Below are 54,785 nucleotides of genomic sequence, written 5' to 3' on the forward strand. Positions count from 1 at the left end.
GCGCGAAAGCAGATCGCGGTCGCAGTCGCGTCCGGCGATGCCCGAGCCCGAGCCGAGTTTTTCGGCCACAGCGAGGCACTCCGGCAGATCCGGGTCGAGGTCGAAGCCATCCACCTGGCGCGAGAACGCGTCTGAACGTCACTACCAGCGAAAGGACCGAACCATGAAGGCACTGACGAAAACCGAGCGCGAGGGGTTACTCGCGAAGATCGACGGGCTGAGCCAGCGCATCGTCGATCTGGAGCGCGACGAGCGGACGCATCGCGAGAAGGTTGAGCTGCTCGACGAAGACGTGGCGAACGGTAAGGCCGGTGCCAAGGCGGAAGCGATCCGCCTGGACGAGAAGGCCAGAGCGGTGCGCCTGGAGATCGAAGCCTGTCAGCGCGCCAAAGCCGCTGCGCAGCAGCGCTGCAAGGACGATCAGCCGTTCCGCGATGCCGAGATCGCAGCCGAGCAGAAAAAATCGCGCGAAGAAGCTTGTCGGTATGTCTATGCGCACGCTCGGGAATGCGACGAAGCTGCGCAAGCGCCAGCAAGCTCACCGACTTCCTAGACTCGCTGAAGCCTGCTGTCGCGGTCGGCGTCGATCCCCACATCCAGCACCAGATGATGCTGCAGTACGTCTTCGAGCCCATGCTGGTGGCCGCCGGCCTCGGCAAGGTACGGCCGGATTGGCTGATGATCCCGCCGCACTCCTTGGAGGCAGCGGCCCGCGCGCAGGTCAAGCCCTGATGATCCCGCCCCGGCCCAGTGCCGGGGCTTCCTCCATCGAGAGACCGATGACGAACCTCGCGCAGATCGAAGCCCGGATGGACCAGTACGAGTCGGCGGTCATCGACTTGTACGAGGGCATTCGCGATGCCGCTGCCGTGGTCGATCTGATCATCGCCGATGACGACATGCCGCGCAGGAAAAGCCGGCGCTTGCAGATTGTCCGGCGGACCACCCAACGCAGCAAGGAGTCGATCGCCTTGTTTGAGCGCGCCCTTGCCAACCTCGAAGCCGAGCGCCGCCGCTATCTGGCTGGCGAGGTTGACGGCTGACGCCGATGGATGCGCGGGTTCCACGCACGACGAATTGGGATGCGGTCGATCTGTCCCCGCCGAAGGTGTTCGACGACATCGAGCTCATCGAGTGGGGCAGCACTGAGAGCTTTCGTCGTCAACGCGCCGAATGGTTGCGCGATGTTCGCCGCCAGGGCGGGATGAAGCTCGGCCCCATGCGCGAGATCATCACCGCCGTCGCCGATTACATGTCGCCCAAAAACGACGCCGCCTGGCCGAGCCGCGAACGGCTCGCCGCGGATCTGGGTTGGTCGCTGTCCAGCGTGAAGCGCGCGCTCACCCTCGCCATTGCCTGGGGCTGGCTGACACGCTCGCGCCGGCCGAACTCCTCCAACGAATACCGGATGTCCTACAGCCACGAGGTGCGCTCGCTTGTCGTCCGTTGGCATGCGGACCGGATCGCCGATTTTGAGGCGCGCGCGGCCACAAAAAAAGAGGCCGGCGCCTCATCTGCACGGCTCAGGTCTGAGCCATCCGAAAGTCCAGATGTGAGCCATCCAACGGCTCAGGTGCGAGCCGTCCATGGGGTCAGACCTGAGCCGCTAACCTGTCCAGTATCCAGTTTCATTGATCCAGAGGATCGATCCGAAACAGAGAGGCTTGGCGAGGCGGAGCAGGATATGGCTTCAGGCTTCGAGCAAAAAAAAGCGAGCCGCGATGAAGTGATTTCGATCCTTGGTCGCGGTGATGTTGAAGCCGGTGAGCAAGTCGCCGCCACCCTCGGGCCGGCGCGCCTCGGCTATCTCGTCTCGCTCGTCGATCAGGAGGGCATGGTCGGCGCACACCGGGCGATCCTCGAAGCGCGCAACTCGGTCGCGCCTCACCACTGATCAGCTTCGATAATCGGCCCTCGCGCGTGTGCGAGGCGTCGGGCGCTGGGAATGGGCAGAATGAGGTGCTCAGCACGCGCGAACGAGCGTCAGGATATTCGCAACGCTGTCTCGTCGACAGGCTCCGCGCGAGTTGTGACCTCGCCTCGATCGCGATTCCGAGCTCGAAATCGGCGCGTCTACGCGACCGCATGATGTTCGATCACGTGTCGATGATTTGATTTCAATGGCTTGCATAGGATGGGAAGCAAATGGCGCGACTATGGGAAGCGCCCTGCTCTCGATCGACTATCAACCTGGCCGCTGCAGCCCGGCCGTGGCTCAGATCCAGCGCCGAGGCACCCCCTCGATTTTATGGTCGCGCGCTCGCCGGGCCGGGGGCGGGAAAATTGGCGCGCTTCGAGTGACGTCCTACCGTGCCCACGCGATTGACCCACGAAAAGTATCGGGGCGATATTTTTTGGGGGCTGGGGCATTCCGAGGGGTGTCCCATGGCTAGGAAGGCAGTTCAGGTTGCGTCGAAGGCGTTGGGGCTGCGGCGGGTGAAGCGCCCCAACGGGCGGATAGATTGCTATTGGGTGGCACCGCCTGAATTGGTCCAGCAGGGGTATCCGTTCAGGACGCGAAGAGTACACGGCGATCCGAGCGTGCCCGCCGATCTGGATCGGATTGAGCGCGCGTGCCGGCATTTGCAACAGGAGATGCTCGACTGGGCGCGCGGCGAGCGAAGCGTCGGCGGCCGCGCACCCAGCGGCACTCTGGCCCACCTGTGCGAAATCTATGAGCTCGATCCTGAATCGCCATTTCAAGAGAAGCGAGACGCGACCAAGACCTCGTATCTGCGGTACCTCGCACTGCTGAAGCGAACCGCGGGATCGGCGCGGCTGTCGCGGATCAGCGGCAAAACCATCCGCGGCTGGCACACGGGTTGGCTGGCGCACGGCGTTCGGAACGCGCAAGGAGGCATCCAGCTCCTGCGTATCGTCCTACGATATGGCCTCGAATGTTCAACTCGCCAGGACGATCATTGCCGGCGGCTGGTCGAAGTGTTGCATGCGATGCGGTTCAAGTCTCCGCGGGCCAGAACCAAGCGCGTCGAGCACGAGCACGTTGAGGCGTTCCGGCCGGCGGCATTAGATGCGAACCGATTTTCGATCGCGCTCGCGGTCTCTCTTCAATTCGATTTGGGGCTGCGCCAGAAGGACGTGATCGGCGAATGGGTTTGGGCGCCGCCAAGCGATCGGGTCGGCGGCCGGATATGGCAGTGGGGCCTCACCTGGGACCAGATCGACGAGAACTGGATTCTGCGGAAGCCAACCAGCAAGTCGAATGGTGGCGCCATCGCCGAGCACGATTTGAAGGCGTATCCTGAAACGCTTGCGCTGCTGCGGACCATACCAGTCGGAGAGCGTGTGGGGCCGATTGTCATCGATGAGCGGTCGCGCCAGCCCTATCGGCGGCGGCAGTTCAAAGTGCTCTTCAGGCGCATCGCCAACACTACCGCCTGGCCGAAGGACGTCTGGAACATGGATTGCCGCGCCGGGGCCGTGTCCGAGGCCCTCGAAGCCGGAGCCGAGCCAGCCGACGTTATGAAGGCTGCGACCCATACGCAGATGTCGACGACCATGGGTTACAACCGCGGCGGCGTCGTGCAGTCGAGCAGGGTGGCCGAGTTGCGGGTCGCGCGACGCAACGCGCGCAAGCCGAAGCCAGCGCCAGCAAGCGACGACGAGCCCGCCTTTGACTCCGAGGACGCGAACAGTGGATTGTCATGCGCTTCGGAACGGGAGGAAACCCATGGCTCAAAGCAATGAGATCCCCGCAGTTCGAGTAGCCGGATTCCAAGTCTTCCGAGGGCCCGACGCCATCGCAGTTCGCTTCGAATTGATGACAGCGCCGGGCACTAAGGAGTCGGTCACCATCGCACTGACACCGACTGGGGCGCAGGAGTTGGCCAAGCAACTCGCGAAGGAACCTACTGCGGGAACCTCGGGAACAACACCCGACAGCTCGCGCCAATAGCCACGGCTCCAGTCGAAGTCGTCGATCCCCTTGCGGCCGGTGCTCTGGCGCGCCTTGTTGCGAAGGGCCGCTTCTCAAAGGAAGGCCGGCTTTATCGTCTGGCAGCCATCCGGGCGCAGGGGGTGTGAGATGCCTGATCCCGATTACGAGGCCAAATATGGCAAGGGCCCTCACCTGACGGCTGACGCTGTCGTGGTGCGTGGGAACGAGATCGCTCTTGTTCGCCGCAAGAAGGATGGCCACTGGGCATTGCCGGGCGGCTTCCTTGATCAGGGCGAGACCTTCATGGAATGCGCTCTCCGCGAGTTCAAGGAGGAGGCCGGAGTTGACCTCATTGCCAGCCCGAGCCTGATCCTGGCGACCTTCAGGCCCATCGCCTTCGATGCGATCGGACGCGATCCGCGCAGCCGCATCATCTCTGGGGCGGTCCTGATCATGCTATCGGAGAATCTCGCGCGTCCGAATCTCATCCCTGGCGACGACGCCACCGCTGCAAATTGGTTCGACCGCCACCAGGTTCCGCGGCTCTATGCCGACCACAACGAGATCATCACTGCCCTCGATGCCACCTTCCTCTCAATCTGAGACAGTTGCGCTAGGCGGAGGCGTTTAATGGCGATCAGGGCGCCGGAATAGAACGTGGCGATTACATAGAATTTTGAGATCAGAGCAGGCCGAAAGCCCACATCCCTAACGCGATAAACGGCCCAGCCCAAAACCTCACGTCCATACTGGCTTAATCCGCGGCGCCAGCGTGGCCAGTTCGCTCGCCGCTCGCGCTCAGCGGCATTGTCCCGGCCGATTTGCTCCCAATGGCCCATCAGAGCAACGACGCCTGTGCCGGCTTGTCGAGTTCGGGATCGCCGCCATCCTTCTTCACGCCGCGGGCGACGATATCGAGAGATCCATCTGGCAACGGCCGCTGTAGCGCCCTCGCCTGCTCCCAAGGCGCCGTCATCCAGGCCTCGCACTCTTCTGGCGTCGTGAGGATCACGGGCATCGCCTGCGGATGGATGGTACCGACCTCGGCGTTCGGATCGGTCGTCAGGAAGGCGTAGAGGTCGATCGTTTCCTCGCCATTCTTGATCTGCGGACGCTCGTCCATTGAGGCGTCCAGAGGCCGGCGAAGAACGCGGGCGGCCGCGCCATTCAGCACAAAAATGCGAACATGTATGTAATTGAACTACCAATATAATTTCTGCACGGGTGGAGATTCGTTCACTTTGTCGCTAACATGACCGCGCCAGTTGGACCGATCATGACTTGCCCTTTGGCGTGCTGACCACCGCCGAGATCATGACGGTCTCGTCGACAAAGCGCTGCTCAGCCTACTTGATGCGCGCAGAAAAATTATCGGCCAACCGACCTTGAAGAGCCATTCGCTGACGCGTCTATTGTCTCGGCGCAGCGCTGGCAGGCCAGCGGGAGAGTGCAACAGGTCTTTTCAGCGGAACGTAATAAAACTATTCGCGCGATTCCGATTTATCGATGCTGTCTCGTTGGGTCGAAGCGGCCTTCGCCTTGGTGCACGCCCGCGAGGCCTCTTCAACCGAACGAGTCGGGCGCATCAAGTATTGAGACCGTGTTTCGGCAAAATTGCTGAGTGGATCAGCACTGGAGAATGAGCCAGCAACGGAAAAGTCCCGAGATTGGTCCGCGCCAAAAACAGAAGTAATGGTCGGAGGAAAGCTGTAAGGACCTTTGGGCTCGACCAAAAGCCAGGCGCGCGCCAGCTCGGAGCAAGGAGCCCCTCTCAATACCTCGGTCGCAACGTGATTGCTGCCCGGCATCATCGGGAAATTTCCAATCAACCACGGCTGCCCGGTTGCACTTGCGCCCATTACATGCAGCACTCCAGGGGAATGTCCGGTCAGATCAATCACTGGCGTTCCCGCTTCGAATCCGGCCTGGTTTGCAGTTTTCCGTATCGCCTCGATGAATTCCCCCATGCTCGGCGCGACCCGCAGCACACCCCCGCGATCTCCGAGATCAACAAGATGGTCTGCCTGACGCAAAGGGCCGGGCTGGTAGTACGGATTCTCGGTCCCGAACAGGATTTGACCCGCGGTGACAAGCTGGGCGCCAAACACAAAAGGTATCAACACGGCCATCGCATTTTTGGAGATGGGCCGTATCCGAATGAGGGTAATTCCGGACAATGCCCAAAAAAATCCGACGAGGCCGGCCATAAACCAATAATTATTCGCCGTTCCAAATACAAAGGCCAGCGGTAGCGCCGCTAGGAGAGTTGCGGTTGCGCGCCGATAGGACTGTTCCGGACAGTGGCGGCCATGTCTGCCGTAAAACAATGCGAACAGTCCGGCCGAGAGGCCAATTGCGGCCAAGAACATCTGCTGCCATAGGCCATAATAGTAAGGGACGCCGAAGAATCCGAATATAAGCGAGATCATGAAAGCAGCGCATGTCGCGCAGGCCGCATTTGAAACTGCGCGCAGCAGCCTGCTTTTCGATGTGATCAGAGAAGCCGAGGCGACGATGGCCAAGCAGCCAATTGCCATTACTCTAAGAGCTGCCCAATCGAGAGGTAGCGGGTCGATCCTGAATATCGCAGACAGCGTATGGCCCATTCCATAGGAGCCCGCTCTTTCAAGCCCGACCGAAAACCTTTCCACGAAACCGGAAAAGGAGCCGTCGAGCACCAAGGCGGTTATGGCCAAAAGCCCACAAAAGATGCAGGCGACGACGACTACAAGAATAATACTCAGTCGCTTTGTAACGAGAAGATAGAGAAGCGCCAGCAATCCCGCGATTGCTGCGGTCGTTGGCTTGGCCATGAAGGCCAGCCAACCTCCGAGTGCGATCAATGACCAGCCCGCCGCGGCGGTGAGGCCAAGGGTTCTTCGCGATAGAAGCAGCCCGATGGCTGTCATCATCAAGGCTTGAAAAGCAAGCCAGTTATAGCTGGGTGTCGGCAGCCACAGGCGAAGCATGGCGAGAGAGGTCGTGCCCAGCGCCGCCGCAATAACCAAGCGCGGCAGTCGCCCGCCCACCTGGCTTTGCTGCATGTTATCCAATGCAAGCCACGAGAGAGCCCAGGCTAGGGCAAATGTGATCGTTATGTTGAGCTGTCGGAGCGTAGCTATGCTATGGTTAGATATGTCGTATAGATAACTATAAACAAATCCAAATTGAGAAAGAAGATAAGGATACTTCAGTGAATTTGCGATTGACGCAAAATAATATCCCTCATCAACTAAATCTATGCCTTTAGTTGAGTAAAATAAAGGTATTGCAAGAATTATTGCGGAACACAAAGCGGAAATGACGATGGTGCATTCAAAAGTAGAAATTCTCAACTTTGAGTTGACCATCAACGCAGTCCAATCGAGATTTATCGCGCCAAATGACAGGCGCTGTTGACTTTAGCTGTCCAGCACGTTGGGCCTTCGAGGCCCTCCTGTCGTAGCGTTCGCCGACGTGATGCAATGCGAGTATGGCAAGGACAGAAGATCGTGACGCACGGTCGTCGTAGAGTTCCCAAAGCCGCCTTTGACAAGCCCTGCATATTGGGGGGCGGTTCGCACGCATTTTCCGGAGTCAAGTTTCGCCAGCCAGCGAGCGACAAACGCCTGCCCAGGTTCGAACACGGGATCAACGGCCACAAATCGACCGTCTGCTGCAAGGTAGCGGCGCGCCATCATAACGAGCTCGCGCACTCGGGCGTCGTCAAGGTGGTGCAGCACTCCAAGGCAGACGACAAGGTCGAACGTACCGTGTTGCTCTACCGGTAGCGAGCCGAAGTCTCCGGCGTAAAAGGTTCCGCGATCGCCAAACACAGCTTTTGCCTGAGCGATATGGTCGGCATTGAGGTCGATCCCGACATACTCGACCGGCCCGAGATAGGGCAGGATGGCGCCGGAGCCGCAGCCGAAATCAAGCACGCGAGCGCCCGGTGCGGGGCGAATATGGGTCGCCACAAGTTCCTGTCGCGCCCGTTCGCCGCCCAGCATCCGCTGAAAAGCCGCGTATATCGCGGGAATCTGCGTCAACTGATAGATGCCAGATGTCTTCTGAACCATCATGGGCTCCATTGGCCGAACGGCCGCTTGTCGGCTGGCAAGATCAAGAACTCAGCGAACCCAGCCATACGGCGCCGATCGCGATCCAGGCGATAGCCGCCAGTTTTTCAAGTGGAAGGCTTTCGCCAAGCAGAAAATACGCGCCCACGGCGGTCATGGGGGCGATCAGGCTCGCAATCGGCAGCATGAAGCTGATGGGCAGCTTGACCATGGCCGAGTACCAACATACAGCGCCGATAACGACCATCAGTCCGGCGACCCAGATGAGCGGGTCGACAAGAAGCCGAGAAATGCCGGCAAGTAACGAACGTTCCGATGCAGAGGCTTCGCCGATCTGCATCATTCGCGTCTTGAACAAAAGCTGGGAACCCGCGACAGAGACTAGGCTGACGGCGAATAGAAGCAGGGCTGTCAACTTTGTCACCGATCAGCCTCCTTGGTGAAGCCCGACAGTTTCGGGCTCCGCAGCGTTCGGGTCGTGCTTCAACCGCATGATCATCGGAGAAGCGAATTCTGCCGGCAGTTTCTCAAGCAATCCAAGAAGGCCTAGCGCCCTTGCCGTCGACTGCACCTTGCCAGCCAGCCCGCCTTGCCGCTCCCTGAACAAGGGGTCTTGGTCAAAGCGACGCATGGCTGCCGCGAGGAGGCCCCGATCGAACGAGACCGAAAGCCGGTTGCTGCGGGCAAAGCGTTTGACCCGGAACGCGGTGATGAAGTTCAGTTCTTCCCAGATCCCCGGGAGCCTCTTCACCGTCTCGCGATAGAGGTAGGCCGTCGCGCGCGGAAAGAAGGGAACCAACGGAATGCCGAAATGAGGTTCGTACGGCACCGTATAGTTGGGGCACAGGTGAACCATAGTTCCTCCAGGTGCCAGCACGCCAGCCATGCCTCGCACGGCGCCTTCGAGGTCTGGAATATGTTCGAGTACGTTCGTCGAGTAGATCAGGTCGAATTGTCCATGTGTGGCGGGATCGAGCTGTTCCGCGCCGATACTCAGCCATTGTGTGCCGAGGCGGTCCGGCAGACTGCGGAGGATCGCCGAGCCGATCTCGGGCATGAAGCCGAAGCCCGAGGCGCCGGGTTCGAGGCCCGTGATGTCCGCACCTGATTGGCGCAGAAAACTTGCGAGGAGCCCAATTCCGCAGCCGACCTCCAGGACACGCATGCCGGGTCGCAGCAACGGGGCTACGAGTTCGAGTCCGACGCCGGCCTCATTGGCATAGGTCGCGAGCAATTGTGCCGCTTCTACCGGGCCGAGGCCGCAACGCTGCGCCACGGCTGCGATTTCGGGAGAGGCGAGTGCGGCCTCCGAGAATGCCTTGAACTCTCTAGCCACTGGTGAAACGCTCGGCATAATGTGACATTCACGCCGATAGCGACGGGCAAACGGCTAGGCCACAGCGCGCAGAATGCTTACTGATGGAGCCAAATTCTCCCGTTGCGATGGTTTCCAATCCGCGCATCGTCCCGGCTTTTTCATCGCGGCGCCCAATCGCCAACGCGGTTGCTAATGCACCAACCCACGCGCCGCATGCAAGTGAGCTCTATGCCATCCACGAGACGGGAGGGATCGGCGGCTCGCGTCAGGATCGTTTGCCGCAGCCCTCGGCCTGTGCGATTTGCGGGTAAGGCCGTTTGCGACCGAGCACGAAGGGAACGAGCATTATGAAGGACATCGTCATCTTCGGGGTCGGAAACATCGCGGAACTGGCTGCCTTCTATCTCACGCGGGATGCTGGTCGCCGTGTGGCGGGCTTCACCGTCGACGCGGCCTACCTCTCCGAGCCCTCCTGGAACGGCTATCCGGTGGTCGCGTGGGAGGAGGTGGAGCAACGCTTCCCGCCGGGTAGTACCGACGTCTTCGTCGCCGTCAGCTATACGAAGCTGAACAAGTTCCGGCGCGACAAGGTCGCGGAGGCTCGCGCGAAAGGTTATGGCATCGCGAGCTATGTGAGTTCCCGCGCGACCATCTTCGAAGACTTCGTGGCACAGCCCAACCAGTTCATCCTGGAAGACAACACCATCCAGCCCTTCGCCCGGATCGGCGAGAACGTCACGCTGTGGTCGGGGAATCACATCGGGCATCACAGTGCGATTGCCGAGGATACGTTCATTGCATCCCATGTCGTCGTGTCCGGGGGCGTGACCATTGGCCCGCGCTGCTTCATCGGCGTGAACGTCACGATCCGGGATCATGTCACCATCGGAGCGGATTGCGTCATCGGCGCCGGCAGCCTGGTCCTGTCCGACATTCCCGACAATTCGGTTCTGTCGCCAGCCTCGACCGAGATTTCCAAGGTGCCGAGCCATCGCTTGCGGCGGATCTGATCAGATGACCTGGCGTAAACTCGGGCTGATTTTCACACCGACCAGAGGGCACCCGGCACTGGCGACCCATGCTGCGCTGCCGGTCGCAGCGCCGCTCTCGGGTGACTTCGTCAGGGTCTTCTATTCGGGTCGCGATGCGGATAACCGCTCTTCCGTCGGATCGGTCGTCATCCGCCTCGCGGAACGGCCACATGTCGAGGACGCTCCGCCGGCCCCCATCCTAGAGCCTGGACCGCGCGGCGCCTTTGACGATAGTGGCCTCGGTGTCGGCAGCATCGTGCGCGCAGGGGCGGAAGACCGGCTCTACTATATGGGTTGGAATGTCGGCGGCGCGGTTCCCTGGCGCAATGCCATAGGCGTGGCGGTCGGTTCCGTAAAAGAAGGACGCTTCGAGCGGCTTTCCGCAGGGCCGATCATGGACCGCGATATGGTCGACCACTACAGCCTATCCTATCCTTGGGTCCTGCAGGCTGGGCCCCGATCCTGGCTGATGTGGTACGGAACCCATTTGGCCTGGGGGGCGGACAAGGCGGACATGTCGCACGCGATCAGGCGTGCAACGAGCGCCGACGGGATCTCATGGGTGCGTGATCCTGTGGTCGTGCTCGGTCCTGAGGAGGAGGACATCGCGGTCGTTCGCCCCTCTGTCCTCGCCAGGGGGGATGGTTTCGAGATGTGGTTCGCACGGCGTGGACATGGCCCCTATGGCCTTGGTCACGCCGTTTCCGCGGATGGCATTTCCTGGCGTCGTACCGCCGTGCAAATGCCGGCCCCAGACACGGAGGGATGGGAAGGCGGAGCGGCGACCTATCCCGCCGCCTTCACCCATGCTGGGCGCCTCTGGCTCCTCTACAACGGCAGCGGCTATGGCGCAGCCGGCTTCGGGCTCGCGGTTTGGGAGGAGTGACGGACAAGGACCGTGAACTCCCAGAGGCCATAGTCCTGGAGGATGGCGACTTGCCGGCCATAGCGATCGAGGCAAGTCCGCAGCATCGCCACCGGATCCACATAGTGCAGATCTTCGCGGCGTCGCTCCGGGTCCGAGGACATTGACAGCATGTTGAATCCGAAGCCGCGACAACCGAGATGGGCCAGGTTGTCGATGGTCTCATCGACATGGCTCGCCCAGGACGCCGCATCCGCACCTCGCCGGACGTTGAAAATCCCACTCGCAATGGCGAAGTCGCAGGAGGCAGGGGGATCGTCACCGACATGCCAGCATCGGTCCGGACCCTCGCCGAAGGTTCGCCGCGCGGCCTCGATCATGGCGGCAGACAAGTCGCAGCCGACATAGCGGCCGGTATGCCCTGCCGCGCGCAGCACCGACAGAAAATCGCCGTATCCGCAACCCAGATCGAGCACAGATGCTGCCGGATCGCCTGCCAGAAGGCGCAGGAATTGTTGATGCCTCAGGCGGTGGGAGGCGTCGTCCTTCCAGTCCACGCCCTTCGCGGTCGGTCCATGGCGCTCGATTGCCGTCGTATAGTAGTCGCGCACCGCATCGCGAATGAGATGCCGTTCATCGCTCATGCCGCAACTCCACGGTATCGGCCCAGGACGATAGCGCGGGTCTGGTCGAGGCCCAGGTTGAGAAGAGTGTCGACAATCGAAACGCCTGAAGCAAAATCGCCCCAGACTTGCGGATACGGCTCCCCGAACCGGCTATAGTCCATCCACTCGACCTGCATGCCGAGCGCATTGAACTCGTCCTCGTCCAGATAGCTCTTGGCCGAAGGGCCAGACAGGTAGATCTGAGCGTCAGCGGCAGCCGAGAGCTTCACCAATCGCTCCGTTGGGCGCATTGCGGCCATGGCCTCCCGCGGCAACAGGTCGATGTCGCGGAGGAGGCGCGTTTCGATCCCGAGTTCCTTGCACAGCGCCGTGATCATGCCCTGGTTGACCTGTGACAAAGTCGGCAGATCCGCAATCGTCTCGAATAGGCGCCGGACCAATGGAAATGCATCGTCGAAATGGGTCGCACGACGGTATGCTATCTCGATGCTCTTCAGATGAGCCTGCCACCAGCCAGGATCGGCAATGCGCATGCTGTCAATCGGGGCGTGGAAGTTGCCTTTCTGCTGGACGGGCACGGACAGCCAGTGAACGCCCTGAGGTGTCTTGATCACATTGCGCGTGCGCCAGTCACGCCGAGTGAACTGGACGCTATCGAAAAATACGAACGTTTCGCAAAGTGCGATGGCGGCGAAGAAACCTCGCCACGGTATGTAACTCGATTGAATGATCGCGACGCGCTTCATTCAGGCGGACCGTCCGAAATAAGCAAAGATGGCTTCAACCACCCTGGACACCTCGTCATCGTCGAGCGTGTAGTAGAGCGGTAGGCGCAAAAGCCGGTTGCTGATCCGGTTAGTCACGGCAAGGTCTCCCGACGCGCGCCCAAACTTGCGACCGGCCGGAGCCGAATGAAGCGGTACGTAGTGAAAGACGGCGTTGATATCGCGCGCGTTCAGATACCGAATGAGGTCGGCACGCACGGCTTCCGACTCGAGCAGGAGCCAGAAGATATGGCCGTTGACCTCGGTTCCCGTGGCGCGGGGCAGGATGACGGTACCGTCCGCCGCCAGAGGCGCCAGGCTTTCGCGATAGAGGTCGTAGATGACGCGCCGGCGCGCGCAGATGATGTCGGCTTGTTCGAGCTGGGCCATGAGGAAGGCGCTGACGATCTCGCCCGGGCAATAGGACGAGCCGATGTCCTGCCAGGTGTATTTGTCGACCTGGCCGCGGAAGAAGCGGCTGCGGTCCGTGCCTTTTTCGCGAATAATCTCGGCACGGTCGAGCAGGCGCTCATTGTTGAGGATGAGGGCTCCGCCCTCTCCCGAGATGACATTCTTGGTCTCGTGGAAGGAGAGGCAACCGAGGTCACCTATCGTTCCGAGAGACTTGCCCTTGAACGTTGAGAGATGAGCTTGTGCTGCATCCTCCACCACCAGCAGGTCGTGTTGGCCGGCGATCTCCATGATAGCGTCCATGTCGCAGGCGAGGCCCGCATAATGAACTGGGACGACAACCTTGGTCCGCTCGGTGATGGCCGGTTCGATGTGAGCCGGATCGATATTGAGGGTGTCCGGGTCGATATCAACGAAGACGACGGTGGCGCCGCGCAGAACAAAGGCCGTCGCCGTGGCGGAGAAGGTGAACGACGGCATGATCACCTCGTCCCCCGGCCCGACCTCGGACAACATCGCGGCCATCTCGAGCGCTGCGGTGCAGGAGTGGGTCATCAGTGCGCGGCGGGCGGACAGGGCCTGCTCCAGCCACGTCTCGCAGCGCTGCATGAATGGCCCTCCGCCAGCGATGGTCCCGTTCTGGATGGCCTGAGCGATATACTCGAGTTCTTTCCCGACGATTGCAGGCCGACCGAAGGGGATCTTCTCGCTTTGCAGGTTGTTCACAGTTTCGCTTTCAGAGTGCGCGGAATCTCGTTCACCAGCCTCCGGAGAGGCCAGCGAGCCTATGCTCGCGGGTTGTTTTGGCAGCGGGAGCTGGCTATGTCTACTCGCGTCAAGGGGCTTGTCCCGCTGTTCTCAGGACATTGTTTTGGCCGACGAAATCGATTGCCGCCGCGGGGATGATTGCCCAGCCTGCAGCAGCCAAGACTCCGTTGCTCTTCCGATACCGTCAGGCGATAGCTCCGTTCTGAGCGACGGGCGAATCATGCCACGCAGTTTGGACAAAGTGGGGTGCTGCGCTTGCGGGCTCGTTCGGCATCGCGTGCCGCTCTCGCCAGCCGAAGTGGCGGCGATCTACGCAGAGAATTACGAGCTGCCCGCCCAGTCGAGCCTCGCCGACAACGCCCGCGGAGAGGCCTACGCGCGCGTGGTGGCGGGAGCCATCGGTGGAATACCCGGCCTCGGCCGCCTGCTCGAAATCGGCTGCGGCTCCGGTGCGACGGCCCGCTTCCTGGCCCGTATGTTGCCGGTTCACGAGATCCGGGGCGTCGATCCGGCGCTCCCGGACGAGTTCTTGGGAACCTCTGGCAAGGTCACACTGGCGAGAGGCTTGCTCGAGGATCAAGCGGGGCCGGCCTGGCGCCATTTCGATGCGGTGGTGTCGATCAATACGATCGAACATACACCTGACCCGGCCGGCTTTCTTGCTGCAATTGCCGCGCGACTCCGCCCTAGCGGAAAGGCAGTCGTGATCTGCCCGGTCGCGGTACCCGCGAACTGCGAGCTGCTGTTCTTCGATCACCTGTGGACATTCTCCCCTGCTGCGTTTCATGCATTCGCAGCTGCAGCAGGGCTCCGGGTCACAGAGACGCTCGCCCTCGACGGAGCCCTCGCATGTTTCCAGGGCTTCGTGATGGAAAAGGGAGGCGGGGCAAGCGAGCCGGGAGCGGCTGCGAACCCCGATGATGCAGCCCGGTACCTCGCCGCGTGGCAAGAACTCGACGGCCTTTGGTGTGATCGGCTCGACACCCTCGGCGGCCGCGTTCAGATCTTTGGTGCAGGGCAAATGGCCGCGGTCATCCGAGCCTATGCTCCGCGTACCTGGGCCCGCACCGAGCGGCTTGTGGTCGACAATCCCGCTGACGCCTGGGATCTTGGCCGGGTCGAGCGCTATGTCCCGGAAGATCATGTCCACGGTTACCGCACAATCGTGGCCGTCAACCCGCTGGCAAAGGAAGCCGTCGCTGCACGGATTCGGCGAGACGGCGGTGAGCCCCTTGTCATGCCGGACGCCATTCAGTTCTAGGAGCGTCTCCTATGGCCAGCATTACCGAGCGCAGCTACGGCATTCATCGGCGCGTTGCAGCGGAAAACGAGATCGACGATGCCTGTGAGACGCTTTCGACCCTAGGTTATGCTGTTCTTGAAGGTGGTTACACACCAACCGAGATAGATGAGCTGTCGGCAGCCTTCGATGACGCCCGTCGGCACTCGGAAGATGCAGCGGGCGGTCAAGGCGCCCTGAGACAGCTCGACGAGCACAACACCATCCGGGTTGCGTTTCATCACGACGCGCGGTTGCTTGTCCTGGCTACAAATCAGCGCGTCTTGGCCGTGGTGCGGCGAGCGATCAGCGATTATGTCGTGCTCTCCCAGCAAAATGGGATCATCAATCCGGCCAATGCCGCGGAATACAATCAGGGCGCCTGGCATAGGGACTTACCCTACCAGCACGTCGTGTTTTCCCGGCCAATGGCCATCAACGCACTGTTCTGCATCGATGATTTCACGTTGGAAAACGGTGCGACGATCGTCCTGCCAGCAACGCACAAACAGGAAGAGTTTCCGTCCTCCCGCTTCGTGCGAAGTGCCGCGATTCAAGTTACCGCACCGCGTGGCAGCTACATTCTCCTCGATTGCATGACCTATCACACAGGTGCGACCAATCGAACGCCGAAGGATCGACGCGCTGTCAATCATGTCTACACAAGTCCGATCATCCGGCAGCAGATTGACCTGCCGGCCCTGCTCGGCGAATCTTTCACAGAAGATCGGGACGTGCGAGAACTGCTGGGCTACGGAGTCAGGACACCGCGATCTTTGGACGAGTATTTCGCCTCGCGCCGCCGCTGACGGTCGGACCGCACTCTCGCAGTTGCGAGGCGACAAGGGCGGGCCGCTCGCCTTTGCGCGGACCGTTTTTTTGCGCTGGTTCAACAGTGCGGCTTGACGGCCGGGCCGCGGTGAATTCGGCGCACGACCGCATAGGGGCGGCGCTTGGTCTCCGAAAAGATATTCGCAATATAGATTCCAAGGATTCCCAGAATGAGGGTCGTCAGCCCACCAAAAAAACAGATCGAAACGATTAACGATGTCCAGCCATCGGCAGCGATCCCGGTCCAAAGGTAGCGCGCAACAATGTAGAAGACGGCAGCGCCAGACAAACCAGCCGTCGCCAATCCAAGATAAAGGATCATGTAAAGGAGTTTTGTCGAGGTGGTGGTAACATACTTTACCAGCATCTCAACCCGCTTCCTTACCGAATAGGTTGTCGGCGACAAGGCCAGCTTGCGAACGGTGAGTGGTTCCTGACGAAAGCCCGTCAACAACCAAAGATGTGCGATGAAGAACTCCCGATCACGATGCCGGATCAACTCGCGCACATATTGGCGCGTCATCAGGCGTGCAGTGACGAGGTTGCGCGGCAGCTTTTGGTCACTCAGCTTGTCTACCAGCCAGAAAAAGACGTCTCCAGTCACTCGCTCGAACCAGCCGCCACGGCGAGCCTCCTGGACCCCGTAAACGACGTCGCAATCGCCCTTTTGGAAGCGGTTCCAAAAGGTTGTGAGGAGTTCAGGCTCCTCCTCCAAATCACTGTCGATCAAGAAGACATAGTCGCCCGACGCAACCGTCAATCCGGTCATCATCGCCTTATGGTGACCAAAATTGCGCGACAGGTCGACCACGACAACGCGAGAATCTCTGTCATTCAGGTCGAGTGCGCGAGCCAGACTGTCATCGGGCGAGCCGTCATTGACCAGCACCAACTCAATGTCCTGGCAGAGGTCGGAAGCAGCGGCCATGCAGCGTTCATAGAATGGCTCAATCGTATCCGCCGACCGGTAGAGGGTGGAAACGATCGACAGTTTTATCCGGGGCCTGTCCATATCAACTGGGGTCATCTTTGTTTCTCGCGCGATGCGTACACGTCATGACATTGTCAGTTGAGGTGCTGTCAACTCTCCGTGCGCCTCAGATTTGAAAGGAGTCCGATACAGCGTCCGCTGAGACCGACCAGCCTCAGATTTTCCGGTCCGTTCAAAACTGAAAAGCTCCGGTTCTAGGCTCAGGACTCGTTGATCAGAGCCAGAAGATGACGGTAGCGGCGATACAGATTGCCGAGAAGAAGGTGTGGGCGCATCGGTCGTAGCGTGTGGCGATGCGCCGCCAGTCTTTGAGCTTGGCGAAGAGGTTCTCGACCTTGTGGCGCTGGCGATAGAGCGTCTTGTCGTAGGGATAAGGGGTTTTCCGGCTTCTGCTCGATGGAATGCAGGGTTCGATGCCTTTGGCGACCAGCGCCTGGCGGAACGCGGCGCTGTCGTAGCCGCGATCGGCGATGAGGGTTTTGGCTGGCGGCAGGGCCACGAGCACGAGGCTTGCGCCCTTGTGGTCGCTCATCTGGCCTTCCGAGAGCAGCATGATGATCGGGCGGCCGGTATCGTCGCAGACGGTGTGGAGCTTGGAGTTCAGCCCGCCCTTGGTGCGCCCGATACGACGGGGAAGAGCCCCTTTTTGAGCAGGCTCGCCGCCGTGCGGTGCGCCTTCAGATGCGTCGCGTCGATCATGATCCGCTCCGGCTTCGGCCCTTCGCCGGCAAGACCGGCGAAGATGCGGTCGAAGACGCCGAGCCGGCTCCAGCGGATGAAGCGGTTATAGAGCGTCTTGTGCGGGCCATAGTCCTTGGGCGCGTCCTTCCACTGCAGGCCGTTGCGGATGACGTAGACGATGCCGCTCACCACGCGACGATCGTCGACCCGCGGCACGCCATGCGAGAGCGGAAAATGCGGCGATATCCTCGCCATCTGGCGCTCGCTCAGCAAAAACAAATCACCCATCACGGCATCCTCCCAGACACCGTGAATCACAGATCAAACCAATTTAATAGGTCCTGAGCCTAGTCGGTCCAATTCACAGGACGCCTGTCGCTGAAGTTGTTTCACATCGAGCGCCTTGCCGAACAGACGCCGCTGGAAGATTTCCTCGGCGCTTGAGAGCGGCACGGAGCGGAATTCAGACGCGAACGAGCAGGTTCCCGCGCAGGCGTTTTGTCGGGATGACGCACCAACGACAAATGCCACTGCATGCACGAAGATCTAACGAACCCGATGCTCGCAGCCAGCGAGATAGCGACAGATGCTGATCTCTAACTCGGCACGCTCCCGTCCTCTCGGAGAATCCTCAGCCGCGATCTCGACGCATCGCAAGCGCTCAAGAGCATCGCGAAATTGTTCGGGCGTTTCGATTCGTTCCAATGCTGGGAATGTGCGGCTTTTGGTTCGACTCTGCATCGTCATCCTCCAGCGAGGATACGGCATTTGGCGGTCCGTCGAGCTTCCGAACCGCACGGTGACAACCGCTGCTCGGCGAGGAAGTTCCGATTTGCGAACGCTCTCCAAGCGAGAAGCGAACTGGCCGAAACGCGCCGCGTTCGCATGGCGGCTGCGCGGCGTCACCTGAAACGAGAAAAGGCCCGATCCCTTTTCGGCGACCGGACCAAGTTTACTTTCTGTCCGGCCGTCTAAAGCAGAGCTACGACCATCATCGGCATTTTTCGCACACCTTAGGCTCATGGTCAGCGATCAGTGATCTCTGAACGCAATTCTGAAAAGCTTGATCGCCGAAAAAACGAAGCCTGTGGCAACAGTGCCGGTAAATAGGTCAACGGCAAACGAGGCCACCAAGCCCAGCGCCACAGCGAACAGAATGTCCGTCACAGCTCGACCCCTCCAGGCTCCATTGCGTCAACGCGGCGGAGCGGTAACGATACGAAAGCAAAAACCACGCCTTCACCTCGATAGCATCAGGGTCGCCGGCTCCCTACCGCCTTCCAAGAATGGCCCGCGCACCGCTTCGGCGGCCCAGGCGCTGGAGCGCACCGCGAGCATGATGCCACCGATACGCAGATCGCGTTCGGCGTAGCCCGCGAATACCGGATCAAGGATGCGCGGCAGCGGGGCGTCTTCGCGCACGACCTCCCACAGAATCTCGACCTGCGCAGCCGGCAGTGATCGGAAGATGCGCAACCAGTCTGACGCACGCAGGCGATTGCCGCGCGCATCAGCGTCTCCTTCCCGCCAGTCGGTGTCGGCAGCGAGAAAGGCAAGCGGATTGTGCCGGAAATCGAGATGGTCCTCGAGATGGATGGCATGCAGGGCAAGGCCACCCGGGCGCAATGCGGCCTGCGTGTTGGCGACGATGGCCCTGCTGTCGGCGAGCGGCAGATGCTCAAGCACGGAGGCGGAGTGGATGAGGTCGAAGGTGCCGGCAAATTCCGTCTCCCGGCAAAAATCAGCCGGGGCAAGGTAGTCGATCCCCAGCTCTGAAAGACCCTCCAGTGTCCAATCGCCGAGTTGATCGAGGCGGGCGATTCGTTCCGTAACGGTCGCTGCCGACGCTACCGGCGCCAGAGCCGCCAGCAGCGCGTCGCGGCCGGCCAACGTGAAGGCGCGGCGCGCGAAATGCAGACGCAAGAGGGGATAATAGTCGACAGCCACGACCCGTGTCGCCCCGGCCAGCCAGAAGACCAGCGCCTCCGAGAGCAGGTGCCCGCTGCCGAATTCAAGGCAGGAAAGCCCCTCAACGGAGCCGCAGGTGTCTCGGATCAGGGCGGCGAGCCCGGGAGCGATGCGGTCGACACGCTTGTCGCCTCGGGCCCGGTGCCAAGCCCAGAGAGCGTGTGTCCAGTGCTGGGCATGGCCCTGGCCGCCGATGGCGCGCCGCAACGCCTTGCGCAGCGGCGCCGGCAGTTGACCCACCAGTTGAGCCAGAGTTTGCACAGGCACGGCCGCCCCCCGATCGCGCCGCTCATCCTTATCCACGTCAGTCCGCGCGACCTCGACACGCACCAACAGCGCCCCCGGCGACGGCCGCTTTTCGTCTCCCTATCTGGTATCGACTCACGGAGGCAAGTCTTGCCATTTCACGCTGACCACTTCGACTCGGTACGCCGCCTGCAATCCCCCCGCCTCGGCCACTCCCTTGAAACAAAAATGGCCCGTCCCTTTCGGAGACCGGGCCTAGTTCGACAGAGAGAAGCCGGTTAGGCCGGCCAGTCCATCTTGCGGCGGTCAGCCGCTCGATCTCGTCAGGGACTTCGCCCCGAGCCCCGGATAAAGCTCACCAGCAGGTCCCAGCGATCTCCCAGCCAGACGAACGCTCCCACAGCGATTGGAGCAATCCAGATCAAGAAGCGACCTAGCCGACCACCAACACGCGCGAGCATGACGCCATTGCGAATGATTGCGGTATCGGTCTTGAGCCCGGCCACACTCGTTCTGAGGCGGGTGATATCGGAGCGCATCTCGGTCATGGCCTCGCCACGCTGCGCCCCTTGGTCGAGCAGAAGGTCGATTTTCTCGGTCAGCACGTCGATCGTTCCTTTTAGTCCGTCGACGCGCTCCTCAAGGGCGGTGATGCGCTCCAAGGCGCTACGCTGGCCGGCCATGTCTGCGTCAGGCCGCCCGCTTGCGGTTCCAGTAGGCCCACCACACCACGCCGGCGAGCGAGAGCACAGCGCCCGTCGCCGTCGCGGCCATCTCCTCAGTGAGAATGCCCTTCGAGACCAGCGCGCCGGCGCCGACCTGAAGGAGGATGCGCAGGATCTGCTGCGCGGAATCCCAATTCATTTCGATCTCCGTGTTTCGAGGAAGGCTCAGCCGCGCTTGGCGGCCTCGATCGCCTGCAGGGCCTTGATCGTCTCACCGATGGCGATGGCGAGATCGGCGGCGGTGCGGGGTGGTTTGGCGCAGAACTGAGAGAGCACGACCTGTCCCTGCCGCGCCGCGGCGCGCACCTTCTCCGGCGCGAACAGGTCGACGGCGAGCGCGGCCGTCTGCAGATCGGCACAGCGGGCAGACAGGCGGTCGCTGATCTCCGCAATCCGGCTGTCGAGGGTTTGGCAGCCGGCGAGCGCCAGCGCGCCCAAGGCGCCGAGCGCCAGGACGGTACGTTTCATGATGATGCTCCGAGGTGAGGAAGCGGCAGGCCCGGCCGCTGCGGGATCAGAGAAGCTTTGCAGTAGCAGCGCGGAACAGATCGCCGGAGGCCTTGGCGCCGACGACCGAAGGATCGAAGGCCAGGCGCGAGATATCCCACTTGCCGCGCTGAGCGATGCCGAGCGTGGATTGCACCTCGGCGTGCGAGAGCACCGTCTGCGGCGTGACCGAGATGGAATAGCGCCGGCAGAGATCCGCTAGCACGGCGGGCAGAGCCTCCCACTGCACGCGCGTCATCGGCGCGCTGCCGGCGTTGAACGGGCTCTCGGTCGCGCCGGCCATGCAGCAGAGCGAGACACCAATCGAACCCGTGTTGCAGTTCAACGTTTGTGCGGCGTAGCCCTTTTTCGCACCGCCGGCGTCGTTCAGCGCGATCGAGCTACTACCACGGACCAGATGCCCGTCTCCCTCGATCAGAATATGATAGTGGGTGCGGTCGAGCCCAGAAGCTCGATGGACGCCGGCGGTCCAGTGGACGATCACCCGATTCATTCTGGCAGCTGGCATCCAGTCGGCCGGTAGCACCCCCGCTAACGGCTGACCCGCACCACTCTTCGCAGCTTCCGTCTCCTGCAAGGCCGCGATCGTCAGCGGTCCGACGATGCCGTCTGTGGCCAGCCCTCGCCCGCGCTGGAACGCTTGCACAGCAGTCTTCGTCCTCGGCCCCATGACGCCATCGACGACAAGCGAATAGCCGAGCGCGACCAGCGCGGCTTGCACCTCGCGAGTGTTCATATCGATGCTCCGGAACTAGTGGCCCGCTGAATGCGGGCTGGCTCGTCTAAAGAGAGCGCCAGCAACCACTTCCACGTTGGACGAAGGCTACAGGCGTCGATATAGCCGGCTGATGGTCAGCAAGCTCGAAATCCCATCCGGCACCCAAGCTCTCATCTTCGATTGTGATGGGACACTGGTGAACACGCTCCCGCTCTACGCGAACGCTTGGGCACATGGCTTCCAGCCGTCGGGACAAACTATGCAACGGGACTGGTATCTTGAGCGGGCCGGCCATTCTGAGCACGCACTGATGGATCTATTCGATGCCGATCATGGCGTCACCGTCGACCGCTTGCAGGTCATCGACCTCATGCGGCAAAGGTTCATCATGGACGTCGCTGCCGTACAGGAGATTACCGCAGTGGCCGGTATCGCTCGCGCTCACCAGGGGTCGATACCAATGGCCGTCGCATCGGGCGGATCGCGTCAAATTGTTTCCGCATGCTTGCAGGCGACTGGGTTGGCTCCTCTGTTCAGCACCGTAGTAACGATCGAGGACGTCGCAAAGCCAAAGCCTGCCCCTGATTTGTTTCTCGAAGCCGCCCGAAGGCTCAAGATTGAACCAACGCTCTGTGTAGTCTTCGAGGATTCCCCCCAAGGCCTCGAGGCGGCAGAACGAGCAGGCATGCACGCCTTCGATGTACGCTCCCTCTAACCGAGTGAGGCCCCCGCCCGCTGGATAGCGGTCGTGTCCATGTCGATGCTCCGGATGTGAAAAAGCCCGCGCGAGCGGGCGGGGAAATCAGGTGTGGCTGGTCACAGAATGATCGCAGAGGCGCTGCATCGGGATCACCGAATGGCCATTGCAAGCGCCTCTCATCGGCCGATCGAAGGATCGGAGAAAGCGCATGATTTACGCCTCTGTCGTTGCCGGCGCGGCAATCTGCCTTCTGCTTGTGAGCACCAATGGCCTGCCGACGAAGCAGGAGAGTTGTGCCAAAGCGCCGAAGGGGTCTGTCATCGTCCTGCTGGACTGCCCGCCACGACCCGCGACGAGCGATTGAGCCACCACCTCGTCTTCCTCAAACGCGGGAGGAAACCGCCGTCTGCACCGAGCGTTGTGGGAGTGTAGAGGCTGGCCCTGCCTCAACCTTTCGGCTGGGGCGTTTGCAGGAGGGGCTCGCGATGATGCCCACCGCGCTCCACATGGCCATCTTCGCCGTAGGGACGGCAGCTTGGCTCGGCCTGATCCTTTGGGGACTGTGGAAGGTTCTATTCTGACGTGATGGCCACATCAATGGCGCCAGTTGATGTGCTCCGGATGTGAAAAGCCGCCCGAAGGCGGCTGGCTGATTGTAGGAAAAGAGGCCGCTTGAATGAACGTCAGGCGGGCTCAGCCGCGCGCACGTCGACCGGAGCATGGCCCCTGAAATAGAACCGCTCGGCTATTTGATACGATATCCAGGCAAAAAGCCCAGAGCCGATGAAAGCGACAGCGGCCAGATAAGCCGCGTTCACGACCGGCCCCAGACGATAGATGTACAGCACCCACCATTCCTTGAAGACGAGGCTGATAGCGACCGAATGGAGCAAATAGAACGAGTAGGAGATGCGACCCAATTGAGAGAAGGGCTTCCAGGCCAAGGCCCGAGCCATCTCGCTTTGCCCATCAATCGCCTTGCAAAGAATCACCGATCCGCACCCAGCGAAGGCCCAAACGAACTGCGATGTCGTCAACAAGCCGACTGTGAATAGGCTCGTGATGAGCAGATAGAGGGCGATCACCGAATAGTCAGGGAAAGCCTCGGCGACAGCTTTAACGGCCGTCTGGCTAAGGGTTGCGACCGCCGCCCCAGCAAACAGGAACAGGAAGAATTCGGCATAGAACCCGACGATCATAGGCAGGTAGGCCGCCGCCAAACCTGCAAAGATGATTGGCGGAAGGACGGGTATGCCGGCCCTCCGCGCCGCCATGATGACCGGCGGGAAAACGAGATAGAACGCCATCTCGTAGAAGAGAGACCAGGTGACGTTGTTAAAAACGATACCGGGGACGGCCAGCGACGGCACCCCGTTGAGGAAGAAAAGATTCATACCCACCATTCCCCAGGTCGGCGGTGGGATAAGAAGAAACGGCCCTAAGGCGGCACAAACTGCCAGCGCTAGCAAGAATGCCGGGTAGACCCGTACCAATCGCTTGCCGACAAACGCGATGTACCGGAAGGGCGACTTGAGCGCGATGCGGCAAATGAGAAAGCCGCTGAGCATGAAGAAGATATAAACACCGTGGTGAGAATGAAAAAGCCAGTAAAGTAAACGATCTAGCGGCTCATTCCATTCGCCAAAGCGGACAACATTCGGGTTTCCTCCCCGGAAGGTCGCCATATACGTTCCGCAAAAGTGGACCAAGAAGGTAAGAATTACCGCAACGCCTCTCAGGCCGTCGAGGCTACGATTACGACTTAACATTTGTTTGCATCTTGCCCCCTGCCCTTTCTGGGCGGCGGCAAAATAGTGGTCCTCAATCCCGAAGTAAATTGGCGAAAGCCGCGTCGATCTCGGTCGTGGCCGTGCCTCGCCAGTGTCGATGGCCATATTCATCTCGCCTCGTTTCAGGAAGGCCTGATTGATGTGCGCCTGAACGGTGTCGCCAACGCCGATCGTCGCTCCGATCCGAGGCAAATCGATATCGTCCAGGCGCCTCAGAGCGTCCTTGAAGGTCACCATTTCAATGCTCCGATGGGATGAGGCGGTAGTCGCTGTGGGAGCGCTATGCCAACCGTTGAAACGTCTTCTGCAGAGCGATAGAGAGGCCGCTTAGGCAGCTATCGTCCCCCACCTTGAGAACCGGCAGTAGGCAGGCGCATGCGTACTCTTATCAAATCGATCCCGCCTATCGCGCGGCTTATCGAGCATCGCGAATTGCTCGTCAGTCAGCTTTCTGAGACCAAAAATCATGTTGAGGCTCTGACACAGCAGTTCAAAGGCGAACTGTCTGCATCGCAGCATCAGGTGCAAGTCGCACATAGGGAGATCAAAGATTTACAGAAACAGGTTGCGGAAGCAGTTTTAGCTCGGGCTGAATTGATCGAGGTTGCGGCGCATACTGGCGATCAACTGAGAGCCCAGTTGCCACTTCTGCAAGCGCAGATGACGGCAATTGGCAGCGGGCAGACCGAGGGGTTTCGTTCGCTGCGGGATCGTCTGGCGCGAAACGCCGATGGCGGCAGCAGCTCTGTCGGGCGCGACATGTACCTTGACCTGCTGGAGGCTGCGCTGACCGGCACGCTTTTTGCCGATGAGTCTGAGGCGCCTTGGGCGAAGGATGTCTATGACCCGAGCCGGCGTTCGATCGGCCGCGACTGGCCGCGCACCGCGCAAACCATGATCGGTACCGCGCGCATGCGGAACCTGCGCAACCTGACTGAACGCGCAATCGCGGATCAGATCCCCGGCGACTTCATCGAGACCGGCGTTTGGCGTGGGGGCGCCTGCATCTACGCCAAGGGCATCTTCAAGGCTCATGGTGACGAGACCCGCCGGGTTTTCGTTGCTGACAGTTTCCGAGGCCTGCCGCCGCCGGATGAAGCCGCGTATCCAGCCGATAAGGGCGATCAGCACTACACCGTCGCGGAGCTCGCGATCTCGCGCGATGATGTGGCGGAAAACTTCCGCCGCTACAGCCTGCTGGACGATCGGGTCGTCTTCCTGGAGGGTTGGTTCAAGGACACGCTTCCGACTGCCCCCGTCGATAAGCTGGCCGTGCTGCGGCTCGATGGCGACATGTACGAAAGCACGATGGACGCTCTCAACGCGCTATATCACAAGGTCTCGCCGGGCGGTTTCGTGATCGTCGATGACTATGTGCTCCCGGCTTGCGCCAAGGCCATCCACGACTTCCGCGATCAGCACGGGATCACGGCTGTCATGGAGCCTGTCGACGATGCCGCAGTCTGGTGGCAAGTTCCTGCCTGATTGGGGGGCACGGGTGTTGAGGCGAGCATTGGGCGGGCTTTGGGCCGGCAGTGTTTTGACCATGCCGTCGCCAGCCTTGCCGCTGGGGACATACCAGCGGCGGAGGCGGCCATCGCCAAGACCTTCCGCCGCCTGCGAGAGAAGCCCGATTTCGAAATTCAGTTCAATTCAGGCGAAATTCGCGCGCGCGGTGGCCATGTTGCACAGGCAGAGTGGCACTTGGGCGAAGGCTCTGAAGCTCTTCCCGTGGGCTGATATTCTGGGCCGCTCAGCCGCCGAACAGCGCGTCGATCTCGGCTGTCGTCGTGATCTCGCCAGCCTCGATTTGCTCCGCGATATCCGCCTCAAGGCCGAAGGAAGCCTGGACATGCTGGGCGACTGATACAGCGACTGCGGACATTTGCGCCGCCGTTAGCGCGACGAAGCCAGTCGGCGTCTTGAACCGGATCGTTGTGTCCGGCTGCGCCTGCACCAAGGCGAATGCACCGGATATCATCGCTTGGCTTTCGCGGTCCGTTGCGATCGGTGAGCCCGCAACTTCGATGCCGCCGGTTTCCTTGGTGAAGCGAGTCGACGCCGCGTAGGAGATCAGCTCGGCGGCGCAGGCGGCGCGGGCGCCGTGAACTTGCCATTGGAATAGGACCACCCGGCCTCAGCCGCGGCATTCGCCGGGACGATGGAGGCAGAGATGTCCGGATGAAACACAGCCGACGGCTCGAGGCCGTCAAGCTCGATGATCTCGGCCACGCGGCTGTCAGCGATGCGGGCATAGCGCGCCATGATGGACCTCAGAATTCGAGAATGACCTGGCCGCCAGCACCCTGACCACCCGATCCGGAAAGCGCGCCGCCAGATGCGCCGCCGCCAGGGAACATGCCCCGTAGCGCCATTGGAAGCCGTGCCGGTAGCGATAGTGTAGGTGAAATTTGACGTGTATGCGGGGCCGCCCTGCGCCAGCACAAACTGGCCGGAACCAATGGGGTAAGCGATACCGCCAGCCATACCGGATCGCGCGATGATGCCGCCTGAGCCGCCGGTTCCGGCCGCCCCGCCGTTCGCTTGAATAGCCCCGTTTGCGGCAACACCAGCGTAAGTGCCGGGGACGGTCTGTCGGGCACTGACCTGCGTCAGTCCCGCCAACTGGATAGCGGCCCCATCGTAGATGCCGCGCAGGATGCCGCCCGCGCCAAGGTCACCGGCGACTAGTGCCGCGCCGCCCGGTCTCAGGATCGGCTTGGTCCCGGACAAGCCGTTGATGGCGAGGGTTGCGGCGCCCGTATTGGTCGCGGTGAGCAGGATGTTGAGCGGCGCGCCCACGAGGCTGGCCCACGACGCTGGTTGGGGCGTCAGCGTGACGGTCAGGGCATTTGCGGTGCCGGCAGCCACGCCGTAGGCGCATATTCCGCTTTGGATCGATCGCGCGAGATCGCGAACCAGATTGCGATGTTGCCGTCGTCAAGCGCGTCAAGGCCGCCGTAATCGTTCAGGAACTGCCCGAAAGCAGCAGCAACGGCCGCAGTCTGGCGTAGCCCCTTATTGATCTGGGCAGAGTTCACGACACCAGCTGTATAGCCGGACAGGCGAGCGGCGAGCGCGAGCCAATCGGCTTGCGCAAGCACATTCGCTCCGCCCGCCGCGGCAAACGGCAGGAAGTCATTGGTTAGCATCAACGTTTCCGAGGATCAGGCGGTGAAGTACGAGGGCGGCGCACCCCAGGCGCCAGTGTCAAAGCTCGCGATCAGGCTGCTTTGGACGTCGAAGCCGAAGAGTGGGCCGTCGACTGTGGTGATCAGGTAATCCGCCCTCACCCCTTCAGGCTTAAGCGGGAGATATCCCTGCAACAGCAGCGCAATGAACAGGGCGGATGGGATTACGCCGGTCACGCCGAACGTGATCGTCATGTCCTGGTTGTCGATGACGAGGATCGTCGTCTCGCCGTCTGGAAAAAGGATCTCGAGCGCCGCTTTCGCGCTCGGGAGCGTCCCGTCCCAGTTGTTCGCAGCGATCTTGGCCCGCAGCAGCGTCCGATAGGTATCGTCGTCGAGGCGCGTGATGCCGGCCGGCGTGTCGTACTGCGGTTGATACCAGACGCCGCGATCAAAGCCTCGCATCGCAATGTCGAACGAGAACCACGCATTCGCGATCGGGACGCTCACGAAACGCGTCCGCCCTACCCACTCGCCAACTTTATCGAGCTGAACACCGATTGCCTGATCAAGATCGAAATCAAGCGGCAGGTGCTGCATGAACGCCTACTGAGCTACGATCGGCTCGACAAGAGCCTTGATCATCGCGGCGAACTTTGGCTTGCCTCGATGGTAGCTCGTGATGAGCCCGAGATACGAATCGACGTCAGCCATTAGGGCGCAACCGTGATGGTGATGTCGGTCAGCGAAGCGCTCGCCGCCTCGTTGAATGCCATCACGAGGTCGGAAGTGCCGGGAGTGCCCGCATTCTTGGCGATCGTTATCGAGTTGATTTTGTAGGTCCGCCGATCTGGCAGGCCGTTGAGGTTGGCCGGGACGTAAATCTCAGCGAACTCGACGTCCTCGCCGATCTCCAGCGCGTTGACCCAGTCGACGATTGCTTGCTTGATCGCCGTCTCGATCGCGGTCGTGTAGCCGGTGAGAGCCGTAATGTTCAGGGCAACTTTGATCGTCGCGGTTGTCGGCCGGTAGAAGTGGATCGATCGAGCAACGCCGTATTCGTCGGTGATCGTGACGCTCGTCGTGCCGTACGTCCCGGTTCCAGGCGTTTCTTCGCCGCAATGGCTTGAGCGATAGCCGTGGCATCGCCGCCCTGCACTACCAGCGAGATGGAATGCGCGGGGATGCCGTTGGCATCTGTCGTCCCGGTGTCGTTCTCGTATCCCTTCAGGCGATCGACGCCGGTGATGGATGCCACGGCGCCGATGGTGCCTTCGAAGACGGTAAGTGAAGGCAGCGCCGTCGAGACGGTTTGGCGCTTGCGAAGCTGGGCGTCGAGCTCGACGGGCTGGCCAATAACTGCGGCAGCCGAGTTGGTGACACTCTGCCAGCCTCGCGTCGGCGTCCCGATGCCGGTAACCATCCCCGGCAGCGCGGTCACGCCAGCGACGTCGTTCAGCACCTCCAGCGCGACCATCGTCGGCGTGTCGATCGGAATCGAGCCGGCCCACGTCCGAACCCTTGTTTGGAACGCCAGGGTTTCGGCGCGCATCTCTGCAGCGACGTGCGGGTGCAAGCTCCGAACTGAGCGACGGACCATCGCGGCCTCCATTCCTAACATGCGAACAAAATAGGAACATATGCGGCGGCCTTGTCAAGGCTTCCGCGTGTGCGGTGCACGTTTGGGGATGGCGGGGGACGGTGGTGACAACGGAAGGTCGCCATGGTCTCGATTCCAACCTCGTCACGCTCGGTCACATATTCGCCGGTCAATTCGGCAGGACCATTCCCGCTCGATTTTCCGGTGTTCGATGGCACCGGCGCTGATCTGCGCGTCACGCTCGATGGCGTTGAGGTGGCGGGCTGGACCTTCTCGGGAACGATTGAGGAGGGCTTTTATGGCTCGCCTACGACGTGGATCGATGGCTCCATCACTCTCGCGGAGCCGGTTACCGGCGCGCTGGTCATTGACGGGAAGCGGCTGCCGCGCCGTGTCGCGCAGTTTCAGGAAGGCCGCGGCGTCCCGGCGCGCGATCTCAACGCCGCTCTGAATACCTTGACGGCTGTGGGTCAGGAGCTGCGCCGTGACGTCGATCGCGTGGATGTGTCTGCGGCTCAGAAGGCGGTCACGGACGCCCTGGCTATCCTGGAGGACGCCACGCAGCTCGGCACACCGGCCAACGGAACGGTGACCGACGCCAAGGTGGCGACGCCTCCTACGGACGCCGATGGCATCCAATCAGACAAGATCACTGTGCTAGGTCGGCCGGGCGGAGGCGTACCGTTGCGCTTGACGGAACTGTTCCGGCGCATGGTCTATGCTCGCGAGTTCGGCGCGATTGCAGACGGTTCCGAGCAGCGCGCGAACCTGCAAGCGGCAATCACGTACTGCGACACCAACGGTTTCATTTTGCAGCTCGATCCGGGGCAGTATCGGGTCGCGGCCAATCCTGACAATCCGTCCTACGGGCTGCGTACGACGCATCCGACCGCGATCATTGGCGCGGCGGGTACGCGAACAGCAATTGACGGTGTCCTCGGCTTTCCGACCAGCGCGGCGGGCCTTCGCATCGATCCGGCCGGCAATATCGATAGCTCGGTGTTCCGCGATATCTATTTCGGCGATCTCTCGAACGGGACGAGCAGGTTCAAGCAGGGCATCTATGTCCTGACCACGACGGCCGGCGCGAACCTCGCCGAACCGCGCTTCGAACATATCAAGTTTGGCCGTTCGGCCATTGCCGACGCCCGCTCCTTCTTCCACTTCAACGACCCGGCGCAGAATGTGAATGGCGGACTGACCGTCGCCAGTTTCCTCGACTGCGCCTTCCAGAACCTCGTCGACCTGCAAGGTTCTGGCGATCAGATCCAGTTCTTCGGCAGCCGCTTCCAGACCGCCACGCTCGGTCTGTCGGTCAATCTAGTGAACGGTGCCGGCGGTCAAGCTGGCGGTTTCCAGGTTCTCGGCTGCACCTTCCTGTGCGGCGCTGGCGCTGCCAAGGTCGATAGTTCGGCTTCGACCTATATGTTCTTCAATCAAATCGAGGGAACGGACAATCCCGGCAGCAACAACGCGCTGATCGACATCAATGGCGGCGCGGCGACCTGCCTCGGTACAAACATCTGCTTCAACACGCTGACGACGTTTGCAGCGACTGGGAACGTCGCCAATATCCGACTCGCGAATTGCAACGGCAGCAATATCGACAACAACGACTTCCGGATCAGCGCAGCGATGGCAGGCTTGGCTGACATCCGCATCATCGCCGGTTCCAGCAACATTCGCGTCGGCAAGGGGAATAAGGCGTCTGGCGGCGGTCCCGGTCTGCTCGTCAACGGCGGGAGCGCGACCGTCGACGAGACGCGGCACGCCACCTGGATCGCCGGCACAGGCTTCGTAGACAGCGGCGCTTTCGACAGCAACAGCACGCCAACCATCAGCCCAACCTACAGCCAAGCCGAGATCGTCGCCTTGCGCACGGACCTCGTACAGGTGCGGCGGCGTGTGCTCGGGCTGGAGAACGAAATTCGCCGTGCTGGCTACATTTCGTGACCGGGTCGCTGTCGATGGAGGCCAAGATGCTCCTTGCTCAAGATGCACGACCGCAACTGACGGAAACGAAAGCCGCTGAGCGTCTCGGCCTGAAGCCGGGCACGCTCAAGCGGATGCGTAATCTCGGCCGAGGCCCTGCCTTCTTCAAGGTAAGCCGGGCGGTCCGTTACGACCCCACCGACATCGACGCCTATCTGGGCCGGCGCCGCGTCGTGCCTGCCAACGAGGAACGCGCATGATCCGCGATCTGACCGTCGATCAGAAGGTGCGACCACCGCAGGCGCATCGTGCGCGCGTCACGGACGGCGGCCGCACCGTGCTGTCGATCCCGAAGGTGCAGAAATTCCTCGAACATATAGTGCTCGGCGAGAAGCTTTCTGATGCGGCCCAAGCTGCCGGCGTCAATGTCCGGCGTGCTCGGCGTCTGATGGCCGACCCTGCTGTGCGCAAGGAATACCTGAGGCAGTGCGACTTGCTCACGGAAGGTGAGCGCGCTCGGAACCATCTGCTGCTCACGACGATCAGGGATCGCGGCCTGCAGGATGGTGCGTCAGCCGCTCAGCAGAAGGTCTCGACAGAGGCTGCGCGCATCCTCGCAGGCCGCGGCGATGAGGTGTCTGGCGGCGTCACCATCAACGGCGGTCAGAACGTGATCGCGGGCTACGTGATTGACCTCAGAGGCGAGGTTGAAGGACCTCGCGTCATTCGCCCGCAGGTTTCGCGCGACGCGGTGGATATCTGATGGTCGATATTCTGGAAGCTTCCGGCGCCCGCGCTCCCAAGCCGGGGCTCGCCGCAACGCCAACTTCGCAGATCAGCGGCGCCCAGATGGTGCAGCCCTATGTCGAGCAGGCTCGGGCGCTGCAAGGTCTCGGCGAGGCGCTTGGCACGCTCGGCGAGAAAGTCGATGCGGCTTCGGTCCCTCAAGCCCAGGCGGCCGGCCTTGCGGCGGTCGGTCGCGACGAGCGGGGCAATCCCACCGTCGAGCTTAAGCCGTTCGCGCTCTCGAAGTCGGATCAGGCGTTCAACCATGCGGCGACGCAAGGCGTCGTATCGCAGTATGAGGCGGATGCAAGGCGCGAACTTCAAGCGATCCGCAGCAAGCATGCGGATAATCCTGCAGCCTTTGATGCGGAAGCCACGTCCTATGTGAAGTCGCTTGGGAAGAGCCTCGGCCCTGAGTTGCGGCCGCTGGTGCAGTTCGAGCTCAATAAGCTTCGGGAGCAGCATTACCTCTCGCTATCGAACGCTTTCACCGAGCGGAAGACGGCGCAGGCAAAGGACTCCATTCTCGTCCAGATCCAGGACACGACGAACGACTATTTCGCGCTCGCGCGGCAGGGCGGAACCGCAACGGATGAATTTCGGGTGGTCAGCGAAAGGCTGGACGCCTTGTATTCGCAGTTGAAGGCAAATCCGCTCTTCGGCGTTGCTGCGGAGCGTGCCGACAGCGAGCGTCGTTCGACGCATGATCGCGCTGTCGCCTTTGCCATGACAGGCGATGCTGTGCGCATCTACGAGTCGCAAGGCGATAAAGCCGCGCAGAAGTGGCTCGTCGACAACATCCGCGATAATCCGAATCTCAAGCTGGATGAGTCGCAGCGCAACAGCCTGCTTGAGACTGGCCGCAATGCCATCGCCATGCGGAAGGGAGAGAACAAGGCCCAGATCGACGCGAACAAAGCCTCGGCCAACGTGCTCGCCAAGGCGATGGAGGACGGTAAGTCTATTCCACAGGGCGCCGTTGATCAGGCGATCGACACGGCAACCCGGCTCGGCGACGTGGAGACGGCGGCAAAGCTTCTGACCTCGAAGCAGGTCTATGGACGCAATGAGGCGAACCGCGGCCTCACGGACGAGGAGCGGGTGCGGCAGGCGACAACGGCGCCGGTAGCCCCATCGGACATTCACGGCGTCATCACGCAGGCGGCCGATCGCTATGGCATCAGCCACAACTACGCGCTGCGCGTCGCCCACATCGAGAGCCGGTTCGATCCGAACGCGATCAATGGTGGATCGCGCGCAACCGGGCTGTTCCAGTTCATTCCATCAACCTGGCAGAGCTATGGGCAGGGCCAGAGCGCTCGCGATCCAGCCGCGAACGCTGATGCATTTGGCCGCTTCACAGTCGCAAACCGTGATTATTTGCGGCGCTCACTTGGCCGCGACCCGACCGAAGGCGAGATGTATCTGGCTCATCAGCAAGGCGCAGGCGGCGCGGCGAAGCTACTTGCAGCCCCGAACGTGCGCGCCGTCGACGTGGTCGGCGAACGGGCAGTGCTCGGCAACGGCGGTACGCTCGATATGACGGCCGGCCAGTTCGCGCAGAAGTGGATCCGGGTCGTTGATGGGGCAGCAGGAGCGCCGCCTTCGGCACCGATGGCTGCAGCGCCGTTCACGCAGCAGCAAATGGCGGCCAACCCCTATCTCGCCTCAACCTGGCTGAAGTCGCAGCTCGCCGGAAACAAGGAGCTCATCGACTCGGCGAAATACGTGCTCTCGGCAGCGTCCAACGCTGTCGACAAGGGAACCCTGCCCGATGCTCAGACGTTGGCCGGCGCCATCCAGATCGCGAACCAGAACCCCGATCGACTCGGGCGGGAGCGTGATGAGCTCTTGGCCAAAATCCGAGGCGTGGACGAAGGCGAGCAGGCCAATAGTGCCGGCAGCGCGGCAGGCGCATTGCTTGTTCAGGACGTGATGCGTCGTGCGCAGGGAGCGCCTATTTTCGTCCAGATGCAGGCCGAGGCCACGAAAGCGGCTGTCGAGCGGGGGGCTAAGAACCTCTCGGATCGTCCTTGGGAAGAGGCCGCGCGCCGCGGTTGGACAACTGGCGCCCTGCTGCCGCTGAACTTCTCTTCGCCGGACGCGCTGCAAGCGGGGCTAGCCGCTCGTCTTGATGTCGGCCGGGCGATCTCAGCACGCACCGGCATGCCGCAGTCTGTTCTAGATCCGCAGGACTTGACGGCCGTATCGCGGGTCTGGGCGACTGGCGCCCCCGCGGTGCAATCCATTCTTGCCCAGCAGCTCGGCGCGCTTCCGGCCGAGCAGTTCGGCTTGGTCATGGCGACGAAGGAGATGCATGACTCGCTGATCGGCATGTCCCGCTCGGGCGATCCCAGCAAAATGTCGGTGGCGTTCTCGCTCATGGATCGCGAGCGGCTTCGCAACCCGGACGGCTTCGCGAAGCTCTACGGCAGCGATGTCGAAAACCGCATGGCAACATGGATGGTTCGCTCGCAATACATGACGGCGGATCAGCTCGCGCGGGAGGAGGCCAAGTACAACGATCCGCAGATGCAGAAGGCCCGCAAGGAGCTCAAAGACGCGGCGATGACCGCAACGGAGAAGCTGACGGCGAGCACCATTGCCGGATACGTCGGCGGCTCCTGGCTGCCGTTCTCGTCGCCAGGCGCTCCGGTTATTCCGTCTCAAGCCCAGCGACTGGTCAGCGATTTTCGCGAGGAATATGCCGCGACCTTTGCAGAGGTCGGCGACGACGCCAAGGCTCGCGAGCTCGCGACCCAGCGCATCAGCCGCATCTGGGGCGTTTCTCCGACGAACGGCGGTTCCCTCATGCGCTTCCCGCCGGAGAAGAGCTACGCGACCATCAACGGCTCGCATGAGTGGTTGGCCAAGCAACTCGACTACGATATTCGGCAGACCGTGGGGGCTGACCTCGGCGAGCCGGAGCGACGATTGCTCGGATTGACGCCTGCCGAGCCCGACAAGCGGCGCGCTCGGGCCGCGGATCTGTTGGAGTTGCCCGCTGATAAGAAGGCAGCAGTCAAGCAAGCCGAAGGGCTGCTCTCGGCGCGCCGGATGCTTGTTCCCGATGCCCGCACCGAGGCGGAGTTCAACGCCGGGCAGCCCGCGACCTATCCGATCGTTATCCAAGCTCCCAACGGCATGTTCGTGCCTCTGCAGGACGCGCAGGGCCGGCAGCTCCGATTCCGCGGCGATATCGAAGCGGTGATGGAGCCGAAGCGAGAGACGGCGACACAGGAGTGGCGGAGGCGGCGGCAAGACGAGAGCGAGGCTGTCGCGTCGCGCGCTGCCTGGGACGCGCGGAGCGCCCGCCGCTGGCGTCGGCAGGAGGCGCAGCAATGAAGGTATTCGCTGCCGCAGATCATTACGAGCAGCTTGTCCGCGCAATGCGCGATCGGCGCATGCAGCTCGGCCTCTCTCAAACCGACGTCGATCAGCTGGCAGGGCTTCCTGGTGGCTACCTCGCGAAATGCGAGGCGATGCTGACGAATCCCAACGCGAAGAACGCGCGCGGAATGGGCAGGGACTCGCTGCCCAAGATCATGGGCGCGCTCGGCCTTCGTCTTGCCGTCATCGCCGAGAGCGAATTTCAAGCTCAAAAAATCAAAAGCCAGGGCCTTAGGGTCAAGCTGTCAGGCGAAAATGCCGAGATAACCCAACGTCTTCCAACCAATAGAATTTTGGCCGAGCGCGGCAGACTTGGTGGAAAAAAGCGCTGGGAGATGATGACGCCAGAGCAGCGGGAGGCTTTCCTTGCATCCGGTGCCGCAGGCAGAATGGCACGTTGGAAAGCTAAGGCGCAGCTCCCCGAACCCGAGCCGGCCGCGCCAGCACGCCGGGAGCGGAAGAAGCCCCCGGCGCTGACGAAGCGCCAGGCGGCCGCGCTCCGCAAGCGGCTGGTCGCGGAACGGGCGGAGGCTTCAAGGCGTAGGGATTCCGGTACCGAGCACGCCGTTCAGCAGTGAGACGGCGCCGCTTGCAATCAAATTCCCGGCGGCGCCAGACAGCGCCGCTCGCAGATCGTTGAGCGCGGCCTTCACGAAAGAGGGGTCGGCCTTTGGCTCTGCCAAGTGGCGCTCCAATCTTTCCAGCCGGTCCAGAAAATGGGCGCTATCGCTGGAAGCGGAAGCGAGAGCATCGGCATTGGCTCGAAGCTGCGACACGACAGAGCGAGCCGAATCGACAGAGTTATCGCCCACCGCCAATGAATCGATCGAATTTCCCGCACCAAGGTTCCCGTTCATCGAGCCAATCGTTCCGATGTGGATCGATGTCGAGCCCTGTTCGGCGGTTTGCTTCTCTTGCTTCGAGAACGTCATGCCTTCCCCCTTGATACCAGCGCGCTCCAAATTGATCGCCCAATCGAGAATTTGACCTCGGACCGCGGCTAGCACGCTCATGAGCTGGGATCGATCGATCATGAGGCCGTAAACGGCTCTCATGCCGCCGCAGGCCTCGTCGAGCATCCGGCAGATTTTGTCGGAATACTGGATTAGAAATTCAGCATTCTTGTCGCCTTGAAGCATTGCTTCGATCTGAGGCACAGATTGCCCCGTTGCCTTCATCGAAAATTTTGAGGTATCACTGAGAAGAGTCTGCCAGCTGGCGTAACCATTGTTGTATTTTACTGTACCGCGCATGATCCTGTAATCAGGCGGATCGTCTTCATAACCATCCAGTTCGGCGGTAACCCAATTTTCAACGCTATCCAAGCCAAGCTTGAAGGCTGCCAGCTTTACCTTTCGCAGAAGCACCGACACTGGAACGCTGTCGTCGATCGCTTCGCGCTGGATCTCCTCGACGAGAGAGCTCACGGCGTTTCCTCATTGTCCGGCGCCGACGCCTCCAGCATGGCGGCGATGATCTCTATCGCTTCGGATGCTGGAGTGCCGGTATCTCCCTGCGCCCGCATACCCGCAACAAGGCCGCGGAGTTCGTCAGCGATAATCTCCAGCCGCTCGTTCGGCGAAGCCTTCTTGTTGCCCATGGCGGCCATCATCGCGAGGAGCGCCGCGGATACCGTCGCTGCGACATCCTCGGCCGTCATGGCGGGGCTAGGCTTCTGATCAGGCACGGCAGATCCTCGAACGCTTCTCACCCTTGCGTAGCCTGACGCCCGGCCTGCCGTCCATCAACTCAACTGCATGAGAAGGTGTAGGTCTTCGAGCGCTCCATAAAGCGGGCGGACATCTGCCCCTCGGGGTCAGCGCCCTTAGAAAAGTCGAAGGTACCGGGGCAAGTCTTTGCAGCGAACCGATTTGCGAAGCCGCTAATGCGCTGAGCGACCGAACCTTCGGTTTCGCCGAGGCCAGGAGAAGCGCTCACGATCAGCATGTGATTTTTTACACCCATTCGCTCGTGCGTGAATTTGATGTTTCCGGTGCCGCCCACCTCACTGCCAGAGGCCTCGGTGGTCCCCGAACCAGCGTAGTTGCAAGACGCGAGCGCCAAGCCCACTGCACCTGCAAATAATCGGCATTAGGTAGCAAAGACCACCTGAGGCCTACTAGGCATCTGAATTGAAAGGGTTCCACGCTTCACTATGTTTCCGAAAAATTCGGTGACGCGTGCTGGGCATCGTTCTGCAACTCCCAGCACTGTCCTCACCGGCTCCTGGTGCCGCCAGGACATTGCCCATTACCAGACGTTCCGAAAGCCGCGGGTGGGTCGATTGCAGACATTCACTTTTCAAGTTTATCGTCGGCGAATGTCACAGAGCGAGGCTAAAGCTATGCGGAGACGCCTGCAAATAGCATCCGAGCCGTCCCGTTCTGCAAGACAAACCATTCTGATAACCGTAGTGCTCTTCGTCTTATTCGTCCTTTTCTGCCTTGCCGTCGTCGTGTGGCATTAGTCATCCGAGAGGCCGTATTGGGTCGGGACCGGAGCTAAGGCCGATTTAGGAAGGCAGAGAAAGCCGCCCACGAGAGCCACATGCAGATCGTCAACGCCGCAAAGTTCAGGATATGCGAGATGATCAGCGAAAGTCTGTCAGATGCGGCCCACGCAATGCATACGCCGGCTCCAACCGCCACCATTGCGGCCGGCACGCCGACTACTAGGAACACCAATTCCGGGTAGCTTTCACCATGGCCCATCCACTCCCATACCCACGGCGTGAATGAGAACAACGCCATTGCCCCCAAGGCGAGGATTGCAACGATCAGCGGTAAGAACCGGCGGGCAAAATTCGCTGCTACCACTTTCTGCATCGGCACCTGTCTACAGCGTTGCTCGATTTCCGCTATGGGTCGATTTTACCCCTTCGACCAAGGCCTGAAAGCTGACGTCCGATCAGGCGGCAGCAATTGCCGAAATCGGCCGTCGACAGCAAGTAGCAGTTAACCTTTCCTCAGAGTCGCGATCGACTCCGCACGCGTGCCCTGGCCGTCAGTTCCTCGACCTCGCCGATTAGCTTGGCACGCTTACGCTTCAGTTCCTCGTCGACCTTCACCAGCTCCCGCTCCGTCAATGGGAGCCGGAAGCTACCAAACTGCCAGGATCAGGTCCGGTGGTTTTTGCTACCTAATGCCGCAAATAATGCTCTCATTTTCACGCTGGCTCCCCCCGTGGCGGCATTGCAGATTTTCTCAGTCTAACCCCAGCGCCTTCGCCATTTTCAGGCACGAATATGACGCCCGCTGCTTCGAGGGCGCCTGTGACTTTGTCCCGAGTGCTGGCATAGCCGGCCAACTCGCCTGTGCCGAGCTCCAGCCGGGCGATCGTTGGCTTGGAGACGCCAGATTGAGCAGCGAGGTCGTCCTGTGACCAGCCGAGGAGTGCCCGTGCGGCGCGAAGCTGAGGAACCGTCGTCATTCAAGGATGATAACTTTGATATTGACTCTGGGCAAACGTTAGTTGATATTATAGTTATCAAGTTTGAAAATTTCAGGAGACGACCATGACGAAGCCCACCGCGGCGGCGAACGCTACCGGCTTACCCGAAAGCCATATCGGCCCATACGGCCCGATGAGCTGCAGCATTGATATGCCGGCGCTTCGCAAGATGAGAATGGCAGAGCTGAAAAACCTAAGGAGCGCTTTGCGCACGCTGAGCGAGGTTGCTATCGGTCTCTGTTGCCAGCCGCGCTTCTCTGATGAAGAGGACAGCGATCTTAATGACGCGGGCAGAACCCTTGATTACATCACCGAATTTCTGAGCGCCTACGAGCAAGCCGTCGTCAACGTTGCGGAAGCCGCTAAACCGGTCGCTTCCGATGACGTCGAGGATCGCGCCTGGACGCTCTTGGGCTTTCAGGCCGACCTAACCGATGAACTTTCGTCCTTCGCAGTTTGGGCTGCTCAAGCTGTGAGGGACGAGGTCGAAGCGAAGTTTCGCGAACAACACGCTGTATCGTGACATCGGACGTTTGAGCGCGAAATTCTCGACGCCGCGCGCATGCCCGGCCTGATCATCGGTCGCCCAGTGCCCTGGCCGATTCCCAGCGGATTCGCGCTTTCCGCCACCAATTTGCTTCCCAAAACCGCGATTGGGAAGCATTCTGGGAAGCGAGAGCTCAAGAATTTTAGGCTAAGTTACTGATTTCGCTGGTGAGCGGGGTGGGGATCGAACCCACGACCACATGATTAAAAGTCACGTGCTCTACCACTGAGCTACCCGCCCTCACCGTGGCGCTCACATACGGAGCCATGTGCCCCGGGTCAACTCGTTCGATGAAGTCGTCACCATCTCAGGTGCGGCAAGCGCGCCATCCCGCGAAACTGGCCCGTTTTCTTGCGGCATTGCAGCATCGGAACTGCTGGACGCCCTCCCCCTCCCATGCATTCTGGTGCGCCCATAACAACAGACGGCGATTCAACGCCGGGGGACTCCAACTAATATTGGGAGAGATAGAATGGACGAACGGGAAATCCGCGGCCTCGTCGCGGATGTGAAGGATGGCACGTTGTCGCGACGATCCTTCATCCAGAAGATGGCGGCGGTGGGCATCACTGCCCCGATCGCGAGCCAGATCCTGGCATGGAACGATGTGGCGATGGCGAACGCCACGCTGCAATACAAGCCGACCAAGGCCGGCGGCGGCGGGCCGCTGAAGATCCTGCTCTGGCAGGCCCCGACCCTGCTCAACCCGCATTTCGCCTCGGGCACCAAGGACCAGATCGCCTCGCGCATCTTCTTCGAGCCGCTCGCCGGCTGGGACAAGGAAGGCAATCTCTTTCCGCAGCTTGCCGCCGAGATTCCGAACAAGGCCAATGGCGGCCTCTCCGCGGATGGCAAGGAGGTGATCTGGAAGCTGAAGCCGGGCGTGAAATGGCATGACGGCAAGCCGTTCACCGCCGACGACGTTGTCTTCACCTGGGAATATGCCGCTGATCCGGCGACCGCGGCCTATACGACCGGCTCCTACACCAACATCAAGGTCGAGAAGATCAACGATCATACCGTCAAGGTGATCTTCAAGGACCCGACGCCGTTCTGGGCCGATCCCTTCGTCGGCGTCGCCGGCATGATCATCCCGAAGCACCATTTCGGCGAGTACAAGGGCGCCAAATCGCGCGAGGCTCCTGCGAACCTGAAGCCGGTCGGCACCGGCGCCTACAAGTTCGTCGAGTTCAAGCCGGGCGACATCCTCACCGGCACCCGCAACGAGGACTACCACGTCAAGAACCAGCCGCATTTCGACACACTCGAGGTCAAGGGCGGTGGCGATGCAGTCTCGGCGGCCCGCGCCGTGCTGCAGACCGGCGAATACGACTATGCCTGGAACATGCAGGTCGAGGACGAGGTCCTCAAGCGCATGGAGACCGGTGGTCGCGGCAAGGTGGTGGCGGTTCCCGGCGGTGACGTCGAGTTCATCATCCTGAACACGACCGACCCGTGGACCGAGGTCGATGGCGAGCGTTCCAGCGTCAAGACCAAGCACCCGACCCTGTCGGATCCGAAGGTGCGCGAGGCGATCAACCTGCTGATTGATCGCGACTCGGTCCAGAAGTTCATCTACGGCCGTGGCGGCACCGCGACGGCGAGCTTCGTCAACGAGCCCAAGCAGTTCAAGTCGCAGAAGCTGAAATACGAGTTCAACATCGACAAGGCCAACAAGGTCCTCGACGAGGCCGGCTGGAAGAAGGGTGCCGACGGCATCCGCGAGAAGGATGGCAAGAGGCTGAAATACGTCTTCCAGACCTCGATCAACGCCCCGCGCCAGAAGACCCAGGCGATCATCAAGCAGGCCTGCCAGCGCGCCGGTATCGATCTCGAGCTCAAGTCGGTCACGGCTTCGGTCTATTTCTCTTCGGACGTCGCCAACCCGGACACCTACACCAAGCTGTACTGCGACATGGAGATGTACACGACCACGCAGCCGCAGCCCGATCCGGAACGCTTCCTCAATCAGCTCGTCTCGTGGGAGATCGCCAACAAGGAGAACAAGTGGCTGGGCCGCAACGTCTCGCGCTACTCGGACCCCGAAGCGGACAAGGCCTACAAGGCGGCTCAGAAGGAGTTCGACCCGGCCAAGCGCGCCGCGCTCTTGATCAAGGTCAACGAGATCTTCTGCGAGGCCAATATCCTCCTGCCGATCCTCTCCCGAACCGTCGTCGGTGCCTCGGCCAACAACCTGGAGCCCGACATCTCAGGCTGGGAGGTCACAACCTGGAATCTGGCGGCCTGGTATCGGACCTGAGCAGGCGTCGCCTACAAAACAAGACCGGCCCCATCAGGGGCCGGTCCGCTAGTCTAGCAAGCCCCGTTCCAGAGCCACGTCGATGCAGCCATGGATATGGTTGCGCAGGAGCCGCTGCCCCTCGCCCGCGTTGCGGCGCAGCGCGCAATCGAGCAGCGCGCGATGCTCGCCGATCGAGGTTGGGCCCCAGAAAATGAAGAACACCATCTGGTAGCGCAGATAGCGCTCGTAGATGCCGGCATGAAGGTCGAGCAGCGCCCTGGAGCCGCAGGCCGACACCAGCGCCTGATGAAACTCGAAATCGTAGCGCTTCCACTGCTGGGTGCCGGAATCGTCTCCGGCCAGAAGGCGTTCCTCCATGCGGGCGAGCTTGTGATGGGCGGCAACGACGCGCCCTTCCCACTCCATATCGCCGGCTGCGAAGGATTGCGCGAGCGCGTGACTCTCGATCAGCAGCCTGAGATCGGCGAGTTCCTGGAGTTCGCTGGCCGTGCAAGGCGCCACCTGAAAGCCGCGCTGCCCCTCGGCGACGACAAAGCCCTCCGGTGCGAGGCGATTGAAGATTTCGCGCAGCGTGCTGATGCCGACGCCATAGACCGGGCGCAGCTTGTCCAGCGTCAGCCTCTGCCCCGGCTGCAGGCGACCGAACATGATATCCTGCCGGATCCGCTCATAAGCCTGTTCGCCCGTCGACAGTGCAGCGATCTCTTCGCCGATATCCGGTGCCGCATCCGCCATCGTATTCCTCGTCATCGCGTCGACGGATTCTAAGCCGTCCGGCTGGGTGCGCCAACCGGAAAAGCGGCTTATTGTAAAACTAGCAGATGATCCAGAAATTATCTGTTGATCTGACTTTGGCCCGCGATAAGATCATCATAAGAGGGCGACGGGGCCATGGATTCCGTTGCGAAGCAGTTTCGGGAGGACAGATATGTCGACGGGCGAACAGCGTGGGCGCGGCTGCATCTACATCCTGAATGGCCCCAATCTTAATCTGCTCGGGCAGCGCGAGCCGGCGATCTACGGCAGCACGACGCTGGCTGAGATCGGCGAGCGCTGCGAGGCGAAGGCGAAATCGCTCGGCTTCACCGTCGATTTCCGTCAGACCAATTTCGAGGGCGAGCTGGTCGAAAGCGTGCAGCAGGCGCGCCAGGAAGCCTGCGGCATCATCATCAATCCGGCCGGCTACAGCTTCACCTCGGTGGCGCTGCTCGATGCGCTCAAGATGTTCGAGCGCCCCAAGATCGAGCTGCACATCTCGAACGTGCATGCGCGCGAAAGCACCTACCACAACTCGCTGGTCTCGCGGACGGCGACGGGGATCATCATCGGGCTCGGTGCCGCCGGCTATGAACTCGCGATCCAGGCCATGGCCGGGCTGGTGGAAGCCTGACGATGGCTTCCGTCGCCGAAAGCCGGGTCATCGGCGTGGAGCGGCGGCTTTCAGCGACGCATCATGCGCAGCACGGTGTCGATGGCCGCGGCCCTGCGGCGCGCCAGCGCTTCGGGCGCTCCCATATCGTGGCCGAAGACCTGGCGGATGCTGGCGCGGTTCGAGACGTTGTAGAAGGCCAGCGCACTGATCGTCAGGTGGATGTCGATCGGTTCGATTCCCGCACGGAAGATTCCGTCCGAGACACCCCGCTCATAGGCCTCGCGGATCATGTCGATCACCGAGAGGTTAAGTGTGGAGATCCGGTCGGAGGTCGCGAGGTGCCGGCCGTGATGGATGTTCTCGATCATCACCATCCGCACGAAATCCGGGTTTTCGGCGTGGTAGTCGAAGGTGAAACCGGTGAGCCGCGCGATCGCCTCCTCCGGCTCCAGGCTGGCGAGGTCGAGCCCGCGCTCGAAGCCGCGGATGCGCTCGTACATCTCCTCGAGGACGGCGCGGTAGAGACCCTCCTTGTCCCCGAAATAGTAGTAGATCATCCGCTTGCTGGTCGCGGTCCTGGCTGCGATTTCGTCGACGCGGGCGCCGCTCAAGCCGTTCTCGACGAATTCCAGCCGTGCCGCTTCGAGGATGCTGCGGCGCACGCCCTCCGGATCCTGGGTCCAGGAAGTCGATTTCCGGCTCGTTCCCTGCGGTTTGATCGCTGCTTTGCTCATGTCTTACCCGGTGCCTTGCCGTCCCGTCGGCGCTGGCTGCATTCAAATGGACAGTCCAGTTAATTTCGCTTGACCAAATGAACTATTTGGTACAATTAACACACCATCAGCCTCACGCAAGCTGCGTGCGCCGCTGACAAGGCCCTCGCCAGAAGGGCCGTGAAGACGGACGCGACCCGGATCGACCCCTTTTGAGAAGGTCGGCCGCTTTGGGAGGTGCCATGAACTACAAGCTCGACTTCGCGCCTGTAATCGCGGGTCTGCCCGATCTCTTGATGGGCTGCCTCGGCACGTTTCTGCTGGCGCTCTCCGGCATGGCGCTGGCCATCGTTATCGGCATCGGTGGCGTGGTGCTGCGCGATTCCCGCTTCGCCCCGGTGCGCTTTCTGGTCAGGGGCTTTGTCGAGCTGATCCGCAACACGCCCTTCCTGGTCCAGATCTTCTTCATCTATTTTGCGCTGCCGCTGGCGGGGTTGAGGCTCGACCCGACGCCGACCGCCGTGATCGCGCTCGGCATCAATGGCGGCGCCTATGCCATTGAGATCATCCGCGGCGGCGTGCAGTCGATCAGCAAGGGCCAGATCGAGGCCGGGCTGGCGCTCGGCCTGCACAGGGCGCAGGTCTTCCGGCTGATCGTGCTGAAGCCGGCGCTGCGCGCGATCTTCCCGTCGCTGACCAGCCAGTTCGTGCTGCTGACCCTGACCACCTCGGTCGCCTCGGCGATCTCGGCCTATGAGCTGACCTCGGTGGCGCAGCGGATCGAGTCCGACAGCTTCCGCTCCTTCGAGGTCTACGGCACGATCACGCTGTTCTACCTCGTGATCTCCTGGGCGATGATGCGCTTCTTCGCGCTGATCTCGACCCGCTACTTCAGCTATCCGGTGAAGTGAGGGCGTGATGGGCTGGAACGAATACCTCTTTCTCCTCACCGGCCTGAAATGGACCGTGGCGCTGTCGGCGATCGGCTTCGTCTGCGGCTCGGTCTCCGGGCTCGGGATCGCGCTGCTGCGCACCTCCGGCAATCCTCTGATGGAGCGTGTGACGGCGGGCTACATCGCCCTGTTCCAGGGCACGCCGCTCCTGATGCAGCTGTTCGTGGTCTATTACGGGCTCGCCCTGATCGGGCTGAAGCTCGATGCCTGGGTCGCGGTCGCGATCGGCTTCACCCTGCATGCCAGCGCCTATCTCGGCGAGATCTGGCGCGGCTCGATCGAGGCCGTGCCGAAGGGCCAAACCGAGGCCGCCAAGGCGCTGAGCCTGCACTACGCCTCGCGCATGCGGGACGTCGTGCTGCCGCAGGCGATCCGCATCTCGCTGCCGGCGACGGTCGGCTTCCTCGTGCAGCTGATCAAGGGCACCTCGCTTGCCGCCATCGTCGGCTTCACCGAGCTGACGCGGGCCGGCAACATCGTCTCCAACCAGATCTTCCAGCCGCTGCTCGTCTTCGGGATCGTCGGCATCCTCTACTTCCTGCTGTGCTGGCCGCTCTCGCTCTACGGCTCGCATCTGGAAAAGCGCATGGCCATCGCCTCGCGCTGAGCAGACCAAGCTTCAACGCCTAGACCAACCACCAAAGAAAGAGGGAGAGAAACATGACGAAGCTGACATCCACCCGCCGCAATATGCTGATCGCCGGCGCCGCCGCGCTGGCCCTGCCCGCCCTAGTCGGCAGCCCCGCCCAGGCGATCACTCCGGCCGAGATCAAGGCCAAGGGCAAGATCGTCGTCGGCATCCAGGGTGACAACCCGCCCTGGGGCTTCGTCACCAGCGCCGGCAAGCAGGACGGTCTCGACGCCGACATCGCGACGCTCTTCGCCAAGGAACTCGGCGTGCAGGTCGAGTTCGTGCCGCTCGAGGTCAACAACCGCATCCCGGCGCTGACGACCGGCCGCGTCGACGTGCTGTTCGCGACGATGGCGATGCTGCCGGAGCGCGCCAAGGCCGTGCAGTACTCGAAGCCCTATGTGGCCAACACCATCGTGCTGATCGGCCCGAAGAAGGAGAAGATCACCACCAACGAGGATATGGCGCGCTACACGATCGGCGTCGCCAAGGGCGCGGCGCAGGACACGCAGGTGACCAAGAACGCTCCGGCCAACACCGTGATCCGCCGCTATGACGGCGACGCGCCCTCGATCCAGGCCCTGGTCTCCGGCCAGGTCCAGGCGCTCGGCGGCAACATCTTCTACATGCAGCGCATCGAGCAGGGCCGCCCCGGCGAGTTCGAGAACAAGCTCGAGTTCCAGAACCTCTACAACGGCGCCTGCACCCGTCTCGGCGAGAAGGAGATCAACGCCGCGCTCAACACCTTCATCGACAAGATCAAGGCCAATGGCGAGCTGCAGAAGGTCTACGATAAGTGGATGAAGGTGCCGGTGCACAAATTCCCGGAGAGCCTCGAAGGCATCACCTTCACCGCGAGCTGAGCGAGTAAGGGAACCGGAGCCAGGGCCATGAACCAGCTAGCTGTCCAAAGCGCCGTCCAGGCGGATGCCATGATCGCCATGACCCATGTCGAGAAATGGTATGGCGACTTCCAGGCCCTGACCGACATCAACCTCGAGGTCCGCAAGGGCGAGCGCATCGTCCTGTGCGGGCCGTCGGGCTCCGGCAAATCGACGCTGATCCGCTGCATCAACCATCTGGAGACCTACCAGAAGGGCGAGATCCGGGTCGGCGGCACAAGGCTGGGAGACGATGCCAAGACCATCGACGCGGTGCGCCGCGAGGTCGGCATGGTCTTCCAGCACTTCAACCTGTTTCCGCACATGACCGTGCTGCAGAACTGCATGCTGGCGCCGATGCGTTCGCTCGGCATGAGCAAGGCGGAGGCCGAGGCCACTGCCCGCAAGCTGCTCGGCCGGGTCAAGATCCTCGAACAGGCCGAGAAATACCCGGCCCAGCTCTCGGGCGGCCAGCAGCAGCGCGTTGCCATCGCGCGGGCGCTGTGCATGAAACCGAAGGTGATGCTGTTCGACGAGCCGACCTCGGCGCTCGACCCCGAGATGGTCAAGGAGGTGCTCGACACCATGATCGCGCTCGCCGACGAGGGCATGACCATGATCTGCGTCACCCATGAAATGGGCTTCGCCCGGCAGGTGGCGAACCGCGTCATCTTCATGGCCAACGGCGCCATCGTCGAGGAGGCGCCGCCGGAAGAGTTCTTCCACAATCCGCGCCACGAGCGCACGCGGAAGTTCCTCGGCGAAATCCTCCATAAGCACTGAACCCAAACGCCCGCAACGGAACGCAATCATGTCCCGCCTCGTCTACGTCCTGAACGGCCCGAACCTGAACCTGCTCGGCAAGCGCCAGCCGCATATCTACGGGCACGAGACCCTGGCCGATGTCGAGCGCGACTGCCGCAAGCTTGCCGAGGAACTTGGGCTGACGCTGCGCTTCCACCAGTCGAACCGCGAATACGAGATCATCGACTGGATTCACGAAGCGCGGGAGGATGCCGGTGGTATCGTCATCAACCCCGCCGCCTTCACCCATACCTCGGTTGCGCTGCTCGACGCGCTCAACACCTTCGAGGGGCCGGTGATCGAGTGCCATATCTCGCAGGTGCACAAGCGCGAGGCCTTCCGGCACCATTCCTATGTCTCGCTGCGTTCCGACGGCGTCATCGCCGGCTTCGGCACGCAGGGCTACCAGCTCGCGCTTCGGCGCGTCGCCAAGCTCATCGACGACAAGGCCGCGTGAGGATCGATCCGATGGCTCCGGTCAAAATCGCAGTGATGGGGGCGGGCCTGATCGGCAAGCGCCACGCTGCCCATGTCATGGCCGAGCCCGGCGCGGCCCTCTCCGCGATCATCGACCCGGCCCCGACGGGCAAGGCCTTCGCCGAGGAGATCGGCGTCGCATGGTATGCGACCTTCGATGCAGTTCCCGCGGGCGAGCGGCCGGACGGCGTGATCGTCGCGACGCCGAACCAGCTCCATGTCGAGAATGGGCTGGAACTCGCAGCGGCCGGCATTCCGATGCTGGTCGAGAAACCGATCGCGGACAGCGTCGAGGGCGCGCGCAAGCTGGTCCGGGTCGCTGAAGCCGCAGGCGTGCCGCTGCTCGTCGGCCACCACCGGCGTCACAACCCGATGATCCGCAAGGCGCGCGAGACCATCGATGCAGGCCGTCTCGGTCGTGTCCTGACCTTGACCGGCCAGTTCTGGCTGGTGAAGCCCGACGACTATTTCGAGGTCGATTGGCGCCGGCAGGAAGGTGCCGGGCCAATCCTGATCAACCTGATCCACGATATCGACCTGTTCCGCTATCTCTGCGGCGAGATCGTCGGCGTGCAGGCGCAAAGCTCGAATGCGGTACGCGGCAATCCGGCCGAGGAGACCACCGTCGCCCTGCTGCGCTTCGCCAATGGCGCACTCGGCACGGTCAGCGCCTCCGACACCGTGGTCTCGCCCTGGAGCTGGGAGCTGACGACAGGCGAGAACCCGGCCTATCCGCAGCAGGACCAGTCCTGCTACCAGATCGGCGGCACGCATGGGTCGCTGACGATCCCCGCGCTCGAACTGTGGAACCATACGGACAAGCGTGGCTGGTGGGAGCCGCTGCGGCGCGAGCGCATCCCCTTCATTCCGGGAGACCCGCTCCGGGCTCAGATCCGGCATTTCTGCGCGGTGATCCGCGGCGAGGAGGAGCCGCTCGTCTCCGGGCGCGAGGGGCTGGCGACGCTCGCCGTCATCGAGGCGGTGAAGCAGGCGGCGCGCACGGGCGGGCCTGTCGAGGTCGCCGCCGAGCCTGCTCCGGCGAGGGTATCCGCATGATCACGGGCACGACACGGCTGATCGGCCATCTCGGTTTTCCGACCGAGAGCTTCAAGGCGCCACTGATCTACAATCCCTATTTCGAGCGGGATGGGATCGACGCCGTCGTCGTGCCGATGGGCTGCCGCAGCGAGGATTACCCTGATTTCCTCAAGCTGTTCTTCCGGCTGTCCAATGCTCATGGCGCGCTGGTGACGATGCCGCACAAGGTTACGACGACCGGCCTCGTCGACACGCTCTCGCCGACCGCGGCCATCGCGGGCGCCTGCAATGCGGTGCGTCTCGAACCCGACGGCCGGCTCGCCGGCGACATGTTCGACGGCGAGGGCTTCGTGCGCGGCGTCCTGCGCAAGGGGCGCAAGCTTACTGGCGCCCGCGCGCTCGTCGTCGGCGCCGGCGGTGTCGGCTCGGCAATCGCGGCCTCGCTGGCGAAGGCCGGTGTCGGAGAACTCGGCCTGTTCGATACGCAGGGGCCGGCCGCGGAGGAACTGGGCCGGCGGCTTGTCGCGCACTACCCTGCCCTGCGCGTCACGACCGGTTCGAGCGATCCGGCCGGCTTCGACATCGTCGTCAATGCGACGCCGCTCGGCATGAAGCCGGGCGACCCGCTGCCGCTCGATGTCACCCGCCTGCCCTCCTCCGCCCTCGTCGGCGAGGTTGTGATGGCGCAAGAGATCACGCCCTTCCTTGCCGCCGCCCGCGCACGCGGCTGTTCGGTGCAGGTCGGCACCGATATGCTGTTCGAGCAGATTCCCGCCTATCTGGAGTTCTTCGGCCTACCCACGACCACGGCCGAGGATCTGCGCGCCGTTGCGCGGCTGGGCTGAGGAGGAGGCATTCATGATTCCATCAATCGCCACCGTCTGCGTTTCCGGCACGCTCCAGGAGAAGCTCGAGGCCATCGCGGCGGCCGGCTTCACGGCGGTCGAGATCTTCGAGAACGACCTGATCGCCTTCCCCGGCTCGCCGGCCGAGGTCCGGCGCATCTGCGGCGATCTCGGCCTGACCATCGTGACCTGCCAGCCCTTCCGCGATTTCGAGGGCATGCCGGAGGGCCGGCGCCAGCGCGTCTTCGACCGGGCGGAGCGCAAATTCGATCTGCTGCAGGAGCTGGGGACGGACCTGCTCTTCGTCTGCTCCAGCGTCTCGCCCGAAGCCCTGCCGGGTATCGACCGGCTGGCGGCCGATTTCGCCGAGCTCGGCGAACGGGCCGGCCGGCGCGGCCTGCGCGTCGGCTACGAGGCGCTGGCCTGGGGCCGGCACGTCTTCGACTATCGCGACGCCTGGGAGATCGTGCGCCGCGCGAACCGGCCGGAGGTCGGGGTCGTGCTCGATTCCTTTCATATCCTGGCGCGCGGGCTCGACCTGTCGGCGATCGGCACCATCCCGCGCGACAAGATCGCGATGGTGCAGATGGCCGATGCGCCGCTGCTGCAGATGGATCCGCTCTCCTGGAGCCGCCACTGGCGCTGCCTGCCGGGACAGGGCGACCTCAACCTGTCCGGCTTCATGCGCGCGCTGGTCTCGACCGGCTATGACGGGGTGCTCTCGCTGGAGATCTTCAACGACCGCTTCCGCGCCGGCTCGGCCCGTTCCGTTGCGCTCGACGGCCACCGCTCGCTGATCTGGCTGCTCGACGAGACTGCGCGGCAGACGGACAAGCCTGTGCCCGGCGCGGTGCCGATGCCGCCGCCGGCTCCGGTCGAAGCGGTCGAGTTCATCGAGTTTGCGGTGTCGGAAGCCGAGCGGCCGGGCTTCGAAAGGCTGCTGCGCGCGCTCGGCTTTGCGCGTTCCGGCGCGCATCGTTCCAAGGATGTCGATCTCTGGAGCCAGGGCGACATCCGTATCGTGCTGAACAGCGAGGCTGACGGCTTCGCCCATAGCTACCAGATCACCCATGGTACCTCGGTCTGCGCGCTGGCGCTGCGCGTGCCGGATGCGCAAGCCGCGATCGCCCGTGCCAAGGCCATGCTCGACGTGCCGCATGCCGGCGCGGTCGGCCCCGGCGAGCTCGACATCCCGGCCGTGCGCGGGCTCGGCGGCAGCCTCGTCTATTTCCTCGACCACACCTCGGCGCTCGGCCGCTGGGCCGAAGTCGACTTCGAGGGGACAGGGGAGACGGGACGCGATGCCGGCCTGACCGGCGTCGACCACATCTCGCAGAGCATGCAGTACGAGGAGATGCTGACCTGGCTGCTGTTCTACTCCTCGCTGTTCGAGACGAAGAAGGCGCCGAGCCAGGCCGTGCTCGACCCCGGTGGCGTGGTTCAGAGCCAGGTGATCGAGAGCGGCCTCGATGGCGAGAGAGGCCATGGGCTCCGCCTCATCCTCAACGGCTCGCAGAGCCACCGCACGCTGGCGGCCCGCTTCGTGACGGATTTCTTCGGCTCCGGCGTGCAGCATATCGCCTTCGCCACCGACGACATCGCCGCGACGGTCGAGCGGCTGGTGGCGAATGGCGTGGCCATGCTGCCTATCCCTGAGAACTACTACGACGACCTCGAGGCCCGCTCCGACCTGACGGCGCAGGAGATCGACGCGATGAAGGCGCTGAACATCCTCTATGACAGCGACGCCTCGGGCAGCTTCCGTCAGGCCTATACGCAGACGCTGGATGGCGGCCTGTTCTTCGAGATCATCCAGCGCGACGGCTATGCCGGCTATGGCGCGGCCAATGCCGGCATCCGCCTGACCGCGCAATCCAGGCTCGCGCGCCCGATCACCATTCCCGCACCGAGCCACGGCTGAGGAGAGAGGTATCGCCATGCCCGTGAAAGACCCCTCGCCATGAGCCGTCTGATCCTTCCCTATGCGGCGCCGGACCAGGGCCAGCCGAGCTCGCTGTTCCCGGATTATCGCTCGACGGTGGCGCGCAGCCCGCGGCAGGCACCGATCGCGATCCCGCAGACGCTGACCGAGGTGACCGGCCCGAGCGACTGGTCCCGGCTGATGGGGCCGGCGATGGCCGACCTCACGACCCAGCACAAGGCCGAGCCGCAGGGCCAGCGCATCGTCGTGACCGGCCGCGTGCTCGACGAGGACGGCCGGCCCGTGCCCAACACCGTCGTCGAGATCTGGCAGGCCAATGCCGCCGGCCGCTACATCCACGCCAAGGACGACTGGCCGGCGCCGCTCGACCCGAACTTCACCGGCGTCGGCCGCGTCGTCACCGACGGTGAGGGCCGCTATCGCTATGTCACGATCCGGCCCGGCGCCTATCCCTGGGGCAACCACAAGAACGCCTGGCGCCCGGCCCATATCCATCTCTCGCTGCTCGGGCCGGCCTTCGCGACGCGGCTGGTCACGCAGATGTATTTCCCCGACGATCCGCTGATCGAGATCGATCCGATCGCCAACGCCGTGCCGATGCCCTATCGCCAGCGCATGGTCTCGCGCTTCGACATCGGCACCACCGTGCCGAACTGGGCGCTGGGCTATGTCTTCGACATCGTGCTCAAGGGCCGCGACCAGACGCCGTTCGAGGACGAGCATGATGACGACCACTGATCTCGAAACCCGCAACGCCGCGCCGCGGCCCGACAATCAGGATGCGGCGCTGTTCGGCCAGACGCCGTGGCAGACGGTCGGCCCGTATTTCCATTACGGCCTGCCCTGGAAGGGCGGCGCCGATCTGGTCGAGCGCTCGGAGATGGGGGCCCGGCCCGACCTGATGCCGCCGGAGCATTTCCTGCTCTCGGGCTCGAATGTCTCGGGCACGCCGGAGGGCGAGGTCATCGCGCTCGCCGGCTGCGTCTACGATGCCGCGGGCAAGCCGATCGAGGACGCGATGATCGAGATCTGGCAGGCCAATGCCGCCGGCCGCTATGCCAGCCCGGACGATCTGCGCGAGGAGGTGGCGCTCGACCGGCATTTCGTCGGCTTCGGCCGCGCCTCGACCGACAAGGACGGGGTCTACCGCTTCCGCACCATCCGGCCCGGCCGCGTGCCCGGCCCCGGCAACAGCCTGCAGGCGCCGCATATCGCGCTCTCGGTCTTCGGCCGCGGCCTGCTGAAGCGGCTGCCGACCCGGCTCTACTTCGCCGATGGCGAGGGCAACGAGACCGACCCGATCCTCAACCTGGTGCCGGAGGCGCGCCGCCGCACCCTGATCGCCCAGCGCCAGCCGGACGGAACCTGGTGGCTCGACATCAACCTCGCCGGCGAAAACGAGACCGTTTTCTTCGACCTGTAGGTCTTTTCCACCCGCCTCGTCATTCCGGACAAGCCGCGTAGCGGCGCCGATCCGGAATCCATCGTAAGGCGCCGCGCGCTACGATGGATTCCGGGTCTGCGCTTCGCTTGCCCGGAATGACGGAGTATTTCCCCGGATAACTCGACAGGCGGCCGCTCAAGCCGCCTTCTTCCTCTCTGCGATCCGGGCGAGATCGGTGAGCAGCCGGCGCGTCGCCTTCAGGCGCTGCTCGACCGTGTCGAAATCGTCGATGAAGACGACGCGCATGTCGGGGCGCACCTTCGCCAGCGTGCCCTGCTTGGCGACGAAGCCCACCAGCCCTTCCGGATTGGCGAATTCGTTGTTGCGGAAGGCGACGATGATACCCTTCGGCCCCGCTTCGACCTTCTCGACATTGGCGCGCTTGCACAGCGCCTTGATCGCGACGATCTCCAGGAGCTGGTTGACCTCCTCCGGCAGCGGGCCGAAGCGGTCGACCAGTTCGGCGCCGAAGGACTGCAGCTCGGCATCGTCGTCCATGGTCGAGAGGCGCTTGTAGAGCGTCAACCTGAGCGTCAGGTCGGCGACATAGTGCTCGGGGATCATGACCGGCGCGCCGACCTGGATCGCCGGCGACCATTGCGTCTCGGTCTCGAACTCGATGCCCGCCTTGAGCGCCGCCACCGCCTCCTCCAGCATCTGCTGGTAGAGTTCGTAGCCGACTTCCTTGATATGGCCGGACTGCTCGTCGCCGAGCAGGTTGCCGGCGCCGCGGATGTCGAGGTCGTGGCTGGCGAGCTGGAAGCCGGCGCCGAGTGTATCGAGCGACTGCAGAACTTTAAGCCGCTTGTCGGCCTGCTCGGTCAGCTTGCGGTTGGCCGGCACGGTGAAGAGCGCATAGGCGCGCGTCTTCGAGCGGCCGACGCGCCCCCTGAGCTGGTAGAGCTGGGCGAGGCCGAACATGTCGGCGCGGTGGACGATCAGCGTGTTGGCGGAGGGGATGTCGAGGCCCGACTCCACGATCGTCGTCGAGAGCAGGATGTCGTATTGGCCCTCGTAGAAGGCCGTCATCACGTCTTCCAGCGTGCCCGCCGCCATCTGGCCATGCGCGATGCCGACCTTGCACTCGGGCACCTGCTTGTCGAGGAAGTCCTTGACCTCGGCGATGTCCTCGATGCGCGGCACGACGTAGAACGACCGCCCTCCCCGGTAACGCTCGCGCAGCAGCGCCTCGCGCACGATCAGCGGGTCGAAGGGTGTGACGAAGGTGCGCACCGCCAGGCGATCGACCGGCGGCGTCGCGATGATCGAGAGTTCGCGCACGCCGGTCATGGCAAGCTGCAGCGTGCGCGGGATCGGCGTCGCCGACAGTGTCAGCATATGCACCTCGGCGCGCAGCTCCTTCAGCTTCTCCTTATGGGCGACGCCGAAATGCTGCTCCTCGTCGACGATGACGAGGCCGAGATCCTTGAAGTCGACGCCCTTGCCGAGCAGCGCATGCGTGCCGACGACGATGTCCATCGTGCCGTCCTTCGCGCCCTGCTTCACCGCCTTGAGATCGGTGCTGCCGACGAAGCGCGAGGCCTGCCCGACCTTCACAGGTAAGCCGGCAAAACGATCCGCGAAATTGCGGTAGTGCTGGCGGGCGAGCAGCGTCGTCGGTACGACGACGGCGACCTGCTTGCCGTTCAGCGCGGTGGCGAAGGCGGCGCGCAGCGCGACTTCCGTCTTGCCGAAGCCGACATCGCCGCAGACGAGCCGGTCCATCGGGCGCCCGGCCGCGAGATCGTCCAGCACCGCGTCGATGGTGTTCTGCTGGTCCTCCGTCTCCTCGTACGGGAAGCGGGCGATGAATTCATCGTAGACCCCGTCGGGCGGGACAAGGCGTGGCGCGTCCTTGAGCGCGCGCGCGGCCGCGATCTGGATGAGCTTGCTCGCCATCTCGCGGATGCGCTGCTTGAGCTTGGCCTTGCGGGCCTGCCAGCCGCCGCCGCCGAGCCGATCGAGCTGGACCTCGGTGTCTTCCGAGCCGTAGCGGGAAAGCAGCTCGATGTTTTCTACCGGTAAGAACAGCTTGGAATCGCCGGCATAGTGGATTTCGAGGCAGTCATGCGGTGCGCCGGCCGCCGTGATCGATTGCAGGCCGATGAAGCGGCCGATGCCGTGATCGACATGGACGACGAGATCGCCCGGAGCGAGCGAGGAGAGCTCCGCGATAAAATCCTGCGGCCGGCGCGTCTTGCGGCGCGGGCGGACGAGGCGGTCGCCGAGGATGTCCTGCTCGCCGACGACGGCGAGGCGACCAGCCTCGAAGCCGCTCTCGAAGCCCCAGACCGCGAGCGCGACCGTGCCGGGCTTGAGATCGAAAGCCGCACGCAGCGAGCCAGTCATCTGGACGCTCTTCAGCCCGTGATCCTCAAGGACATGGGCGAGGCGTTCGCGCGAGCCTTCCG

General features: G+C 62.5%; 60 protein-coding genes, 1 tRNA gene and 1 pseudogene (1 of these 62 only partly in view). 31 read left to right on the forward strand and 31 right to left on the reverse strand.

The window, feature by feature from the left end; all coding sequences use genetic code 11:
- Positions 1–163 precede the first annotated feature (163 nt).
- From FQV39_RS03210 to FQV39_RS03230, 6 genes are all read left to right on the forward strand, one after another.
- Positions 164–553: a hypothetical protein gene (locus tag FQV39_RS03210; protein ID WP_149128993.1), complete on the forward strand. Its 390-nt coding sequence runs from the start codon at positions 164–166 to the stop codon at positions 551–553.
- A 53-nt stretch (positions 554–606) separates the two neighbouring features.
- Positions 607–732 carry a hypothetical protein gene (locus FQV39_RS34070; protein WP_282570158.1) on the forward strand — a complete coding sequence of 42 codons (126 nt, stop codon included), beginning with the start codon at positions 607–609 and terminating at the stop codon, positions 730–732.
- A 47-nt stretch (positions 733–779) separates the two neighbouring features.
- Positions 780–1,043, forward strand: coding sequence for a hypothetical protein (locus FQV39_RS03215; protein ID WP_149128994.1), 264 nt, complete (start codon positions 780–782; stop codon positions 1,041–1,043).
- A gap of 5 nt (positions 1,044–1,048) precedes the next feature.
- A complete protein-coding gene (locus tag FQV39_RS03220; protein WP_149128995.1) occupies positions 1,049–1,894 on the forward strand; it encodes a helix-turn-helix domain-containing protein in 846 nt (281 codons plus the stop codon).
- Between the two features lie 647 nt (positions 1,895–2,541).
- Positions 2,542–3,708, forward strand: coding sequence for a site-specific integrase (locus tag FQV39_RS03225; protein ID WP_187640146.1), 1,167 nt, complete (start codon positions 2,542–2,544; stop codon positions 3,706–3,708).
- Between the two features lie 337 nt (positions 3,709–4,045).
- A complete protein-coding gene (locus FQV39_RS03230; protein WP_149128996.1) occupies positions 4,046–4,501 on the forward strand; it encodes an NUDIX domain-containing protein in 456 nt (151 codons plus the stop codon).
- 235 nt (positions 4,502–4,736) lie between these two features.
- Here the strand turns inward: FQV39_RS03230 and FQV39_RS03235 are convergent.
- From FQV39_RS03235 to FQV39_RS03255, 5 genes and pseudogenes are all read right to left on the reverse strand, one after another.
- Positions 4,737–5,059: pseudogene (locus FQV39_RS03235) on the reverse strand (SOS response-associated peptidase family protein); the annotation flags it as partial.
- A gap of 320 nt (positions 5,060–5,379) precedes the next feature.
- A complete protein-coding gene (locus FQV39_RS03240; RefSeq protein WP_149128997.1) occupies positions 5,380–7,248 on the reverse strand; it encodes a hypothetical protein in 1,869 nt (622 codons plus the stop codon).
- A gap of 51 nt (positions 7,249–7,299) precedes the next feature.
- Complete coding sequence (locus FQV39_RS03245) at positions 7,300–7,959, reverse strand: class I SAM-dependent methyltransferase (RefSeq protein WP_187640147.1); 660 nt, start codon at positions 7,957–7,959, stop codon at positions 7,300–7,302.
- A 40-nt stretch (positions 7,960–7,999) separates the two neighbouring features.
- Positions 8,000–8,380: a hypothetical protein gene (locus FQV39_RS03250; RefSeq protein ID WP_149128999.1), complete on the reverse strand. Its 381-nt coding sequence runs from the start codon at positions 8,378–8,380 to the stop codon at positions 8,000–8,002.
- Positions 8,381–8,383: 3 nt separating this feature from the next.
- Positions 8,384–9,310 (reverse strand): class I SAM-dependent methyltransferase, encoded by a 927-nt coding sequence (locus FQV39_RS03255; RefSeq protein ID WP_149129000.1) that lies wholly within the window; start codon positions 9,308–9,310, stop codon positions 8,384–8,386.
- Positions 9,311–9,621: 311 nt separating this feature from the next.
- Between FQV39_RS03255 and FQV39_RS03260 the strand changes: the two genes are divergently transcribed.
- Both FQV39_RS03260 and FQV39_RS03265 read left to right on the forward strand, forming a co-directional pair.
- On the forward strand, positions 9,622–10,284 hold the full coding sequence (locus tag FQV39_RS03260) for an acetyltransferase (RefSeq protein ID WP_248313229.1): 663 nt from the start codon (positions 9,622–9,624) through the stop codon (positions 10,282–10,284).
- A gap of 4 nt (positions 10,285–10,288) precedes the next feature.
- A complete protein-coding gene (locus FQV39_RS03265) occupies positions 10,289–11,191 on the forward strand; it encodes a ligand-gated ion channel (protein ID WP_149129001.1) in 903 nt (300 codons plus the stop codon).
- Here the strand turns inward: FQV39_RS03265 and FQV39_RS03270 are convergent.
- Genes FQV39_RS03270 through rffA form a run of 3 tightly spaced genes read right to left on the reverse strand, consistent with a single transcriptional unit; the run spans position 11,149 to position 13,697 of the window.
- On the reverse strand, positions 11,149–11,814 hold the full coding sequence (locus tag FQV39_RS03270; protein WP_149129002.1) for a class I SAM-dependent methyltransferase: 666 nt from the start codon (positions 11,812–11,814) through the stop codon (positions 11,149–11,151). The two genes, FQV39_RS03265 and FQV39_RS03270, sit on opposite strands and share 43 nt — an antisense overlap.
- Positions 11,811–12,542, reverse strand: a complete 732-nt coding sequence (locus FQV39_RS03275) for a WbqC family protein (protein WP_149129003.1) — start codon at positions 12,540–12,542, stop codon at positions 11,811–11,813. The genes FQV39_RS03270 and FQV39_RS03275 overlap by 4 nt, the downstream gene beginning before the upstream one ends.
- A complete protein-coding gene (rffA, locus tag FQV39_RS03280; RefSeq protein ID WP_248313230.1) occupies positions 12,543–13,697 on the reverse strand; it encodes a dTDP-4-amino-4,6-dideoxygalactose transaminase in 1,155 nt (384 codons plus the stop codon).
- 340 nt (positions 13,698–14,037) lie between these two features.
- On the opposite strand from rffA, the gene FQV39_RS03285 reads away from it, so the two are divergent.
- Together FQV39_RS03285 and FQV39_RS03290 are read left to right on the forward strand one after the other, a co-directional pair.
- The gene (locus FQV39_RS03285; protein WP_187640148.1) at positions 14,038–15,000 is read left to right on the forward strand and encodes a class I SAM-dependent methyltransferase; all 963 of its coding nucleotides are present in this window, start codon (positions 14,038–14,040) and stop codon (positions 14,998–15,000) included.
- An 11-nt stretch (positions 15,001–15,011) separates the two neighbouring features.
- Complete coding sequence (locus FQV39_RS03290) at positions 15,012–15,827, forward strand: phytanoyl-CoA dioxygenase family protein (RefSeq protein ID WP_149129005.1); 816 nt, start codon at positions 15,012–15,014, stop codon at positions 15,825–15,827.
- A gap of 80 nt (positions 15,828–15,907) precedes the next feature.
- On the opposite strand, the gene FQV39_RS03295 is transcribed toward FQV39_RS03290, so the two are convergent.
- The 8 genes from FQV39_RS03295 to FQV39_RS03320 form a co-directional block, all read right to left on the reverse strand.
- Positions 15,908–16,876, reverse strand: coding sequence for a glycosyltransferase family 2 protein (locus tag FQV39_RS03295; RefSeq protein WP_248313231.1), 969 nt, complete (start codon positions 16,874–16,876; stop codon positions 15,908–15,910).
- Between the two features lie 178 nt (positions 16,877–17,054).
- Positions 17,055–17,809 (reverse strand): IS5 family transposase gene (locus FQV39_RS03300; protein WP_149129006.1). Its coding sequence is split into 2 segments (ribosomal slippage): positions 17,055–17,476 and positions 17,476–17,809, totalling 756 coding nucleotides; the frame shifts between segments, so codons are not numbered across the junction.
- 744 nt (positions 17,810–18,553) lie between these two features.
- Positions 18,554–18,688, reverse strand: a complete 135-nt coding sequence (locus tag FQV39_RS34075; RefSeq protein WP_282570163.1) for a hypothetical protein — start codon at positions 18,686–18,688, stop codon at positions 18,554–18,556.
- A gap of 72 nt (positions 18,689–18,760) precedes the next feature.
- Positions 18,761–19,819 carry a methyltransferase domain-containing protein gene (locus FQV39_RS03305; RefSeq protein ID WP_248313494.1) on the reverse strand — a complete coding sequence of 353 codons (1,059 nt, stop codon included), beginning with the start codon at positions 19,817–19,819 and terminating at the stop codon, positions 18,761–18,763.
- Between the two features lie 239 nt (positions 19,820–20,058).
- A complete protein-coding gene (locus tag FQV39_RS03310) occupies positions 20,059–20,418 on the reverse strand; it encodes a hypothetical protein (protein WP_149129008.1) in 360 nt (119 codons plus the stop codon).
- 7 nt (positions 20,419–20,425) lie between these two features.
- Positions 20,426–20,599: a Pam3-gp28 family putative phage holin gene (locus FQV39_RS33010; protein ID WP_187640150.1), complete on the reverse strand. Its 174-nt coding sequence runs from the start codon at positions 20,597–20,599 to the stop codon at positions 20,426–20,428.
- A 26-nt stretch (positions 20,600–20,625) separates the two neighbouring features.
- Complete coding sequence (locus FQV39_RS03315; protein ID WP_149129009.1) at positions 20,626–20,928, reverse strand: hypothetical protein; 303 nt, start codon at positions 20,926–20,928, stop codon at positions 20,626–20,628.
- A 46-nt stretch (positions 20,929–20,974) separates the two neighbouring features.
- Entirely contained in the window at positions 20,975–21,703 is a 729-nt protein-coding gene (locus FQV39_RS03320; RefSeq protein WP_149129010.1) for a peptidoglycan recognition protein family protein, read from the reverse strand.
- A gap of 112 nt (positions 21,704–21,815) precedes the next feature.
- On the opposite strand from FQV39_RS03320, the gene FQV39_RS03325 reads away from it, so the two are divergent.
- Positions 21,816–22,400, forward strand: coding sequence for an HAD family hydrolase (locus tag FQV39_RS03325; protein ID WP_149129011.1), 585 nt, complete (start codon positions 21,816–21,818; stop codon positions 22,398–22,400).
- Between the two features lie 193 nt (positions 22,401–22,593).
- Positions 22,594–22,749, forward strand: coding sequence for a hypothetical protein (locus tag FQV39_RS33015; protein ID WP_187640151.1), 156 nt, complete (start codon positions 22,594–22,596; stop codon positions 22,747–22,749).
- A 319-nt stretch (positions 22,750–23,068) separates the two neighbouring features.
- Here the strand turns inward: FQV39_RS33015 and FQV39_RS03330 are convergent, their stop codons facing one another.
- A complete protein-coding gene (locus tag FQV39_RS03330; protein WP_149129012.1) occupies positions 23,069–24,412 on the reverse strand; it encodes an acyltransferase family protein in 1,344 nt (447 codons plus the stop codon).
- A 138-nt stretch (positions 24,413–24,550) separates the two neighbouring features.
- Here FQV39_RS03330 and FQV39_RS03335 point away from each other — a divergent pair, with 138 nt between their 5' ends.
- Positions 24,551–25,660, forward strand: a complete 1,110-nt coding sequence (locus tag FQV39_RS03335; RefSeq protein ID WP_248313232.1) for a TylF/MycF/NovP-related O-methyltransferase — start codon at positions 24,551–24,553, stop codon at positions 25,658–25,660.
- A 268-nt stretch (positions 25,661–25,928) separates the two neighbouring features.
- Here the strand turns inward: FQV39_RS03335 and FQV39_RS03340 are convergent, their stop codons facing one another.
- The 5 genes from FQV39_RS03340 to FQV39_RS03360 all read right to left on the reverse strand — a co-directional run bounded on the left by FQV39_RS03340 (position 25,929) and on the right by FQV39_RS03360 (position 28,858).
- Positions 25,929–26,306, reverse strand: a complete 378-nt coding sequence (locus FQV39_RS03340) for a DUF4376 domain-containing protein (protein ID WP_149129013.1) — start codon at positions 26,304–26,306, stop codon at positions 25,929–25,931.
- The gene (locus tag FQV39_RS03345; RefSeq protein WP_149129014.1) at positions 26,249–27,046 is read right to left on the reverse strand and encodes a hypothetical protein; all 798 of its coding nucleotides are present in this window, start codon (positions 27,044–27,046) and stop codon (positions 26,249–26,251) included. Before FQV39_RS03345 ends, FQV39_RS03340 begins: the two co-directional genes overlap by 58 nt.
- Complete coding sequence (locus FQV39_RS03350) at positions 27,019–27,327, reverse strand: hypothetical protein (protein ID WP_149129015.1); 309 nt, start codon at positions 27,325–27,327, stop codon at positions 27,019–27,021. Before FQV39_RS03350 ends, FQV39_RS03345 begins: the two co-directional genes overlap by 28 nt.
- Before the next feature lie 15 nt (positions 27,328–27,342).
- Positions 27,343–27,906 (reverse strand): baseplate wedge 1 family protein, encoded by a 564-nt coding sequence (locus tag FQV39_RS03355; RefSeq protein WP_210251158.1) that lies wholly within the window; start codon positions 27,904–27,906, stop codon positions 27,343–27,345.
- 394 nt (positions 27,907–28,300) lie between these two features.
- Positions 28,301–28,858, reverse strand: a complete 558-nt coding sequence (locus FQV39_RS03360; protein WP_149129016.1) for a hypothetical protein — start codon at positions 28,856–28,858, stop codon at positions 28,301–28,303.
- Between the two features lie 171 nt (positions 28,859–29,029).
- Between FQV39_RS03360 and FQV39_RS03365 the strand changes: the two genes are divergently transcribed.
- Genes FQV39_RS03365 through FQV39_RS03385 form a run of 5 tightly spaced genes read left to right on the forward strand, consistent with a single transcriptional unit; the run spans position 29,030 to position 35,592 of the window.
- Positions 29,030–30,859 carry a hypothetical protein gene (locus FQV39_RS03365; protein ID WP_149129017.1) on the forward strand — a complete coding sequence of 610 codons (1,830 nt, stop codon included), beginning with the start codon at positions 29,030–29,032 and terminating at the stop codon, positions 30,857–30,859.
- Positions 30,856–31,098, forward strand: coding sequence for a helix-turn-helix transcriptional regulator (locus tag FQV39_RS03370; protein WP_210251159.1), 243 nt, complete (start codon positions 30,856–30,858; stop codon positions 31,096–31,098). Before FQV39_RS03365 ends, FQV39_RS03370 begins: the two co-directional genes overlap by 4 nt.
- Positions 31,095–31,601, forward strand: a complete 507-nt coding sequence (locus tag FQV39_RS03375; protein WP_149129018.1) for a hypothetical protein — start codon at positions 31,095–31,097, stop codon at positions 31,599–31,601. Before FQV39_RS03370 ends, FQV39_RS03375 begins: the two co-directional genes overlap by 4 nt.
- Complete coding sequence (locus tag FQV39_RS03380) at positions 31,601–34,969, forward strand: transglycosylase SLT domain-containing protein (protein WP_149129019.1); 3,369 nt, start codon at positions 31,601–31,603, stop codon at positions 34,967–34,969. The genes FQV39_RS03375 and FQV39_RS03380 overlap by 1 nt, the downstream gene beginning before the upstream one ends.
- Entirely contained in the window at positions 34,966–35,592 is a 627-nt protein-coding gene (locus tag FQV39_RS03385) for a hypothetical protein (RefSeq protein ID WP_149129020.1), read from the forward strand. Before FQV39_RS03380 ends, FQV39_RS03385 begins: the two co-directional genes overlap by 4 nt.
- Here FQV39_RS03385 and FQV39_RS03390 read toward each other — a convergent pair.
- The 5 genes from FQV39_RS03390 to FQV39_RS03410 all read right to left on the reverse strand — a co-directional run bounded on the left by FQV39_RS03390 (position 35,548) and on the right by FQV39_RS03410 (position 38,443).
- Positions 35,548–36,441, reverse strand: coding sequence for an AbiTii domain-containing protein (locus tag FQV39_RS03390; RefSeq protein ID WP_149129021.1), 894 nt, complete (start codon positions 36,439–36,441; stop codon positions 35,548–35,550). The genes FQV39_RS03385 and FQV39_RS03390 overlap by 45 nt on opposite strands.
- On the reverse strand, positions 36,438–36,674 hold the full coding sequence (locus tag FQV39_RS03395) for a hypothetical protein (RefSeq protein WP_149129022.1): 237 nt from the start codon (positions 36,672–36,674) through the stop codon (positions 36,438–36,440). Before FQV39_RS03395 ends, FQV39_RS03390 begins: the two co-directional genes overlap by 4 nt.
- Positions 36,675–36,763: 89 nt before the next feature.
- Complete coding sequence (locus FQV39_RS03400) at positions 36,764–37,078, reverse strand: hypothetical protein (RefSeq protein WP_149129023.1); 315 nt, start codon at positions 37,076–37,078, stop codon at positions 36,764–36,766.
- Between the two features lie 437 nt (positions 37,079–37,515).
- A complete protein-coding gene (locus FQV39_RS03405) occupies positions 37,516–37,839 on the reverse strand; it encodes a hypothetical protein (protein WP_149129024.1) in 324 nt (107 codons plus the stop codon).
- Positions 37,840–38,179: 340 nt separating this feature from the next.
- Positions 38,180–38,443 carry a helix-turn-helix domain-containing protein gene (locus FQV39_RS03410; protein ID WP_149129025.1) on the reverse strand — a complete coding sequence of 88 codons (264 nt, stop codon included), beginning with the start codon at positions 38,441–38,443 and terminating at the stop codon, positions 38,180–38,182.
- Between the two features lie 85 nt (positions 38,444–38,528).
- Here FQV39_RS03410 and FQV39_RS03415 point away from each other — a divergent pair, with 85 nt between their 5' ends.
- Positions 38,529–38,987: a hypothetical protein gene (locus tag FQV39_RS03415; protein ID WP_149129026.1), complete on the forward strand. Its 459-nt coding sequence runs from the start codon at positions 38,529–38,531 to the stop codon at positions 38,985–38,987.
- 189 nt (positions 38,988–39,176) lie between these two features.
- Here FQV39_RS03415 and FQV39_RS03420 read toward each other — a convergent pair.
- Positions 39,177–39,251: transfer RNA gene (locus tag FQV39_RS03420), tRNA-Lys, on the reverse strand.
- Positions 39,252–39,483: 232 nt separating this feature from the next.
- Here FQV39_RS03420 and FQV39_RS03425 point away from each other — a divergent pair.
- Positions 39,484–41,271, forward strand: coding sequence for a peptide ABC transporter substrate-binding protein (locus FQV39_RS03425; protein ID WP_149129027.1), 1,788 nt, complete (start codon positions 39,484–39,486; stop codon positions 41,269–41,271).
- Positions 41,272–41,319: 48 nt separating this feature from the next.
- Here the strand turns inward: FQV39_RS03425 and FQV39_RS03430 are convergent, their stop codons facing one another.
- Positions 41,320–42,024 (reverse strand): GntR family transcriptional regulator, encoded by a 705-nt coding sequence (locus FQV39_RS03430; RefSeq protein ID WP_472840619.1) that lies wholly within the window; start codon positions 42,022–42,024, stop codon positions 41,320–41,322.
- A gap of 178 nt (positions 42,025–42,202) precedes the next feature.
- On the opposite strand from FQV39_RS03430, the gene aroQ (FQV39_RS03435) reads away from it, so the two are divergent.
- Positions 42,203–42,664 carry a type II 3-dehydroquinate dehydratase gene (gene aroQ, locus FQV39_RS03435; RefSeq protein ID WP_149129028.1) on the forward strand — a complete coding sequence of 154 codons (462 nt, stop codon included), beginning with the start codon at positions 42,203–42,205 and terminating at the stop codon, positions 42,662–42,664.
- 50 nt (positions 42,665–42,714) lie between these two features.
- On the opposite strand, the gene FQV39_RS03440 is transcribed toward aroQ (FQV39_RS03435), so the two are convergent.
- Entirely contained in the window at positions 42,715–43,380 is a 666-nt protein-coding gene (locus FQV39_RS03440; protein ID WP_149129029.1) for a TetR family transcriptional regulator, read from the reverse strand.
- A 221-nt stretch (positions 43,381–43,601) separates the two neighbouring features.
- On the opposite strand from FQV39_RS03440, the gene FQV39_RS03445 reads away from it, so the two are divergent.
- The 10 genes from FQV39_RS03445 to pcaG all read left to right on the forward strand — a co-directional run bounded on the left by FQV39_RS03445 (position 43,602) and on the right by pcaG (position 52,353).
- A complete protein-coding gene (locus tag FQV39_RS03445) occupies positions 43,602–44,270 on the forward strand; it encodes an amino acid ABC transporter permease (protein WP_149129030.1) in 669 nt (222 codons plus the stop codon).
- 7 nt (positions 44,271–44,277) lie between these two features.
- A complete protein-coding gene (locus FQV39_RS03450) occupies positions 44,278–44,919 on the forward strand; it encodes an amino acid ABC transporter permease (protein WP_149129031.1) in 642 nt (213 codons plus the stop codon).
- A gap of 53 nt (positions 44,920–44,972) precedes the next feature.
- Positions 44,973–45,806, forward strand: a complete 834-nt coding sequence (locus FQV39_RS03455) for a transporter substrate-binding domain-containing protein (protein WP_149129032.1) — start codon at positions 44,973–44,975, stop codon at positions 45,804–45,806.
- 69 nt (positions 45,807–45,875) lie between these two features.
- The gene (locus FQV39_RS03460; RefSeq protein WP_149133632.1) at positions 45,876–46,607 is read left to right on the forward strand and encodes an amino acid ABC transporter ATP-binding protein; all 732 of its coding nucleotides are present in this window, start codon (positions 45,876–45,878) and stop codon (positions 46,605–46,607) included.
- Between the two features lie 28 nt (positions 46,608–46,635).
- Positions 46,636–47,085, forward strand: a complete 450-nt coding sequence (gene aroQ / locus FQV39_RS03465; RefSeq protein ID WP_149129033.1) for a type II 3-dehydroquinate dehydratase — start codon at positions 46,636–46,638, stop codon at positions 47,083–47,085.
- A gap of 11 nt (positions 47,086–47,096) precedes the next feature.
- On the forward strand, positions 47,097–48,161 hold the full coding sequence (locus tag FQV39_RS03470; RefSeq protein ID WP_149129034.1) for a Gfo/Idh/MocA family protein: 1,065 nt from the start codon (positions 47,097–47,099) through the stop codon (positions 48,159–48,161).
- The gene (locus tag FQV39_RS03475) at positions 48,158–48,988 is read left to right on the forward strand and encodes a shikimate dehydrogenase family protein (RefSeq protein WP_149129035.1); all 831 of its coding nucleotides are present in this window, start codon (positions 48,158–48,160) and stop codon (positions 48,986–48,988) included. Before FQV39_RS03470 ends, FQV39_RS03475 begins: the two co-directional genes overlap by 4 nt.
- A gap of 13 nt (positions 48,989–49,001) precedes the next feature.
- Positions 49,002–50,909: a bifunctional sugar phosphate isomerase/epimerase/4-hydroxyphenylpyruvate dioxygenase family protein gene (locus FQV39_RS03480; RefSeq protein WP_149129036.1), complete on the forward strand. Its 1,908-nt coding sequence runs from the start codon at positions 49,002–49,004 to the stop codon at positions 50,907–50,909.
- A 39-nt stretch (positions 50,910–50,948) separates the two neighbouring features.
- Positions 50,949–51,668, forward strand: a complete 720-nt coding sequence (gene pcaH / locus FQV39_RS03485) for a protocatechuate 3,4-dioxygenase subunit beta (protein ID WP_149129037.1) — start codon at positions 50,949–50,951, stop codon at positions 51,666–51,668.
- A complete protein-coding gene (gene pcaG / locus FQV39_RS03490) occupies positions 51,652–52,353 on the forward strand; it encodes a protocatechuate 3,4-dioxygenase subunit alpha (protein WP_248313233.1) in 702 nt (233 codons plus the stop codon). Before pcaH ends, pcaG begins: the two co-directional genes overlap by 17 nt.
- Positions 52,354–52,509: 156 nt before the next feature.
- On the opposite strand, the gene mfd is transcribed toward pcaG, so the two are convergent.
- Positions 52,510–54,785 carry the 3' portion of a transcription-repair coupling factor gene (gene mfd / locus FQV39_RS03495; RefSeq protein WP_149129038.1) on the reverse strand. Its footprint extends 1,273 nt past the window's final position, so 2,276 of the gene's 3,549 nt are visible here — the last part of the coding sequence; the start codon falls outside the window, past its right edge — the gene reads right to left on this strand; its stop codon occupies positions 52,510–52,512.

The sequence above is a fragment of the Bosea sp. F3-2 genome (genome assembly GCF_008253865.1).
Lineage (GTDB): Bacteria > Pseudomonadota > Alphaproteobacteria > Rhizobiales > Beijerinckiaceae > Allobosea.

Excerpts from the sequence above, each read along its gene's own strand:
- FQV39_RS03210 (WP_149128993.1), top strand. The coding sequence starts at position 164 with ATGAAGGCACTGACGAAAACCGAGCGCGAGGGGTTACTCGCGAAGATC.
- FQV39_RS34070 (WP_282570158.1), top strand. The coding sequence starts at position 607 with ATGATGCTGCAGTACGTCTTCGAGCCCATGCTGGTGGCCGCCGGCCTC.
- FQV39_RS03215 (WP_149128994.1), top strand. The coding sequence starts at position 780 with ATGACGAACCTCGCGCAGATCGAAGCCCGGATGGACCAGTACGAGTCG.
- FQV39_RS03220 (WP_149128995.1), top strand. The coding sequence starts at position 1,049 with ATGGATGCGCGGGTTCCACGCACGACGAATTGGGATGCGGTCGATCTG.
- FQV39_RS03230 (WP_149128996.1), top strand. The coding sequence starts at position 4,046 with ATGCCTGATCCCGATTACGAGGCCAAATATGGCAAGGGCCCTCACCTG.
- FQV39_RS03240 (WP_149128997.1), bottom strand. The coding sequence starts at position 7,248 with ATGGTCAACTCAAAGTTGAGAATTTCTACTTTTGAATGCACCATCGTC.
- FQV39_RS03245 (WP_187640147.1), bottom strand. The coding sequence starts at position 7,959 with ATGATGGTTCAGAAGACATCTGGCATCTATCAGTTGACGCAGATTCCC.
- FQV39_RS03255 (WP_149129000.1), bottom strand. The coding sequence starts at position 9,310 with ATGCCGAGCGTTTCACCAGTGGCTAGAGAGTTCAAGGCATTCTCGGAG.
- FQV39_RS03260 (WP_248313229.1), top strand. The coding sequence starts at position 9,622 with ATGAAGGACATCGTCATCTTCGGGGTCGGAAACATCGCGGAACTGGCT.
- FQV39_RS03265 (WP_149129001.1), top strand. The coding sequence starts at position 10,289 with ATGACCTGGCGTAAACTCGGGCTGATTTTCACACCGACCAGAGGGCAC.
- FQV39_RS03270 (WP_149129002.1), bottom strand. The coding sequence starts at position 11,814 with ATGAGCGATGAACGGCATCTCATTCGCGATGCGGTGCGCGACTACTAT.
- FQV39_RS03275 (WP_149129003.1), bottom strand. The coding sequence starts at position 12,542 with ATGAAGCGCGTCGCGATCATTCAATCGAGTTACATACCGTGGCGAGGT.
- FQV39_RS03290 (WP_149129005.1), top strand. The coding sequence starts at position 15,012 with ATGGCCAGCATTACCGAGCGCAGCTACGGCATTCATCGGCGCGTTGCA.
- FQV39_RS03295 (WP_248313231.1), bottom strand. The coding sequence starts at position 16,876 with ATGACCCCAGTTGATATGGACAGGCCCCGGATAAAACTGTCGATCGTT.
- FQV39_RS03310 (WP_149129008.1), bottom strand. The coding sequence starts at position 20,418 with ATGGCCGGCCAGCGTAGCGCCTTGGAGCGCATCACCGCCCTTGAGGAG.
- FQV39_RS33010 (WP_187640150.1), bottom strand. The coding sequence starts at position 20,599 with ATGAATTGGGATTCCGCGCAGCAGATCCTGCGCATCCTCCTTCAGGTC.
- FQV39_RS03315 (WP_149129009.1), bottom strand. The coding sequence starts at position 20,928 with ATGAAACGTACCGTCCTGGCGCTCGGCGCCTTGGGCGCGCTGGCGCTC.
- FQV39_RS03320 (WP_149129010.1), bottom strand. The coding sequence starts at position 21,703 with ATGAACACTCGCGAGGTGCAAGCCGCGCTGGTCGCGCTCGGCTATTCG.
- FQV39_RS03325 (WP_149129011.1), top strand. The coding sequence starts at position 21,816 with ATGGTCAGCAAGCTCGAAATCCCATCCGGCACCCAAGCTCTCATCTTC.
- FQV39_RS33015 (WP_187640151.1), top strand. The coding sequence starts at position 22,594 with ATGATTTACGCCTCTGTCGTTGCCGGCGCGGCAATCTGCCTTCTGCTT.
- FQV39_RS03330 (WP_149129012.1), bottom strand. The coding sequence starts at position 24,412 with ATGGTGACCTTCAAGGACGCTCTGAGGCGCCTGGACGATATCGATTTG.
- FQV39_RS03335 (WP_248313232.1), top strand. The coding sequence starts at position 24,551 with ATGCGTACTCTTATCAAATCGATCCCGCCTATCGCGCGGCTTATCGAG.
- FQV39_RS03350 (WP_149129015.1), bottom strand. The coding sequence starts at position 27,327 with ATGCTAACCAATGACTTCCTGCCGTTTGCCGCGGCGGGCGGAGCGAAT.
- FQV39_RS03355 (WP_210251158.1), bottom strand. The coding sequence starts at position 27,906 with ATGCAGCACCTGCCGCTTGATTTCGATCTTGATCAGGCAATCGGTGTT.
- FQV39_RS03360 (WP_149129016.1), bottom strand. The coding sequence starts at position 28,858 with ATGCGCGCCGAAACCCTGGCGTTCCAAACAAGGGTTCGGACGTGGGCC.
- FQV39_RS03365 (WP_149129017.1), top strand. The coding sequence starts at position 29,030 with ATGGTCTCGATTCCAACCTCGTCACGCTCGGTCACATATTCGCCGGTC.
- FQV39_RS03375 (WP_149129018.1), top strand. The coding sequence starts at position 31,095 with ATGATCCGCGATCTGACCGTCGATCAGAAGGTGCGACCACCGCAGGCG.
- FQV39_RS03380 (WP_149129019.1), top strand. The coding sequence starts at position 31,601 with ATGGTCGATATTCTGGAAGCTTCCGGCGCCCGCGCTCCCAAGCCGGGG.
- FQV39_RS03385 (WP_149129020.1), top strand. The coding sequence starts at position 34,966 with ATGAAGGTATTCGCTGCCGCAGATCATTACGAGCAGCTTGTCCGCGCA.
- FQV39_RS03395 (WP_149129022.1), bottom strand. The coding sequence starts at position 36,674 with ATGACGGCCGAGGATGTCGCAGCGACGGTATCCGCGGCGCTCCTCGCG.
- FQV39_RS03405 (WP_149129024.1), bottom strand. The coding sequence starts at position 37,839 with ATGCAGAAAGTGGTAGCAGCGAATTTTGCCCGCCGGTTCTTACCGCTG.
- FQV39_RS03410 (WP_149129025.1), bottom strand. The coding sequence starts at position 38,443 with ATGACGACGGTTCCTCAGCTTCGCGCCGCACGGGCACTCCTCGGCTGG.
- FQV39_RS03415 (WP_149129026.1), top strand. The coding sequence starts at position 38,529 with ATGACGAAGCCCACCGCGGCGGCGAACGCTACCGGCTTACCCGAAAGC.
- FQV39_RS03425 (WP_149129027.1), top strand. The coding sequence starts at position 39,484 with ATGGACGAACGGGAAATCCGCGGCCTCGTCGCGGATGTGAAGGATGGC.
- FQV39_RS03430 (WP_472840619.1), bottom strand. The coding sequence starts at position 42,024 with ATGACGAGGAATACGATGGCGGATGCGGCACCGGATATCGGCGAAGAG.
- aroQ (WP_149129028.1), top strand. The coding sequence starts at position 42,203 with ATGTCGACGGGCGAACAGCGTGGGCGCGGCTGCATCTACATCCTGAAT.
- FQV39_RS03440 (WP_149129029.1), bottom strand. The coding sequence starts at position 43,380 with ATGAGCAAAGCAGCGATCAAACCGCAGGGAACGAGCCGGAAATCGACT.
- FQV39_RS03445 (WP_149129030.1), top strand. The coding sequence starts at position 43,602 with ATGAACTACAAGCTCGACTTCGCGCCTGTAATCGCGGGTCTGCCCGAT.
- FQV39_RS03450 (WP_149129031.1), top strand. The coding sequence starts at position 44,278 with ATGGGCTGGAACGAATACCTCTTTCTCCTCACCGGCCTGAAATGGACC.
- FQV39_RS03455 (WP_149129032.1), top strand. The coding sequence starts at position 44,973 with ATGACGAAGCTGACATCCACCCGCCGCAATATGCTGATCGCCGGCGCC.
- FQV39_RS03460 (WP_149133632.1), top strand. The coding sequence starts at position 45,876 with ATGATCGCCATGACCCATGTCGAGAAATGGTATGGCGACTTCCAGGCC.
- aroQ (WP_149129033.1), top strand. The coding sequence starts at position 46,636 with ATGTCCCGCCTCGTCTACGTCCTGAACGGCCCGAACCTGAACCTGCTC.
- FQV39_RS03470 (WP_149129034.1), top strand. The coding sequence starts at position 47,097 with ATGGCTCCGGTCAAAATCGCAGTGATGGGGGCGGGCCTGATCGGCAAG.
- FQV39_RS03475 (WP_149129035.1), top strand. The coding sequence starts at position 48,158 with ATGATCACGGGCACGACACGGCTGATCGGCCATCTCGGTTTTCCGACC.
- FQV39_RS03480 (WP_149129036.1), top strand. The coding sequence starts at position 49,002 with ATGATTCCATCAATCGCCACCGTCTGCGTTTCCGGCACGCTCCAGGAG.
- pcaH (WP_149129037.1), top strand. The coding sequence starts at position 50,949 with ATGAGCCGTCTGATCCTTCCCTATGCGGCGCCGGACCAGGGCCAGCCG.
- pcaG (WP_248313233.1), top strand. The coding sequence starts at position 51,652 with ATGATGACGACCACTGATCTCGAAACCCGCAACGCCGCGCCGCGGCCC.